Here is a 56,209-nt window from a genome sequence, read left to right as displayed (position 1 = left end):
ACGCCGACAGGCCCAGCTTCTTCGCGAACGCCTCACCCGCGTCGACCGCCGGGGTGGTGGTGCGCGGGCCGTCCTGCAGCGTCGGGTCGAGCCGGCCGCCGTCGAGCATCAGCGGCACGATCGGCGTGACGTTGCCGCCCGGGATGTCCGCCGGGTCCCAGCCGGGCGCGAGCACCGGCCCGGTCCACGCGCTGGTGTCGACCACGACCGAGGTGACCTTCTGCCCGGCCGTCGCCTTCTGCACGGCGGCGACGAGGTCGTCGAGCCGGGCGGGCTCGGGGTAGGTGCCTGTGCGGCCCTCGGGCAGCGCGGTGAGCGTCGGATCCCCGCCCCCGACGAGCACGACCTGCCCCGGCTCGGCGCCGGCGACGGCGCGGGTGACGAGCCGGTCGGTCGGGTCGAGGGTCAGCAGGGTGGCCGCGGCCGTCAGGAGCTTGCCGGTACTGCCCGGAACGAGAGGCTCCTCCGGTGATTGCTGCCACAGCGGTGCGGTCGGGGACCCGGCACCGGCCTGCGCCGCCGGGTCGACGACGACACCGGCGAAGTCGCCGAGCGCGCTCGACGAGGCGAGCGGGTCGAGCACCGAACCCAGTCCGGCGGAGCTCGGCAGGGGTGCGTCGGCGCGCAGCCCGGTGAGCTCCGGGACGGGGGCGGGGAGATCCTTCTCGGCCCGGGCCGCCCGGGTGAGCCCCAGGTCGGACAGCACATTCGGGGCCTGGACGGCCACCGCGCCACCCGCGCCGGCGGCGAGCGCCAGGACGACGAGGACCACGAGGACGATCCGTCCCGGCTTCGTCGGCAGCCTCAGGGTGTCGCCGATCCGGCGGCCCAGTCCCACCTGCCCACCGCTCCCTCCGACCGCTGACACCGGCGGCGCCGGGCGCGGTCCCCGGCCCCGGCCGGTCACGACCGGCGCGACGCGGTCCCCCACACTAGAGGTAGTCGCCGCGCCGTCACCGTCGCGGCCTGCACCAGTCACGACCTGAAGGCACGACCGACCACAAGGAGCATCCCGTGGACTTCGACGTTCTCATCGAGATCCCCAAGGGCGGCCGGAACAAGTACGAGGTGGACCACAAGAGCGGCCGGCTCCGCCTCGACCGGACGCTGTTCACCGCCACCCAGTACCCGGCGGACTACGGCTTCATCGAGGACACCCTCGGCGAGGACGGGGACCCGCTCGACGCGCTGGTGCTCGTCCAGGAGCCGACGTTCCCGGGCTGCCTCATCCGCTCCCGCGCGATCGGCATGTTCCGGATGAAGGACGAGAAGGGCGGCGACGACAAGGTCCTCTGCGTCCCGGCCGACGACCCGCGCCAGGAGCACCTGCGCGACATCCACCACCTGCCCGAGTTCGACCGGGCGGAGATCCAGCACTTCTTCGAGATCTACAAGACCCTCGAGCCGGGCAAGAGCGTCGAGGGCGCCTCGTGGGTCGGCCGCGCCGACGCCGAGCGCGAGATCAAGGCCTCGTGGGAGCGGGCGCGCCTGGCCGCCGAGGCCGAGGCGGCCGAGGGCGAGTCCGCCGAGCACTGAGCCGAGCACTGAGCACGGGGACGGGAGGGTCGCGGCCTCAGGGCCGCGACCACTGCTCCTCCATGCCGGTCGTGAAGCGGCCGAGCAGCCGGGTGAGCGTGGCCCGCTCCTCCGGCGTCCAGTCGGCCATGATCGCGGCGATCCGCTCGTTCCGGAGCCGCCGGTTCTCCGCGAACACCCGCTCGCCCTCCGCCGTCGCGGCGACGAGGAAGGCGCGCCCGTCCTCCGGGTCCGGGGTGCGCGCCACGTAGCCCAGCCGCACGAGCTGCGCGACCTGCCGGCTCACGGTCGAGGGGTCGGAGTGCACCATCTCGGCGAGCGCGCCGGTCCGTCGCGGCCCGCCCTTCACCAGGTGCACCAGCAGCAGGTACGCCGCGCGGTCGACCGCGTCGGGGTTCGCGACCTGGTGCTGCGCCTGGGCGCGGTCGACCAGCCGGATGAGGCGGACGAGCTGGGTGCCCAGCTCGTCCGCCTCGTCCACCCCGTGCGGGCCGGGGCTGTGGGGGTCGAGGCCCACGGACACCTCAGACGCGCTCGAAGAGTGCGGCGAGGCCCTGCCCGCCGCCGATGCACATCGTCTCCAGCCCGAAGCGGGCGTCCCGGCGGACCATCTCCCGGGCCAGGGTGGCCAGGATCCGGCCGCCGGTCGCGCCGACCGGGTGCCCCAGCGAGATACCGGAGCCGTTGACGTTCATCCGGTCGAAGTCCGACGGGGTGAAGCCCCACTCCCGGGTGCAGGCCAGCACCTGGGCGGCGAACGCCTCGTTCAGCTCGATCAGGTCGACGTCCTTGAGCGCCACCTCGGCCTGGTCGAGGGCCTTCGCGACGGCCGGGACCGGGCCGATGCCCATGGTCTTGGGCTGCACCCCGCCCACGCCCCAGGACACCAGCTTGACCAGCGGGCGCAGGCCCAGCTCGGCGGCCTTCTCCGGCGAGGTGACGATGCAGATCGCGGCGCCGTCGTTCTGCCCCGACGCGTTGCCCGCCGTGACCGTGGCCTCGGCGTCCTGCTTGCCCATGATCGGGCGCAGCTTCGCCAGCGTCTCCACGCTCGAGTCCGGACGGATGTGCTCGTCGGCCTCGACGACGGTGTCGCCCTTCCGGCCCTTCACCGTGACCGGGACGATCTCGTCGGCGAACCGGCCCTCGGCCTGCGCCGCCGCCGCCCGCTGGTGCGACCGCACCGCGAACTCGTCCTGCTCCTCGCGCGGGATCGAGTACTCCTTGCGCAGGTTCTCCGCGGTCTCGATCATCCCGCCCGGCACCGGGTAGTGGTCCCCACCCGCGGTGACCCGGCCACGGGCCAGCGAATCGTGCAGCATCACACCCGGCCCGCCCTTGGCACCCCACCGCATCGCGGTGGAGTAGAAGGACGCGTTGGACATCGACTCCGCGCCGCCGGCCAGCACCACCTCACTCGCCCCGGTCTGCACCTGCATCGCGGCGTAGAGCACCGCCTGCAGGCCCGACCCGCAGCGCCGGTCGATCTGCAGCCCCGACGCCGTGACCGGCAGCCCCGCGTCCAGCGCGGCCACGCGGCCGATCGCCGGCGAGTCCATCGTGGGGTAGCAGTTGCCCAGCAGCACGTCGTCGACCGACTCCGGCGGCAGGCCCGTGCGCTCCATCAGCGCCGCGATCACGGTCGACGCCAGCGTCTTCACCGGCACGTCCCGCAGCGACCCGCCGAAACCCCCCACCGGGGTCCGCAGCGGCTCGCAGATCACCGCGTCGCGCATGACGTCCCTCCTCTCCCGCTCAGACGTACTGGCGGGTCAGCCACTCGGCGACGACCGCGGGCCGCTCCGAGCCCTCGAGCTCCACCGTGACCTTGGTGGTCAGCTGGACGGCGCCGTCCTTGGTGTCCTCGACGTCGACGAGCTCGACGACCCCGCGGACCTTGCTGTCCACGGGCACGGGCGCGGTGAACCGCACCTTGTTCAGGCCGTAGTTGATGCCCATCCGGACGCCCTCGATCGAGTAGACGTCCTTCACCAGGACCGGCAGCAGCGACAGGCTGAGGAAGCCGTGCGCGATGGTCTTGCCGAAGGGGCCCTCGGCGGCCTTCGCCGCGTCGACGTGGATCCACTGGTGGTCGCCCGTGGCCTCGGCGAACTGGTCGATGTGCTTCTGCTCGACCGTGACCCACTCGGACTCGCCGAGCCGGGTGCCCTTGGCCTCGCGGACCTCGTCCACACCGTTGAAGACGCGCATCGAACCACCTCGTGAAGTGCGTGCAGTACCTGCCTGGTTTCCGCCCGCAACCCTGCCACATCGGAGAGGGTCCGGCGGGCGTCCGTGGCCGACCCCACGGCACCCCGTCCGCGGCCGCCCGGCCGGGTCACCGGGCGAAGGTGCCCCGCAGCTCGAGGCGCGCCGGGGCGCCCGCACCCGGCTCGACGCCGCCCGCCGGGGCGAGCGCCGCGGCCAGCCGGATCTCGATCTTCCGGCCCGGCATCGGCCGCATCCGGAACACACCCTGCACCCGGTGCGCCGCACCCTCGGGCGGCGGCGGCTCCTCGGCCGGGGCGGCCAGCGCGGGACCGGCCCGCAGCAGCCCGCGCACCGCGACGACGTCGTGCCGGACCCGGCGCAGGTCGGCACAGGCGAGCCAGCGCGGGCCCGCGGGGGCGTCCTCCTCGGACTCCCCGCCGTCGGGTCCCGCGTCCGGCCGGCCGGTGAACTCGACGCTCAGCTCGGGGTCGGCGCCGAACACCGGGAGCACCAGCACCCCCCAGCCGACGGCGGCGGGCAGGTCCTCCCGGGCCGGCCGGCGGATCAGCGCCTCGGCGGAGGCGACGTCGAGCAGGTGCACGGCGGACGCGCCGGGGTCCGGCGAGCGCGCGGGATCGGTGAGCTCGGCCGTCATCCGGCCCACCTCCTCGCCACCCGCGGATCGCCACTCCCCGCCGGGCGACGGGCCGATCACACTCCGGCCGCACAACGACGGAGCGCGTTCGAGGTTTTTCTCCGGAATCGACGGAAAAGGCTCGACGACCGCAATCCGTGACCGTTCGGCCACGGAATCGCACCCGATCGTGCAGCGCGACCCGGCGTGGCCGACACGCAGGTCACCTGCGGTTCCGTCGGCCACGTCACATCACCCACCCGTCCGAGCCATGATCGGGCCGCTTCCGGGTCACGTCGGCCGCGGGCCATTCCCGGTCCGCCCCGCGATCATCGGTTACCTGCAGGAAATACCGCGGGCGGACCTGCCCGGCTCCGCGGCGGTGTGGCTGGCCGCGGGCCTGCCGCTGCTCGTCGGCGGCGCGGCCGCGACGATGCTGTCGCGGGCCAGGTAGCAGCCGCTGCGGGGCCCGTACCCCCACGCTCCGCGACCGGTACTGCTCCGTTCGGCGTGCCCCGTGCCTGCGCACTACTCTGCGCTGGCGAACCGTCGACCGGGGGTGGGGCAGGGCATGGACCAGGGGACGGTCCAGGGGGCGGCCCGGGAGCGGCCCGACGGGATGGTCCACGAGGGCGTCCCCTACCGCGAGCCCGCGCTCCTGGCCCGTGAGCTGCACGCGCCGGTCGACGATGCCCTCCGCAAGGGGGGCCGGGTCGTCGCCGTCCTCGACGGTCCGAACCGCGCCGCGCTCGAGTCCCTGCTCGGGTCCGCCGCGTCCGGGATCGAGTGGCGGGAGCCCGCCGAGGTGCACCGCGTCCCGGCCTTCACCGTCGCCGGCCGCTGGGCGCGGGCGATCCGCCGCGACCCGCACCCCGACGCGCGCACCACCGTGATCGCCCAGCACCTGGACCTGCCCGGGGTCGAGCGCGGGCACTGGATCCGGCTCGACGCGGCCCTCAACGTGGCCCTCGACGGCCTGCCGGTCACCATGCTCTGCCCGTGCCCCGCCGACCGTGACCTCGACCTGGTCCGCGCCACGCACGCGGCGCTGCGCGTCGGTGGGGAGAGCCTGCCGACGGCCGGGGTGCGCGACCCGGTGGAGCTCCTGGCCGACTACCCCCCGCCGCCCCCGCCGGACCTGGGCCCGCCCGCGGCCGAGCTGCCCGTCACGATCGACGCCCTCCCGGCCGTCCGGCGGCTCGTGGCCCGGACCGCGCCGGCGGCCGGTCTGGACCCCGAGCGCACCGCCGACCTCGTCCTCGCGGTCAACGAGATCGCCACGAACAGCGTCGAGCACGGACCGGGGCGCGGCCGGCTGCGGCTGTGGACGCGCAACGGCCTGGTCGCCGAGGTGCACGACGTCGGCCGCATGGCCGTGCCGTTCCCCGGCATCGTGGCGCCGCCCGCGGCGGGCGCACGCGGGCGCGGGCTCTGGCTCGCCTCCGAGCTCAGCGACGTCCTGCAGGTCTGGAGCGACGCGACCGGCACCACCGTCCGGCTGCTCGTCGAGCCCCACGGCGGGGCGGGCTGAGCCGTGGAGCAGGACGGGCCGGTGGCCCGGTTCGTCGCACTCGTCGCCCGGGCCGAACCGGCGCTCGACGAGGCCGCACTCGCCCTGGCCGCCGGCGCCGACCCGGACCTCGACCCCGCTCCCTGGCTCGCCGAGCTGGACCGGCTGGCCGACGGCGTCGACTCCGTGCCCGGCCTGGTGCGGCGGCTCTTCGTCGAGGAGGGCTTCACCGGCAACAGCACCGACTACACCGACCCGCGCAACTCGCTGCTGCCGCAGGTGCTGGCCCGCCGCACCGGGATCCCGATCACGCTGTCCGTGGTCGCGATCGAGGTGGCGCGCCGGGCCGGGATCCGGCTGGAAGGGATCGGGATGCCGGGGCACTTCCTGGTGCGGGTGGCCGACACCGAGCAGTACCTCGACGTGTTCGACGGCGGCCGCCGGCTGGACCGCGCCGGCTGCGAGGAGCGGTTCCGGGCCGTCACGGGGTCGGCCGCGCCCTTCGGCCCGGACATGCTGCCCCGTACGTCGACCCGGGACATCCTCGTGCGGATGCTGGAGAACCTGCGGGCGGTGTACCGGACCCGCGGCGGCCCCGCGGACCGCGAGTGGGTGCTGCGGATGCGGCTGGCGGTGCGGCCGGACGAGGAGCGGCTCGTCGAGCTCGGCGAGGTCCTCGGCACCCAGGCCCGCTGGGACGAGGGCGCCCGGCTGATCACGGCCTACCTGGCCGGCGGCACGCACCCGCCGGAGCGGGAGGAACGCCTGCGCCGCACCGCGCGCTCCCTGCTGGCCCACCTCAACTAGGCGCAGCGAGCCCCGCTCGGAGGCAGGCGGCTGAATTAGGGTCGTGCCGTGCGCGCCCTGATCACGAACGACGACGGCATCGCCTCCCCCGGGCTCCACGCCCTCGCCCGCGGCGCACTCGCGGCGGGCTTCGACGTCACCGTCGCCGCGCCCCACGTCGACTCGACGGGCGTGGGGGCGTCCGTCTTCGCCGTGGCCGAGGGCCGGCGGGTGAAGGTGCACCCGCAGGTGCTGCCCGGGCTCGAGCAGGTCCCGGCCTTCTCGGTGGAGGCCCACCCGGCGTTCATCGTGCACGCCGCCGGCGACGGCTGGTTCGACCCGCGGCCGGACATCGTGCTGTCGGGGATCAACGTCGGCGCCAACGTCGGGCACGCGGTGATCCACTCCGGCACGGTCGGGGCGGTGCTCACCGGCGCCCTCAAGGGCTGGTCGGGCCTGGCGACGTCGCTGGACTGCGGCCTGCGCGGCCGCGACGGCGCGCACTGGGAGTCCGTGGTGGGGCTCCTGCCGGAGGTGCTCGAGGTCCTCCTCGCCCGCCCGCGCGGCACGGTGCTCTCGCTCAACGTCCCGGACCGGCCGGCCGCCGAGATCGGCCCGCTGCGCGAGGCGGAGCTGGCCCACTTCGGCTCCGTGCAGGTGCGGGTGGAACACGAGTCCGGTGTGGAGGGCGCGCCGGGCACGCTGCTCACCACGATCTCCGAGCCCGACGAGATCCCCGCCGAGGGCACGGACGTCGCCCTGCTCGCCCAGGGTCACCCCACGCTCAGCGAGCTGCGCTCGGTCTCCTCGGTCCCCGGCCTGCTCGACGACCGCTGACCACGCTCCGTCACCACGGCGCCGTCGGCACGCCCCCTCGGCGGCACCGCATGTTCATCTCGACGTCGCCGACGGGACCGCAGTGACTGCCGTGACACGAGTGACCCCCGGATCAGGGGTGATCAATGACACAGGTCACACTGTGCCGATGACGGACGGGCAGCAGCGGCACGAGTGGTCCACCCGCTTCGCGCGGGCCGTGGCGGAGGAGATCCGGGGCGGCGTCGCCACCGGTGCCCTCACCTGGGCCGAGGCCGATCAGCTGCTGGCCCGGCTGCGCACCGTCGTCGAGCAGGCGCTGGAACCGCTGCCCGTGGGCTGAGCTAGTGCTCGTCCCGCCCGGTGAGGAGCTCCTCGAGCTGGTCCGCGACCTTCACGACGAGCTGGAAGGGCCGGTCGAAGGCCGTGACCTCGCCCTCGTGCAGCGGGATGGAGTGGCGGAACACCACCACCCCGTCCTGCGAGGCGACGCCGCCGACCACCGACTCGCCCGCCTTCGCCAGCAGCGTCGACAGGTCGAGGTCGCCGAGCTTGCCGACGGGTGAGGCGATCTGCGCCCACGGGAGGTCGTCCTCGCCCGTCACGCTGCGGACGACCACCAGCTGGGTGCGGTCCTCCGTGGTCGGCAGGTTGAACCACAGCTCGGTGTCGGTCGAGCGCATCACCTCGTACCGCACCCGCACGTAGGACACCAGATCGGTCCAGCTGGCCACGTCGGCTCCTCCCCCGGTCCGCCGGGCCCTTGCTGCAAGCCCGGCGCGAGGGCAACCTACCGCGTCCCGGACGGGCGCCTACAGACCCAGGTGCCGGGCGATCAACATGCGCTGGACCTCGGAGGTCCCCTCGCCGATCTCCAGGATCTTGGCGTCCCGGTAGAAGCGGCCGACCGGGTACTCGTTCATGAAGCCGTAGCCGCCGAAGATCTGCGTGGCGTCCCGGGCGTTGTCCATCGCGGCGTTGGAGGACACCAGCTTCGCGATGGCCGCCTCCTTCTTGAAGGGCTGGCCCTTCAGCATCTTCGCCGCGGCGGCGTAGTAGGCCAGCCGCGCGGTGTGCGCCCGGACCTCCATGTCGGCGATCTTGAACTGGATCGCCTGGTAGTGGCCGATCGGGTGACCGAAGGCCTCGCGCTCGTGGGCGTAGCGCAGCGACTCGTCGACGCAGCCCTGGGCCAGCCCGACCGACAGCGCGGCGATCGCGATCCGCCCCTCGTCCAGGATGGACAGGAACTGGGCGTAGCCGCGGCCGCGCTCGCCGAGCAGGTTCTCCGCCGGCACCCGGACGTCGTCGAAGAACAGCTCGCGGGTGTCCGACGCCGACCAGCCGACCTTCGAGTACTTCTCGCTCACCGTGAACCCGGGCGTCCCGGACGGCACGACGATCGCGGAGATCTCCTTCTTGCCGTCCCGCTCACCGGTGACCGCGGTGACGGTGACGATCTCGGTGATGTCCGTGCCGGAGTTGGTGATGAAGCACTTCGACCCGTTGATCACCCACTCGTCGCCGTCGAGCTTGGCGGTGGTGCGGGTGGCGCCGGCGTCGGAGCCGCCGCCGGGCTCGGTCAGCCCGAACGCGCCGAGCTTCTCGCCCGCGGCGAGCTGGGGCAGCCACTTCGCCTTCTGCTCGTCGCTGCCGAACCGGCTGATCGGCATGGCGCCCAGCGAGACGCCCGCCTCCAGGGTGATCGCGACGGAGGAGTCGACCCGCGCCAGCTCCTCCAGGGCGAGGCAGAGGGCGAAGTAGTCGCCGCCCATACCGCCGTGCTCCTCGGCGATCGGCAGGCCGAACAGGCCCATCGCGCCCATCTTGCGCACCAGCTCGTACGGGAACTCGCCGCGCTCGTAGAACTCCCCGATGACCGGGGCGACCTCCTTCTGCGCGAAGTCCTCGACGGTCGCCCGCAGTGCCGCGTGCTCCTCGGACAGCTCAAGATCCATCGGTGTCTCCTTCTGTGTCCACCTCGACGACGAGGAGGACGGCGTCCTTCGCGACCGTTCCGCCGGGGCGCGCGCGCAGCTCGCGGACCGTGCCGTCGACGGGCGCGGTGAGCACGTGCTCCATCTTCATGGCCTCGACCACGACGAGCGTCTGACCCGCCGTGACCTGCTGACCCTCGGTGACCTCGACGACGGTCACGGTGCCGGGCATCGGGGAGAGCACGGGCCCGCCCGCCCCGGCGGCGGCCTCCTCGGCCGCGGCCTCGAGGGCCTCCTGCTCGCGCACGGCCCAGACCAGGCCGTCGCGTCCGATCCAGTGCACCCCGGACTCGTCCCGGGCAATGGCGTACTCCCTGGTCACGCCGGCCTGGGAGTGCGTGACGCCGGTGCCCGTGAGCCGGGTCGACGTGCGGAAGGGCTCGCCGCCGTCGACGGACAGTTCGGCGTCGGCGGCGCGGCCGCGGGAGCGGACCTCGACCGGCTCGTGACCGGCGACGACCAGCCGTCGGGTCGTCCAGGCCGCCTCGCCGATCCGCCAGCCACCGGGGATGTCGAACGGGTCGGTCACCGGCCCGCCCGGCTCCAGGTCGAGCAGGGCCAGGCCCGTCGCCACCCCGACGACGTCGGCCGGCAGGTCGTGGGTGGTCAACGCCTCGAGACGACGCCCGACCAGCCCGGTGTCCAGGTCCCCGGCGCGGACGTCCGGGTCGGCCAGCAGCGCGCGCAGGAACCCGATGTTGGTGCCCAGCCCGAGCAGCACGGTCTCGCCGAGCGCGGCGTCGAGCTTGCGCAGCGCCTCGGCCCGGTCGGTGCCGGACGCGATGATCTTCGACAGCATCGGGTCGTAGTCCGAGCCGACGACCCCGCCCTCGGCCACGCCGGAGTCCACCCGGACGCTCCGCGGCTCGCGCAGGGCCAGGATCCGCCCGCCGGTGGGCAGGAACCCCGACGCCGGGTCCTCGGCGTACAACCGGACCTCGATCGCGTGCCCGCGCGGGGTGAGCTCGGCCGGCCACGGCGCCGTCTCCCCGGCGGCCACCCGCAGCTGCGCCTCGACCAGGTCGACCCCGTAGACCTCCTCGGTCACCGGGTGCTCGACCTGCAGCCGGGTGTTCATCTCCATGAAGAACCACTGGTCCGGCCGGTCGCCGGCGACGATGAACTCCACGGTGCCCGCGCCGACGTACCCGCACGCGCGGGCGGCCTCGCAGGCCGCCTGGCCCATCGCCTCGCGCTGCGCGGGGGTGAGCAGCGGCGAGGGCGCCTCCTCGACGATCTTCTGGTGCCGGCGCTGCAGCGAGCACTCCCGCTCGCCCAGGTGCACCACGTTGCCGTGCGTGTCGGCCAGCACCTGGATCTCGATGTGCCGCGGGGTGGTGATCAGCCGCTCGACCAGCAGGGTGTCGTCGCCGAACGAGCCGCGCGCCTCGCGGCGCGCGGAGGCGATCGCGTCCGTCAGGTCCTCGGCGCGGTGGACCTCGCGCATGCCCTTCCCGCCGCCCCCGGCGGAGGGCTTGAGCAGCACCGGGAACCCGACCTGCTCCACGGCCAGGGCCAGGTCGGCGTCGGACAGGCCGACGCCGTCCGAGCCCGGGACCACCGGCACGCCCGCCTTGGCCACGGTCTGCTTGGCGCGGATCTTGTCGCCCATCGCCTCGATCGCCGACGACGGCGGGCCGACGAACACGATCCCGGCCGCCTCGCAGGCCGCGGCGAACGCGGTGTTCTCGCTCAGGAAGCCGTAGCCGGGGTGGATCGCCTCCGCCCCGGTGGCCTTCGCCGCCTCGATCACCGTGTCGATCGCCAGATAGGACTCCGACGCCGCCGCCGGACCGAGCCGCACCGCGACGTCGGCGGCGGCCACGTGCGGGGCGCCCGCGTCGGCGTCGGAGTACACCGCCACGGAGCGGATGCCGAGGGCGCGCAGGGTGCGGATGACACGGACCGCGATCTCCCCGCGGTTGGCCACCAGAACTGTCGAGAACATGCTGCTCACATCCGGAAGACGCCGAAGGCCGGGTCGCCCAGCGGGGCGTTCGCGGCGATCGACAGCGACAGGCCCAGGACCGTGCGGGTGTCGGCGGGGTCGATCACGCCGTCGTCCCAGATCCGGGCGGTGGAGTAGTAGGGGTGGCCCTGGGTCTCGTACTGGGCGCGGATCCGCTCCTTGAGCTCCTCCTGCGCCGCGGCGTCCCCGTTGCCCGCGCCCGACCCGACCGTGCCGAGCACGGTGGCGGCCTGCTCGCCGCCCATGACCGAGATCCGGGCGTTGGGCCACATGAACAGGAACCGCGGCGAGTAGGCCCGCCCGCACATCGCGTAGTTCCCCGCGCCGAACGACCCGCCGATCACCACGGTCAGCTTCGGCACCCGGGTCGAGGCGACGGCGGTGACGAGCTTGGCGCCGTTGCGGGCGATCCCGCCGGCCTCGTACTCCCGGCCGACCATGAACCCGGTGATGTTCTGCAGGAACACCAGCGGGATCCCGCGCTGGTCGCACAGCTCGATGAAGTGCGCGCCCTTCATGGCCGACTCGGAGAACAGGATCCCGTTGTTCGCGATGATCCCGACCGGGTGGCCGTGGATGTGCGCGAAGCCCGTGACCAGCGTCGTGCCGTACTCGGCCTTGAACTCGTGGAACCGCGACCCGTCCACGACCCGCGCGATCACCTCACGCACGTCGTACGGGATCCGCGAGTCCGTCGGCACCGCCCCGTACAGCTCGCCCGGGTCCACCACCGGCGCCTCGGTCGGCTCCCGCTCCCACGGCGGCGCCACCCGCGGCCCGAGCGTGCCGACGATCGACCGGACGATCCGCAGCGCGTGCGCGTCGTCGTTCGCCAGATGATCCGTGACGCCGGAGATCTTGGAGTGCAGGTCGCCGCCGCCCAGCTCCTCGGCCGTGACCACCTCACCGGTCGCGGCCTTCACCAGCGGCGGACCGCCCAGGAAGATCGTGCCCTGGTTGCGGACGATCACCGCCTCGTCGCTCATGGCCGGCACGTACGCCCCGCCCGCGGTGCACGAACCCAGCACCGCCGCGATCTGCGGGATCCCCTTCCCGGACATCTGCGCCTGGTTGTAGAAGATCCGCCCGAAGTGCTCTCGGTCCGGGAACACCTCGTCCTGCGCCGGCAGGTACGCCCCACCCGAGTCCACCAGGTACACGCACGGCAGCCGGTTGTGCAGCGCCACCTCCTGCGCCCGCAGGTGCTTCTTCACCGTCATCGGGTAGTAGGTGCCGCCCTTGACCGTGGCGTCGTTGGCCACGATCACGCACTCCCGGCCCGCGACCCGCCCCACCCCGGTGATCATCCCCGCGGCCGGCGCGTCCCCGCCGTAGAGCCCGTGCGCCGCCAACGGCGACAGCTCCAAAAACGGCGACCCCGGATCCACCAGCGAGTCCACCCGGTCCCGCGGCAACAACTTCCCGCGCTCCACGTGCCGCTGCCGCGACCGCTCCGGGCCGCCCAGCCGCGCCGCCGCCAGCTGCGCGTTCAGGTCCGCCACCAGCGAGCGGTGCGACTCCGCGTTGCGGGCGAACTGCTCCGCCCCGGGGTCGACCTTGCTGCCCAGCACCGGAGCTGCGGCCCCGGAGCGCCTCGCCACACCCTGCATCTGCCGTCCCTCGTCGGATCGGTTAGCGATCGTTAACTAGGTTAGCGGTCATTAACACGGAGCGCCAGTCCCCTCAGGAACGTCACAGCCGCGGGCCCTACGGTGCTCCTCGTGCGCCTGCTGCTGGTGGAGGACGAGCGCCCGCTGGCCGAGATGGTCCGCCGCGGGCTGGCCCGCGAGGGCCACGCGGTCGACGTCCGGCACGACGGCCCCTCGGGCCTGGACGCCGCGATCCAGGGGGGATACGACGTCGTCATCCTCGACATCATGCTCCCCGGCCTGTCCGGGTACCGGATCCTGCAGCAGCTGCGGGCCGCCGGCGTGTGGAGCCCGGTACTGATGCTGACCGCGAAGGACGGCGAGTACGACGAGGCCGACGCCTTCGACCTGGGGGCGGACGACTACCTCACCAAGCCCTTCTCGTTCGTCGTGCTGCTGGCCCGGCTACGCGCCCTGCAGCGCCGCGCCGGCGACGCCCGGCCCACCGTGCTGTCCGTCGGCGACCTGAAGCTCGACCCGGCCCGGCACCGCGTGCACCGCGGCGACACCGAGATCACCCTGACCCCGCGCGAGTTCGGCGTGCTCGAGCACCTCATGCGGCACGCGGGCGAGGTCGTGACCAAGACCGACATCCTCCGTGCGGTCTGGGACGCGCACTACGAGGGCGAGGTCAACGTCGTCGAGGTCTACGTGGGCTACGTCCGCAAGAAGATCGACGCGCCCTTCGGCACGCAGACCATCGAGACGCTGCGCGGCGTCGGGTACCGGATGGTCGAGCCGGCCTGACGGCTTCCGGCTCAGCGGGCGGGCGGCCGGACGACGGGGATCGGCGCCGTCGGATTGACGTCCGCGGGCGAGAGCGCGTCGCCGAGCCGGATCGGCACCGACGTCGCGGGCCGGACCCGCTCGTCCTCATGGCTCCCACGCTCATGGCTCCCACGCGGGACCGGCGACGGACGCGGCACGGGCGCGGTCTCCTGCTCGTGCGGCACCGGCGAGGGCCGACGGCCGGCGGGCACCGGCCGAGTGGCGGGCTCGCGCGGTACCGGCGCGGTCTCCGGCTCGCGGGTCGGCGGGGTCTCGCGGGTCGGGGTCTCGCGGGCCGGCGGGGTGAGGACGGGCAGCGGGCCGGTCGGTCGGTCGTCCCGCAGGTCGCCGGGGTCCGCCGCGTCGGACGTCCCGTCCCCGGGCGGCGGCCCCTCCGGCCCCGGCTCGGGCTCGGCCGACGTCTCGGTGCGGGGCAGCCGCAGCCGGAACAGCGCCCCGCCCAGCGCCGAGTCGAGCACCTCGACGCCGCCGTGGTGCACCGCCACGATCTCCCGGACGATCGCGAGGCCGAGCCCCGCGCCGCCGTCCGACCGGGCGCGGGCCTCGTCGAGACGCACGAACCGCTCGAAGACGCGGCCGCGGTCCTCGGGCGGGACGCCGGGGCCGTCGTCGTCGACGTCGACCACCGCGTCGGGACCCTCGGTCCGCAGCGTGACCAGCACCCGCGAATCGGCGTGCCGGCGCGCGTTGTCGACCAGGTTCCGCACCGCCCGGACCAGCTGCGCGCGGTCGCCGGAGACCCGGACGGGCTCGGCGCGGACCTCGGGGGCCACGCCGCCGACGTCGGACGGGCGGCCGCGCTCGGCCTCGACGATCTCGTCGAGGTCGACGTCCTCGCGGCGGGGCTGCAGCCCGCGCTCGTCGGAGCGGGCGAGCAGGAGCAGCCCGTCGACCAGCCGGTCGAGGCGGCCCGCCTCGCCGCGCAGGGTCCGGACGGTCGACGCGTCGGACTCGTCCACCGACCCGGCCAGCAGCTCCAGGCCCGACGCGATCGTGGCGAGCGGGCTGCGCAGCTCGTGGCTGGCGTCGGCGACGAACCGGCGCTGGGTGGTCTGCGCGCTCTCCAGCCGGCCGAGCATCTGGTTCATGGTCTCGGCGAGGCGGCCCACCTCGTCCCGCGCCGGCGGGACGGGCACGCGCGTGCCGAGGTCCCGGTCGGTCATGCTCGCCACCCGCGCGCGCATCGCCTCGACCGGGCGCAGGGCCCGTCCGGCGAAGAGATAGGTGAAGCCGCCGACCAGCACCACGAGCACCGGGATGCCGACCAGCACCATCGCCAGCACCGTGTCGACGGCGCGGTGCAGGAAGTCCAGCGGCTGGGCGGCCAGCACGGTGAAGGGCTGGCCGGTCGGCGGGAACTCGAAGCCCATCGCGACGACCAGCACCTCCTCGTGCTTGCCGTCGTCGAGGGTGATCCACGTGGAGTGGACGACCTCGACCTCGTCCGGCTCGGCCAGGACGTCGGACATCAGGGGGTACTGCGGCAGCGGGTCCGAGGAGCCGATGTTCTGGATGTCCGGCGGCCGATGGGGGTCCCGGTTGTAGTTCGTGACCACCTCGACCAGGTCGGACCGCTTGCCCGTGGCCTGGACGGCGTTGCGCTTGACGTCCTCGGTGTCGGCGAAGTTCGCCGCGACCCGCTCGCCGAGCTGGGTCGCCTGCTGGGTGGCGGCGTTGACCAGCTGCATCCGCAGCAGCGCGTTGAGCCCGAGCACCAGGATCGCCCCGGCCACGAGGAGCACGACCCCGACGGTGAGCGCGGCGGCCAGCGCGGTCGTCGTCCGGACCCCGAGCCGGGCGCGCAGCCGGTCCCGCAGCCCGCGGAACGGCCCCGACGGCCGGTCCGGGGCAGCACCGGACCCCGCGGTGGGGTCCGGATCCGGGTCGCGGGCCATGGGACCAGGGTAGGTGCCGCGTCCTGTGCCGGGCCTGAGACGTGGCGACCCGGGCGGGTGTTAGCGAACGTTAACCAGAGGCGCTACGCTGGCCCGATGGCGGCGCCGCGGGTCGACAACGCACCCTCCCGGCGTGAGCAGATCCTCCGCACGGCCGCCGTCCTCTTCGCCCGGCACGGCTTCCACGGGGTGAGCATCGCCGAGCTGGGGGCCGCCGTCGGGATCAGCGGGCCGGCGCTGTACCGGCACTTCCCGGGCAAGGAGGCGCTGCTCGCCGAGCTGCTCGTGGACATCAGCGAGCGCCTGCTCGCCGGCGGGCGGGAGCGGTCCACGGGCGAGCCGGACGAGGTGCTGGCCGCGCTCGTCGACTTCCAGCTGGAGTTCGCGCTGCGCGAGCCGGAGCTGATCGTGGTGCAGGACCGGGACCTCGACAACCTGCCCGAGGGGGACCGGCGGCGGGTGCGCCGGCTGCAGCGCACCTACGTCGAGATCTGGGTCGACACGCTGCGCCGGCTGCACCCCGGGCTCGACCCCGACGCCGCCCGCGTGGCCGCGCACGGCACGTTCGGGTTGCTCAACTCCACCCCGCACAGCGGCTCACGCGCGGCTCCCGACGAGGTCGCCGGCCTGCTCCGCCGCATGGCGCTCGCCGCGCTCACCGCGCTCTGACGCCGGCCAGCCGGGGCGCAGCAGCAGCCGCAGCCCGTTCAGGCAGACCAGCACCGTCGACAGCTCGTGCCCGGCCACGCCGAGGGCCAGCGGCAGCGTCCCGACCAGGTCCCAGGTCACCAGCCCGACGATGACGACGGCGGCGAACGCCAGGTTGGCGCGCGCGACCCGCCGGGCCCGGCGGGCCAGGGCGGCCAGCGGCGCGAGCGCGCCGAGCGGGTCCCGCAGCAGGACGCCGTCGGCCGCCTCGACCGAGAGCGTCCCGGCACCCTCCCCGACGGCCAGCCCGACGTGCGCGGTCGCCAGCAGCGGGGCGTCGTTGAGGCCGTCGCCGGCGGCGAGCACCCGCCGGCCGCCGCGCTCGAGCTCCTCGACGGCCGCGGCCTTGTCGGCGGGCAGCAGCCCGGCACGGACCTCGCCCACCCCGATCCGGTCGCCGACCAGCCGGGCCGGGCCCTCGGCGTCGCCGGTGAGCAGGACGGGCGGGGCGACGGCCCGGCCGACGGCCGCGATCGCCTCCGCGGCGCCGAGGCGGACCTCGTCGGCGAGGACGAGCAGACCGACGGGAACGTCGTCGACGCGCACGACGACCGCGGTGTGGCCCTCGCGCTCCGCCTCGGCCACCCGATCCCGCTCCTCGCCGCCGGTCGGGCGCCCGACCGTGATCACGGTCGTCCCCACGACCCCGCGCACGCCCTCGCCGGGCAGGGCGGCGAAGTCGCGGACTTCGGGGAGGGGCAGGGTCCGACGGCGGGCCTCGGTGACGACCGCGCGGCCCAGCACGTGCTCCGAGCCCTCCTCCACGGCGGCGGCGAGGGCGAGCAGCTCGTCGGCGGAGCGGCCGTCGAGCGGCTCGACGGCGCGGACCTCGGGGCGGCCGCGGGTGACGGTGCCGGTCTTGTCCAAGGCAACCGCGTCGACCTCGGCGAGCGCCTCGACCACGCCGGCGTCCTTGAGCAGCACGCCGCGCCGGCCCGCGACGGCGACCGCGGCGAGCAGCGGCGGCATCGTCGCGAGCACCACGGCGCAGGGCGAGGCGACGATCATGAACGTCATCGCGCGCAGCAGCGTGTCGCGGAAGTCGGCGCCGAAGAGCAGCGGCCCGACCAGCAGCGCGAGGGCGGCGACCACGACCACCACCGAGTAGCGCTGCTCCACCTTCTCGACGAAGAGCTGGCGCTTCGACTTGGTCTCGGCCGCCCGCTCCACCTGCGCCGCGATCCCGGCCAGCACCGTGTCCGCCGGGTCGCGGTCGACCCGGACCCGCACCGTCCCGGTGCCGTTGAGCGTGCCGGCGAACACCTGGTCGCCGGGGCCGCGGCGGATCGGCAGCGGCTCGCCGGTGAGGGTGGAGGCATCGACCTCGGTGGCCCCGTCGCGGACGGTGCCGTCCGCGGGGATCTTCTCCCCCGGCCGCACGGCGACCTCGTCCCCGACCGCGAGGTCCGCGGCCCGGACCGACTCCTCCCGGCCGTCGGCGATCCGGTGGGCCGTCTCGGGCGCGAGGTCCAGGAGACCGGTGATGCTCGCGCGGGTGCGGGCGGTCATCACCGCCTCGAGCGCGCCGGAGCTCGCGAAGATCACGATCAGCAGCGCGCCGTCGAGGTGCTGGCCGATCGCCGCGGCGCCGAGCGCGGCGACGATCATCAACAGGTCGACGTCGAGGGTCCGCTCGCGCAGCGCCTGCAGCCCGGACCAGGCCGGCTCCCATCCGCCCGTGACGTAGCAGGCGGCGTAGAGCAGGGCGACGAGCGGCCACGGCGCCCCGAGCAGGTCGGCGGGCACGGCGGCGGCGAAGAAGAGCAGGGCCAGCGCGGCGCTCCGCACCTCGGGCAGAGACAGCATGCGTGAGAACATACCTGCGCATGCACGAAGGTATGCACTCAGATGGAAAGTGATCCTGACACCTGCACGGTCGCTCAGGTGTTCGCTAGACTCGCGGCGTGCACGAGGGCATCCCGGACTTCGCGATGCCGTCCGAGCAGGAGGTCCGCCGGGCGGCCGACTCGCTGCGCCTGCTCGCCGACCCCACCCGCATCAAGATCCTCTGGGCGCTACTGCAGGGCGAGACCTCGGTGGCTTGCCTCGCGGAGCTGGTCGGCGCGGCACCCACGGCGGTGAGCCAGCACCTGGCCAAGTTGCGCCTGGCGGGGCTGGTCGAGGGCCGGCGCGAGGGCACGTTCATCTACTACACCGCGGAGAGCGCGCACGTCCGCGCGCTACTCACCGAGGCGCTGGGGCAGGCGGCGGTCACCACCTGACCGCCGACCCGCCCAGGGCACCTCGCACGTCGGCCACAGCTGCCGTGCCGCACTCCGACTGCGTGTGCCGTCGGTCGGCGAACGCGGCGCCAGCCACCGGACCATGATCGTTGGCGTGGTGCGCCCACGGCTCCTCGCGAAGCCTTCGATGCACGAGAACAGCGATCATGACGGCGCCGGGCGGTCAGCACCTGAAACCGTCAGCATCCGAGCAGTGGGCAGTGCCGACCGTGAACGCCGATCCGCTGCGTTGAGGACTCCTTGCCGAACCGTCGGTGCACGGAAACAGCGATCTTGCGGGCGCGACGGCGATCGCCTGTGCGATGCCCTCCGCAGAGCGTGCGCTCAGGGCCCGGCGCGCAGCCGTCGGGGCACCCGAACAACGATCATGTGGACGCGGCCCGTGCAGCCGAACCTCTCAGCATCCGAGCAACGAGCAGCGCCGATCGCGCACCGTGATCATCACTTCGCGGCGCTCAGGGCTCCTCACGGAACTGTCCGTGCACCCGGATAGCGATCATGCCGTCGCGGCGGCGGTTGCCTATGCGACGCCCTCCGCGGAAGCTGCACTCACGGCTCCCCGCGCAACCCTCAGTGCACGGAGGTGGCGATCATGCCGGGGACCGGCAGCACCTGAACCCGACCGCGCTCACCTGCGGCGTCGGCACCTCGCACGCCGGCCACGCTCCGATCCCGTGTGTCGCCGGTCGGCGGACCATGATCGCCACCCCGGTGCACTGGAGACGACCCGCGTAACCGTAGATGCACGGAAACAGCGATCATGTGGGAGCGGTGGCGGCGCCCGAACCGACGTCCTCGCGAGCACTGCGCTCGAGGCTCGCAGCGCCGCCGGTGCACCCGATCAGCGATCTTGCCGACGGTCGATCGAGCCACCGACCTCACCGACCCGACCGGATGGTCGGGGGTTCGCCCGTGGTGCCGCGGTTGACCCCCGTCAGGCCACGCTTCCGCGGGTCGCCGCCGTACGCCGCGTGGATGCGGGGGCCGGCCGCGGTGAGCCCGCCGTCGACCGTGATCTCCTCGCCCGTCACGAAGCGGGAGGCGTCGTCGCACAGGAAGGCGATCACCTCGGCGACGTCCTCGGGCCGCCCCACCTCCGGCCACGGCTGCACCCCGTCGAGGGCCCGCGCCGGGTCCCGCCCGACCAGCGGCGTCGCGATCACGCCCGGGCACACCGCGTTGACCCGGATCCGGTCCTCCGCCAGCTCGACGGCCGCGACCCGGGTCAGGTTCAGCACCGCGGCCTTCGCCGCCGAGTAGGCCTGCGGCCCGGCCCCGCCGCCGTACGCCGCGATGGAGGCGACGTTGACGATCGCGCCGCCGGCCCCGGCCGCCCGCATCGCCCGCGCCCCGTGCTTGACACCGAGGAACACCCCGCGGACCAGCACGGCGAACGTGTAGTCCCAGTCCTCGACCGCGAGGTCGGTGAGGGCGCCGAAGGCACCGCCCACGCCGGCGTTGTTGACCACGGCGTCGATCCGGCCGTACTCGGCGACGCACCGCGCGACCGCCGCCTCGACCTGCGCCTCCTCGGCCACGTCGACGCGCTCGAAGGCCGCGCCCAGATCGTCGGCCGCACGCGGGCCGGTCTCCGGGTTGAGGTCGGCGAGCAGCACCGACCACTCCGCGGCGCGCAGTCGGGCGACGGTGGCGCGGCCGATCCCGCTGCCTCCGCCGGTGACGAGGGCGACGGGAGGAGCGCCGTGATCGACCATGTCGGCGACGCTATCGCCCGCGCCGCGCTTCGACGACCTCACGCACCGCCGGCCGGGTGGTGATCAGCCCGAGCCGAACGGTCCGAAGGGATGCGGATCGCAAGCCCGGCCGACCCAGCCGCGATCCTCCGCCCGTGATCGCCGGCCGGAGCCGTTCGAGCAGTGCCCGTGATCACCGTTCGAGACCGTGGACGGCCACATCCGACCATGAAGGGTCCGGTACGGCGATCATGCCCAGCAGCGGCGCTCCCGGGCGCCCCTGCCCCGAGCGCCGTCGGGGACCTCAGCGCGATCCTGCCGCGCCCGTGATCGCTGTCCAGGGCCGATGGCGGCCACACCCGGCCGCGAACGGTCCCGTCCGGTGATCATGGACCGACCGTCGGCGCCGGCGACCGACGCCGCAGCCGCGATCGCCGGCCGGCCCTGGCGACAACTTTTCCGGCCAGGACCGTCACATTCGACCGCCGGACGGAGTCGGAGAGAGGTGGGCACGCTACACAACCGGGATCCGCAGTCCGAACCCCTAGGGGATCCGGCGAGCCGGATGGGGACTTTCTCCGGATCCGCGCACACGCAGCAGGCGGCAGGGTGGTTCCCGTGCTGCTGCGCCCCTCGTCACCGAGTGCGGTGGCCGGTGGGCCGTCCGGGAGGCGCCGTTCGACGGGTGCGCGCCCGGTCCCGCCGGTCGGGGGGAGGGCGACGGGCGCAGTGGCAACTCCGGCCGGGGGACCGGAGGACCGGCGATCGTGGGGGTGCACGGAAGTGAGGACGATCGCGGGTGTACCCGCGGGACCGGCTGCCGGGGGGACGGCAGCCGGCCCCGCGGATCTCCTCGCCACCGAGCTGCCCTGTCACGGGCCCGGCGGCGGGATGTGGTTCGCCGACGACCCGGCCGACCTCGACCGCGCGAAGGCCGCCTGCCGCGGCTGCCCCATGCGGGCCGAGTGCCTGGCCGGGGCGCTGCGGCGACGCGAGCCGTGGGGCGTGTGGGGCGGCGAGATCTTCCAGGAGGGCGTGGTCGTGCCCGTCAAGCGCCGCCCCGGCCGCCCACGCAAGCATCCGCGCTGAACCCGCGAGCGCAGCTCACAGCCGACCGGTTTCCGCAGCTCACCAGGGGTCGTGAGCGCGTACCGCCCCTCTAGGGGCAGTGCGCACTCACGGCCTGGCGGGCCGACATCGGGTCCGGGGCGGCGCAGGCGACCGCGGCCAGGGCCCGGCACTGCTCCAGGGTGAGGCCGGCGAGCGAGGCGCCGACCGCGGCCAACGCGCCGGAGCCCATCGAGAGCGTCGCGACGCCCAGGCCCACCAGCACGGGGGCGAGGGCGGGATCGGCAGCGGCCTCGCCGCACACGCCGACCGGGACGCCGGTCTCCGCGGAGGCCTCGCCCAGCATCCGGATCAGCCGGAGCAGCGCGGGCTGCCACGGGTCGTTCAGCGCCGCGACCGGGCCGGACTGGCGGTCCGCCGCGAACAGGTACTGGGCCAGGTCGTTGGTGCCCACGGACACGAAGTCCACCTCGGCCATGATCTCCCGCGCGACCAGCACGGCGGCCGGGATCTCGATCATCACGCCCGCGCTGGTGATCCCGTGCGCCCGGCAGCGCTGCACGAAGAAGCGCGCCTCCTCGGCGGTGGCGACCATGGGCGCCATCACCTTCAGCTCGGCGCCGGTCTCCTTCGCCGCCGCGGCCAGCCCGGCGAGCTGGCGCTCCAGGACGTCGGCACCGTTCCCGGGCACCCGCGCGATCCGCAGGCCCCGCACACCGAGCGCGGGGTTCGGCTCGCCGTCGAGGGTCAGGAAGGGCAACGGCTTGTCGGCACCGGCGTCGAGCGTCCGGGCGGTCACCGGCTTGCCCGCGAACGCGCCCAGCACGCCGTCGTACACCTCGCGCTGCCGCTTCTCCGAGGGCTCCTCGGCCGCGGAGAGGAAGGCGAGCTCGGTCCGGAAGAGGCCCACGCCCTGGGCCCGCCGCTCGGCCGCCGCGGCCGCCCCGTCGGCGTCGCCGACGTTGGCCAGCAGCGGGACGGGATGCCCGTCGGCGGTCCGGCCGACGCCGTCCCACTCGACGGCCTCGACCGCCTCCACGATCACGGCCGCCTCCTCGGCCGACCCGACCTCCTCGACGGAACCGGCGCCGCCGTCCACCACGACGAAGGCGCCCTCGACCAGCTGCCGCGCCCCCGCGCAGCCGACGACGGCCGGGATGCCCAGCGAGCGGGCGAGGATCGCGGTGTGGCTGGTCGGCCCGCCCTGCTCGGTCACGAGCGCGAGCGCGATGCCCGGGCGCAGGCCGGCGGTGTCCGCGGGGGCGAGGTCGGCGGCGACCAGGACGGCGGGCTCGGCCAGGTCGGCCACGCCCGGCGCGGGCAGGCCCTGCAGCTCGGCGACGATCCGGTCGCGGACGTCGCGCACGTCGGTCGCCCGCTCGCCCATGTAGCCGCCCATCGCGGCGAGCATGTCGGCGAACGTGTTGGCCGCCTCCCAGACCGCGCGGGGTGCGGGCCGCCCGCCCTCGCGCACCAGGTTCTCGGCGTTCTCGAGCAGGGCCGGGTCGCCGACCATCGTGATCGTCGCCTCGAGGACGTCCTTCGCGTCGCCCGACGCGGCGTCGGCGCGGGTCTGCAGGCGGGCGGAGACGAGCTCCATCGCGGGTCCGATCCTGCCCGCTTCGGTGTCCGGATCGGTGGGAACGGGCCCGACCGGGGGCTCGCCGGGGGCGTCGGCGACGCGCACGACGCGTCCTCCCGCACGCCCGGGACTGGCAGGGATGCCGTTCAGCTGCATTGCGAACTCCCTCGATCCGTTCGGATGACTTCGGCGTGACCCGTTGACGAACTCCAGTAAAACCCACATACTCGGAAACAAGCAAGCAGATTCGGGCACGGATCCGGGAGCGAACGAAGATGTACGCAGCGGAGCGTCAGCAGTGGTTGCTCACCCGTACCCGCGACGCGGGGCGGGTCGACGTCGGTGCCGTGGCCGAGGAGCTGCAGGTCACGCCGGAGACCATCCGGCGCGACCTCGGCACCCTGGAGCGCCAGGGCCTCGTCCGCCGGGTGCACGGCGGCGCCATCCCCGCCGACCGCCTCGACTTCGAGCCCGCCATCGGCCAGCGCGACACCGTGGCCGGCCCGGAGAAGGAGCGCATCGCCAAGGCCGCCCTCGCCGAGCTCGAGGGCTGCCTGACCGTCCTGCTCGACGCGGGCACGACCACGGCCCGGCTCGCCTCAGTCCTGCCGACCGACCGCGAGCTGACCGTCGTCACCAACTCGCTGCCGATCGCCTCGATGCTCGCCACCCGGCCGAACGTCGTGCTGCGGCTGCTCGGCGGGCGTGTCCGCGGCACCACGATGGCCGCGGTCGACGACTGGATGACCGACACCCTGGCCACCCTCACCGTCGACGTCGCGTTCCTCGGCACCAACGGCTTCTCCCCGGAGCGCGGGCTCACCACGCCCGACCCGGCCGAGGCCGCCGCCAAGCGAGCCATGATCGCCGCCGCCCGCCGCGCCGTCGTGGTGGCCGACGCCGCCAAGTACGGGACCGACCAGTTCGTCCGCTTCGCGCGGCTGGACCAGGTCGACGCCCTGGTGACCGACACCGGGCTCGACGACGCCGCCACCGCCGCCATCGAGGCGGCGGGCCCCCGCGTCGTCCGGGCCTGACCCGCACACGACCGACTCCACGACCGACTTCACGAGGAGGTGAAGCCTTGATCGTCACCGTCACCCCCAACCCCAGCCTCGACCGGACCGTCGAGCTGGCCGGGCTGGTCCGCGGCGAGGTGCACCGCGCCCTGTCCGTGCGGCTGGACCCGGGCGGCAAGGGGGTCAACGTCGCCCGCGCCCTCACCCGCGCCGGCGTCGACGCCCTCGCGGTGCTGCCCTCGGGCCGCGCCCCGGGCGGGCGGCTCAACGGCCTGCTCGACGCTCTCGGCGTCCCCGCCGTCACCGTGCCGATCCACGGCGCCACCCGCTCCAACATCACGCTCGTGGAGCCGGACGGCACCACGACGAAGATCAACGAGAGCGGCCCGGTGCTCACGCCCGAGGAGGTCGAGGAGGTCACCGAGCAGGCCGTGGCCCGCTCCCGCGGCGCCGACTGGCTGGTGACCTGCGGGTCGCTGCCCGAGGGCATGCCCGTCGACCTGCACGCCACCCTCGTCCGGCGGGCCGGCACCCGGACCGCCGTGGACACCAGCGGGGCCCCGCTCGCCGCCGCCGTCGCGGCGCGGCCGGACCTGGTCAAGCCCAACCACGAGGAGCTGGCCGAGCTGGTCGGCCGCCCCCTCGCCAGCCTCGGCGACGTGCTCGCCGCGGCCCGTGAGCTCCGCGCCGCCGGGGTCGGCGCGGTCCTCGTCAGCCTGGGCGCCGGCGGCGCCGTGCTGGTCGAGGAGTCCGGCGAGTACCACGCCGCGACCCCGCCCGTGACCGTGCGCAGCACGGTCGGCGCCGGCGACGCCACCCTGGCCGGGTTCCTGGCCGCCGGGGGCGCCGGGCCGGACGCCCTCGCCCGCGCCGTGGCGTACGGCGCCGCGGCCTGCCGCCTGCCGGGCAGCGAGATGCCCGGACCCCACGAGCTCCCGCTCGCCGACGTCCGCGTCGGACGCCCGCACGCCGATCTCGTCCTCACCGGAGATGCCGCATGACCGAGCAGTCCGCCCTGATCACCGCCGATCTCGTCGACCTCGACCTCCCGTCCACCGACCGCCGTGCCGCGGTCGGAGCGCTGGCCGAGCGGCTCCAGAAGGCGGGCCGGGTGACCGACCTCGCGCAGTTCCTCGCCGACATCGAGGCCCGCGAGCAGCAGATGCCGACCGGGCTCGAGGGCGGGATCGGCATCCCGCACTGCCGGTCCGCGGCCGTCACCGTGCCGAGCCTCGCGTTCGGCCGCAGCACCGAGGGCGTCGACTTCGGCGCCGAGGACGGGCCCGCCCGGCTCGTCTTCATGATCGCCGCTCCCGAGGGCGGCGACACCGACCACATGACGGTGCTGGCCGCGCTGGCCCGCCGGCTGGTCCGCAAGGCGTTCAAGGACGAGCTCCTCGGCGCGACCGACGCCGGGCACGTCGCCGACTACATCCGGAAGGAGGTCGGCGCGTGAAGCTGCTGGCCGTCACCGCGTGCCCGACGGGCATCGCGCACACCTACATGGCCGCCGAGGCCCTCGAGGTCGCGGCGGAGGAGGCCGGGCACGAGATCGTCGTCGAGACGCAGGGCTCGGCCGGCTCCACCCCGTTCACCCCGGAGCAGCTCGCCGGTGCCGACGCGATCATCCTCGCGGCGGACGTCGAGGTCCGGGACAAGGACCGCTTCGCCCACCTGCCCACGGTGACCGCCGGGGTGAAGAAGGCGATCGGCGGGGCGCCGGCCCTCATCGAGCAGGCCGTGGCCGCCGCCGAGGCGGCGCCGAAGGGCACCGCGGCACCCGCCGAGCCGCAGCTCGCGGTCAAGCAGACCGGCCCCGGTGTCGGGTCGAAGGTCCGCGGCTGGCTGATGACCGGCGTCTCCTACGTCATCCCGTTCGTCGCGGCCGGCGGCCTGCTGATCGCCCTGGGCTTCGCCCTCGGCGGCTACCAGATCACCGACGCCCCCTCGGTCACGGAGAGCTTCTCCTGGACCTCGCACACCAGCTGGGCCGCACTGCTGTTCCAGCTCGGCTCGCTGGCCTTCGGCCTGCTCGTGCCCGTGCTGTCCGGCTTCATCGCCTACGCGATCGCCGACCGGCCCGCACTGGTCCCCGGCTTCGTCGGCGGCCTGGTCGCCGTCGAGGTCGGTGCCGGCTTCATCGGCGGCCTCGCCTCCGGCCTGCTCGCGGGTGGCCTGATCTTCTGGATGAAGAAGTGGAAGGCCCCGAAGGCGATCGCCGGGATCATGCCGGTGCTGGTGCTGCCGCTGGTCGGCACGGCGATCATCGGCGGGATCATGTTCGTGGTGATCGGGCAGCCGCTCGCCGCGATCACGACCGGCCTCACCAACTGGCTCAACGGCCTGTCCGGCAGCAACGCGATCCTGCTCGGCGCCCTGCTCGGCCTGATGATGGCCTTCGACATGGGCGGTCCGGTGAACAAGGCCGCCTACGCCTTCGCCGTCGCCGGGCTGTCCACCAACTCCCAGACCGCGCTGCTGATCATGGCCTCGGTGATGGCCGCGGGGATGACCCCGCCGCTGGCCATGGCCCTGGCCACCACCGTCCGCAAGAAGCTGTTCACCGAGGCCGAGCGCGAGAACGGCCGGGCCGCGTGGCTGCTCGGGGCCTCCTTCATCACCGAGGGTGCGATCCCGTTCGCCGCCGCCGACCCGCTGCGCGTCATCCCGTCGCTCATGGCCGGGTCCGCGGTCACCGGTGCCCTGTCGATGGCCTTCGGCTCGACCCTGCGGGCCCCGCACGGCGGCATCTTCGTGGTCCCGCTGATCGGCAACCCGTTCGGCTACCTCGTCGCGATCGTCGCCGGGACGCTCGTCTCCGCCGCGATCGTGATCGTCCTCAAGTCGGTGGGCCAGAAGAAGAAGGCCGCCGCCACCACCGAGTCCACGTCGGCGCCCCGCGCCGCCGCCCACGCCTGATTCCGTAGGAGAGATCGTCATGGCCGAGCGCCGCGTCAAGGTCGGATCGTCCGTGGGGCTGCACGCCCGCCCCGCCAACCTGTTCTGCAAGGCCGCCGGGCAGCAGCCCGCGAAGGTCACCATCGCCGCGGGCGACCGCGGCCCGGTCGACGCCCGCAGCATCCTCTCGGTGCTGGGGCTCGGCGTGAACTCCGGTGAGGAGGTCGTCCTCACCAGCTCGGACGACGCGAACGGCGAGACCTCGCTCGACGCGCTGGCCGAACTGCTCGCCACGGACCTGGACGCGGTCCCCAGCTGACGTCCGCGCCCCGACCCGGGCGGGCGGTCCCCACAAGGGGGGCCGCCCGTTCGGCGTTCTCCGGGGTCCGGCGCGGGACCACATGTCAACGGCGGGTTACGGCCTCCCGCCAGCGATGGCCCCGCCCCGGCGCAGGCGCGACGATGGCCGGTAGTCCCGCCGTTCCCGACGCCGCGAGCGGCCCCTCCCGTGAACGGAGCCCCACCACGGTGACCGCGAGCGCCCACCGCACCGAACTCCTCGCCCCGGACTCCCTCGCCGCGCACTCCGGCGTCGTCTCCGAGACCGAGCACAGCGCCCTGCGCGCCGACATCCGCAGGCTCTCGACGATGCTCGGGCAGACCGTTGCGCTGCAGGCCGGCGACGAGGTGCTGGAGCTGGTGGAGGAGGTCCGCAAGCTCGCCCGGGAGGCGGCCGGCGAGAGCGGCGACCCGGACGCCGTCACCCGCCGGCTGTCCGGCCTCGACACCGGCACCGCCGTCGTCCTGGCCCGGGCCTTCTCCCAGTACTTCCAGCTGGCCAACGTCGCCGAGCAGCTGCACCGCTCGCGCGAGCTGCGCAGCCTGCGCCCCGCCGACCGCCGCCCGCTGCACACCGTGATGGAGCGGCTGGCCGCCGAGGCCGACCGCGGCGCGGTGCAGGAGGTACTGGCCCGCGCCCAGCTGCGGCCCGTGTTCACCGCGCACCCCACCGAGTCGTCCCGGCAGTCCGTCCTCGCGATCCTCCGGCGGGTGGCCGAAGGGCTCGACCACGGCGCGTCGGACGACGAGCTGGGCGCCCTCGTCGACCTCCTCTGGCAGACCGACGAGATCCGGCCCGGCAAACCCACGGTGACCGACGAGGCCCGCGGCGTCGCCTGGTTCATGGAGCAGCTCGGCACCCGCACCGTCCCCGACCTGGTCGGGGAGTTCGAGGCCGAGGTGCGCGCGCACGGCTTCGAGGTCCCGCCGGACTCCCGGCCGTTGAGCCTGGGCTGCTGGGTCGGCGGCGACCGGGACGGCAACCCGAACGTCACGCCCGAGGTCACCCGCGAGGTCCTGGAGCTGTACACGGACCGCGCGCTGAAGATCCACGGCGGCCTGGTGGAGCAGCTCATCCAGGAGCTGTCGATCTCCACCCGGGTGATGGGCGTGTCCGAGGAGCTGCGCGGCGCGCTGGCCCGCGACCGGCGCGCGCTGCCCGAGGTGCACGACCGGTTCATCCGGCTCAACGCCCACGAGCCCTACCGGCTCCACCTGAGCTACCTCCAGGCGCGGCTGGAGAACACCCGCAGCCGGATCGCGAACCGGGGCCCGCACGTCGCGGGGCGGGACTACCTGGGCGTCGCCGACTACGTGGCCGACCTGGGCGTGCTGGACCGCTCGCTGCGCGGGCACCTCGGCGCCCGGATCGCCGACGGCACGCTCGCCCGTGCGCTGCGCGCGGCCCGGGCGCTGGGCCTGCACCTGGCCGAGCTGGACATCCGCGAGCACAGCCAGAAGCACCACGACGCCCTCGGCGCGATCTACGACGAGCTCGGCGAGCTGGACAGGCCGTACGCCGAGCTGACCCGCGAGGAGCGCCGCGCGCTGCTGTCGACGGAGCTGCAGGGGCACCGCCCGCTGATCCGCCGGCACTACGGGGTGCCCGAGGCGGCGGCCCAGGTGATCGCGACCTTCGACATGCTGCACGAGGTCCAGCACGAGTTCGGGCCGGAGGTCGCCCGGACCTACATCGTGTCGATGGCCCAGGACGTCGACGACCTGCTCGCCGTCGCCGTCCTCGCCCGCGAGTCGTACATGGTGGAGCTGCGGACCGACCCGCGCTCGTCCGTCGACCTGGTGCCGCTGTTCGAGACCGTCGAGGAGCTGTCCCAGGCGGGCCCGCTGCTCGAGGGGCTGCTGTCCGACCCGGGCTACCGGCAGCAGGTGCGCAACCGCGGCGACCTGCAGGAGATCATGCTGGGGTACTCGGACTCCAACAAGGGCGCCGGGATCACCAGCTCGCAGTGGGAGATCCACCGGGCCCAGCGGCAGCTGCGGGACGTCGGGGCGAAGCACGGCGTGAACCTGCGGCTCTTCCACGGCCGCGGCGGTTCGGTGGGCCGCGGCGGCGGGCCGGCGGGCGAGGCGATCGCGTCGGCGCCCTACGGCTCGGTCGACGCGGCGATGAAGCTCACCGAGCAGGGCGAGGTCATCTCCGACAAGTACTCGCTGCCCACGCTGGCACACGACAACCTGGAGATCCTGCTCGCCTCGATGCTCGACGCGAGCGTGCTGCACAAGGCCTCCCGCTGGCCGGACGAGACCCTGGCCCGCTGGGACGAGGTCATGACCTGCGTGTCCGAGGCGGGCAAGAAGGCCTACCGCGAGCTGGTCGGCGACCCGGCGCTGCCGGAGTTCTTCACCGCGGCCACCCCGGTCGACGAGCTGGGCCGGCTCAACGTGGGCTCCCGGCCGTCGAAGCGCCCGGGCAAGGGCACCCCGTCGCTCGACGACCTGCGGGCGATCCCGTGGGTCTTCGGCTGGACGCAGACCCGGATGGTCGTCCCCGGCTGGTACGGGCTGGGCAGCGGGCTGAAGGCGGCACGCGACGCGGGCTACGGCGAGGTCCTCGACGAGATGCGCGAGTGGGCCTTCTTCGCCAACCTGCTCGGCAACGTCGAGATGACGCTGGCCAAGACGGACCTGCGGATCGCCTCCTACTACGTCTCGACGCTGGTCGAGCCCGGTCAGCAGGGGCTGTTCGAGCTGATCCGCGCCGAGCACGGGCGCACGCTGCGCGAGGTGCTGGCGCTGACCGGCGACCCGGTGCTCCTCGACCGGCACCCGGTGCTGCGCAACACCCTCGCGGTCCGCAACGGCTACCTCGAGCCCCTGCACCACCTGCAGGTCGAGCTGCTCGACCAGCGCCGCCGCCGGGGCGGTGCCGACGGTGGAGACGACGCCGACCTCGAGCGCGCCCTCCTGCTCACCATCAACGGCATCGCGGCGGGGATGAAGAACACCGGCTGACCCCGAGGCGCACGGCGTCCGGGCGCTCAAACACTTCGGACGATCCTTCGGTGCCGCCCGGCTCTCGCTGCGCTCCACCCGGCCGCACGATCGGCGCATGTACGCGCCGACGGCGGCCAGGGCCGCGCCGGTCCGCGTGCGGGCGAGAAAGGAGCCGAGGATGAACGATCGTTTCCGCCGAGGGCTGGGGCGCCTGGCCGCGGTCATGGTGCTGGGTGGTGCCGTCCTGCTGTTGCCGACCACCAGTGCTGTGGCGCAGACGAGCGCGTCGAGCACGGTGTCGGTCTGGATCGACGGGTGGGGCAGCGGGACGGTGACCAGCAGACCAGCAGGAATTAACTGTCACCTCGCCACGCCGGTGGGGTATCCGTACGAGCACGCCGCCGGCGAGGACCAGAGCATCAGCGGGACGTGCCACGCCGACTTCCCGGTCGGGACGGCCGTGACCCTCACCGCGACACCGGATGCAGGTTCGGAACTCAACTACCTCGACTGTGGTGGCGGGATGGCGAGCCCGTGCACGAGAACGGTCGCCAGCGGCTACAACGGTGTCTGGGCGATGTTCTGCCCCCGCGACGGCCTGTGCTCGGCGGGATGACCAGCCCGGCTCTCCCGCCATACCTGCGGGCCGGTGGGCCGCGCGAGTAGCTGCTCGGCCCGGGCCAGAGCGAAGTTGACCAGGTAGCCGAGCACACCGATCGCGAACAGGAGCCCCCAGGCGCCGGCGGTGTCGAAGCGCTGTTGCCGTTCGACCAGCAGCCGCCCGATGCCGTCGCCCGTGCCCAGGATGTCGACCAGCAGCGTGACGATCAGGGTCATGGACGCCGCGACCCGAACGCCGAGCAGCACCCCGGGTGCGACGGAGGGCAGCAGCACGGTGCGCCAGCGCCGCTCCCGGCTCAGACCGAGCGTCCGTGCGGCGTCGAGCCGCACGCGGGGAACGGCTCTCGCCGCGGCGGCGCTGGTGTGCAGAACCGGCCAGACCACGGCGAGCGCGACGACGGCCACAGCGGTCGCCCGGGTCGTGCCGAGCGCGAGGATGGCGAGCGGGACGATGGCGGCGCCGGGGATCGCGGCGAGGAGATTCAGGGCGGGCGACACGGCTCGGTCGACGCGGCGGGAGAATCCGACGGCTGCGCCGAGCACGGAGCCGATCACCGTGGCCGCCGCGAGCGCGAGCACGAAGGTGGTGAGGGTGCCCGCGACGGCGCCGGCCAGCCGCCCACCGAGGCTGAGCTCTGCGAGCGACTCCGCCCAACGGCTCGGCGGCGGGAACGTCCGCGACTCGGACGGGGCGACGAGCTGCCAGCACGCGAGCCCCGCGACCAGCGGCAGAAGCCCCCGTACCGCGCCCGGGCTCCGTATCGAGGCCCGGATCACGACGGGCCCGCCGCGCCGGCCGGCCGACCGGTGAGCCCGAGGGGGACCAGCCGGCGGAGCAGGCCCTGAAGGAGGATCCCCACCAGACCGCAGACCACCACGTAGGCCCACATCCGTGGAGGGTTGAGCCCCTGCAGGGACTCGACGAGGCCGCCGCCGAGTCCGGCAGGCGACATCACCATCTCGGCGACGACCGTGACGTGGAGGGCGACGATCGCAGCCACCCGCGCGCCGGCGAGCCACGACGCGGCAGCAGCCGGGACCACGATCCGCCCCACCGTCCGAGCGGCCGACAACCGCAGAGTGCGGGCGACGTCGCGCAGGCGATCGGGAACTCCCGCAACGCCGCCGGCTGTGGTCACGAGCACCGGCCAGGTGGCCGCGTATGCCGCGAGCAGCAGCTCGGTGGAGGGGCCCGGTCCGAGCAGGAGGAGCGCGATCGGCATCAACGCGATGGCGGGGATCGTCCGCAGGAAGTCGAACGACGCCGCGACGTGGATCCGCAGAGCCGGTACGAGTCCCAGAGCCACGCCGAGCCCGCCGCCGACCACTCCGGCGACTGCGGTGGCGATCAGCACGACCGCCACCGTGTGGGCGAGGTCCACCGGGAGCTCCCCGTCCATCACCTCGACCGCCAGGGCCCGGCCGATCTCGACCGGCGGCGGCAGGAACTCCAGGTCGAGCACCCCGGCCGACGTGAGCAGCTGCCAGGTGACGAGCACGGCGACCGGCACGACCAGGCTCATCCCGCCCGGTCCGGGCAGGCGGCGGAGGCCGCTCACGGTGTCCCCGACACGAGCAGCTCGCCGAGGCGGTGCCGCGACCGCAGGTAGGGCTCCGCCTCCCGGGTGCGCAGCTGGTGCCGCGGGCGGGGCAGCTCCGTGGGCAGGTCGAGGGCGACCGTGCCCGGCTCGCCGCCGAGCACGACGACCCTGTCGGCGAGGTAGAGCGCCTCGTCCAGGTCGTGCGTCACGAAGACGATCGTGGTGTGCGTCCGCTCCTGGATGCCCAGCAGCACGTCCTGCAGAGCTGCCCTCGTCAGCGCGTCGAGCGCCCCGAACGGCTCGTCCATCAACAGCACCCTCGGCTGGACGGCCAGAGCCCGGGCGATCTGCACCCGCTGCGCCATACCCCCGGACAGCTGCGCGGGATGGTCGCCGCCCCGGTCGGCCAGCCCGACCAGCTCCAGGGCCTCGGTCACCCGGCGTCGCCGTTCCCCGGCCCGTAAGCGTCCCCCCAGACCGAGCGCGACGTTGCGGGCCACCGTCCGCCAGGGCAGCAACGCGGCGGCGTAGTCCTGGAACACCATGACGGCCTCGGGCGGCGGGCCCGTCACCGGCCGCCCGAACAGGCGGACGGTCCCGACCGTGGCCGGCAGGAGACCACCGAGAACCCGCAGGAGGGTGGTCTTCCCGACCCCGGATCTGCCGACCACCCCGACGATCTCCCCGGCCGCGACGTCGGCGTCGACGTCCTTGAGCACGCATCGGAGGCCGGCGCGGCCAGGAAGACCCACGCCGACGCCCCGGAGGTGGTACGCCGTCCCGCCGGCCGGCGATCGCGCCCGGTCGTCGGGCGCCGTCATGGATGGTCCTGCCACACCAGGGTCGTCACGTCCGGTTCCCGGCCGATGCTCCCGACCGACTTCGAGATCGTCACGTAGGGCTCCAGGTCGCGCGGGGCGATGTCCAGCTCCCAGGTGGGCAACGGCGAGCCGGCCGCGACCTCCGGCGGCATCTTCAGCCACGCCCGGTACTGGTCCCGGATCGCGTTCTCGTCGCGGCTCAGCTGCGCGACCGCTTCTTCCAGCGAGGCACGCCAGGCCCGAACCGCGTCGGGATGCTCCCGGGTGAACCGTGCCGAGGAGGCGAACAACGAGGTCATCCCGTCGTTCACCGCGCCCCCGGTGGCGTCGAGCACGGCCGCCACGACCACGTCCTCGTGCAGTCGGAACCCACGGGCGGCCATCGCCGTGCTGAACGGCGCCCCCGCCACGGCCGCATCCAGCCGCCCCGCCTCGAGCTGGTCCGGCATGGTGGCGAACGGGGTCTGCACGAAGGTCACCTGGTCCCGGGGAACGCCGGCCCGCTGCAGCAGGTAGACCAGCGAGTCGGTGAGCTGACCGGTCAACGCGGGCACACCTATCCGTGCACCGCGCAACTGTCCCACCGACGCGATCCCCGGATCCCTGGTGATCCACACGGTGCCCGGGTGCGCCGACGTCGACCTGCTCAGGCGCGAGACCACCTGGACGTCGATGCCGTGGTCGGCGGCGACCAGCACGATCGTCGGCACGCTGAGCACGATGTCGTACCGCCCCTGGTCCAGCGCGGCGGTGAACCCCGGCAGGTCGTTCCCCTCGGTGATGGTCACCCGGAGTCCGTTGCGCTCGAAGATGCCCTCGGCCGCGGCGACGTGCGCGGGCAACGTGCTGGCCAGCGGCGCCAGCGCCACCCGTAGCTCCGTCACCTGCCCCGCGGCGGCCGGCGCGGACGGTGCACCGCAGCCGGCGAGCAGCACGAGTGCCGCAAGGAGGCCGACCGTGTTCAGGTGGTGACGTCGACGTCCACCACGACGAGTTACCGGTAGCCACCGCAGAGGCATTCCGGGATGATTGAGGGTGACCATGCAGAGCCGCAAGAGGCCGTTGTGAGTGAGCCTCGGTCGTCCACGCGCGCTTCGCAGAGCGCGCTGCTGGACCGCGAGGCGGACATCGCCGACCTCGACCGGTCGCTGGCGGCCACCGTGGACGACGACGGTGAGGTGCTGCTGATCGAGGGGCCACCCGGGATCGGCAAGTCCCGGCTCCTCGCGGAGCTGCGCCGGAGGGCGCGCGCCCGGGAGTTCACCGTGGTGACCGCGCGCGGCGGCGAGGTCGAGCAAGGGGTGCGGTTCGGGATCGTCCGCCAGTTGCTCGAGGTTCCGCTCGCCTCGGACCGGGGTGCCCGGCGCGAGGAGCTGCTGGCCGGCGCCGCGCGTCTGGCCGAACCGGTCTTCGCTCCGGTCACTCCGGACCAGGACGACGGCGCCACCGCCCACGCGATCCTGCACGGCCTCTACTGGCTGGTCGCGAACCTGGCCGAGCGCGCGCCGCTCGTGCTCTCGGTCGACGACGTGCACTGGGCCGACGAGCCGTCGGTCCGGTTCCTCGTCCACCTCGCGCACCGGTTGGCCGGGATGCCCGTGCTGGTCGCACTGGCCGCCCGGACCGGCACCGAGCGCCGACGACCCGAACTCCGCCCGCTGCTGCTTGAGGCGCGCAGCCCGGTGCTCAGGCCGCGCCCGTTGCAGGCCGCGGCCATCGAGCACCTCGTCGCCGCGGCCCTCGGTCACGAGGCCGCGGCCGTCCTGTCCGTCGCCTGCGAGGAGGCGACCGGCGGCAATCCCTTCCTGTTGACCGAGCTGCTCGGGGAGATCCGGCGCGAGGGCCGGGCGGCAGACGAGATCGAACCTGACGTGATCCGCCGCCTCGGCCCGGACCGGATAGCAGCGGCGCTGCTCCTCCGGGTCGGCCTGCTCGGCGAGTCCGCGCCCGCGCTCGCCCGCGCCGTGGCCGTCCTGGGTGAGCAGGCACACCTGCCCACATGCGCTCGGCTCGCCGGACTCACACCGCGCCTCACGCAGGAGCTCGCCGACGAGCTGGTCTCGCTGGCCGTCCTCGAGCGCGGCGATCCGCTCCGCTTCGTCCACCCGATCGTCCGAGCCGCGATCTACGACGACATACCGACGGCGCAGCGCTCCGAGCTGCACGCTCGCGCGGCCCGGCTCCTGGCCGACCAGCAGGCCGATCCCGAACAGGTGGCCGTGCACCTCCTCGACACCCGGCCGACCGGCGACCCCGGCGTCGTGTCGGCCCTGCGGGAGGCGGCGCGGCTCGCACTGGCCGGCGGCGCCCCCGACACGGCGGCCGTGCTGCTGCAGAGGGCGTTGGACGAGCCACCGGAGGAACGGGAAGGGCCGTCGATCCGGTTCGAGCTCGGCCACGCCGAGCACGAGCTCGGTCGGCTCACCGCGCGCGACCACCTGCTCCAGGCTGCGATCGCGACCGACGACCCGGTCGTCCGGGCCCGCGCCCTGATCGAGCTCGCGGTCGACACGCAGTCCGACCCCGCGCGGCAGCGGTCGCAGCTGGAGCTCTACGAGCGATCGGCACGCGAAGTCGCCGACCTCGACCGGGAGCTGGCACTGCAACTGCAGGCCGCCCGCCTCGGTGCACTGCTGTTCAACCCCGACCACCCGACACGGTTCGAGGACGAGGCCGACAAGTACGGGGACCTGCCCGGTCAGACCCCGGCGGAGTGCTTGCTGCTGTCCTTCGCCGCACGACGGCTGCTGGCTCGCGGCGAGCGCCTGCAACTCGTGGGCGAGGTGGCCGAGCGCGCGGCCGCCCACCCCGCGATCACCACTCACCGGGTCAACTTCTGGCGGTTGAACATCACCGTGTGCCTGATCGAGGCCGAGCGCTTCGACACGGCAGAGCAGATCCTCACCCGAGCGCTCGGGCGCGCTCAGACCATGGGCTCGCCCTTCGGCATCGCAGGGGTGTCGTGGCTGCGGGGCCTGGTGCGGCATGCCCGCGGCGACCTGCGCGGAGCCGAGGTCGACGGCCGTGCGGCGTTGGACGCGGCGACCCCGAACACCCGCGTGCGCGCCGCGTCATGGTCCATCCCCCTGGTTCGCGCTCTGACCGACTCGGGGCGGACGGCAGAGGCCGGAGCCGTGCTCGCCGAACACGACCTCGACGGGGAGTTGCCACGGATCCTGCCGATGGGGCTGATCCTGCTCGCTCGCGCCCGACTTCATGCGACCACCGGGGATCTCCAGGCGGCCCGCGCCGACCTCGAGGAACTCCAGCGTCGCAGTAGCGTGTTCCGCGGCCTCTCGCCGTTGATCACTTTCGAGGCTCCGCTCGCGCTGGTATCGGTGCGCAGGGCCCTGGGCGACGTCCGCGGCGCCGGCGCCCTGGCGGAGCAGACCCTCCGCGTCGCCTCGCAGGCAGGCTCGTCCCGAGCGGTCGGCGCCGCACTGCGCGAGTCAGGGCTCGTGACCGGCGGCCCGGAGGGACTCGACCTGCTGCAACGGTCGGTGGCCACGCTGCGCTCCTCCCCGGGGCTGCTCTGGCGGGCCGAGGCGCTCGTCGACCTCGGCGCCGCCCTGCGCCGCCGCGGCTCCCGGACGGATGCCTGCGACGTCCTCCGCGAGGGGCTCGACCTCGCCCACCGGTGCGGAGCCGTCCCCCTGGCAGACCGTGCGGTCGACGAGCTACGGGCCGCCGGCGCCCGACCCCGCCGACGAGTCGCGACCGGAGCGGACGCGCTCACGGCGAGCGAGCGCCGGGTCGCCGAGCAGGCCGCCGCGGGCATGACCAACAAGCAGATCGCCCAGGCGCTCTTCGTCACCCTGCGCACCGTCGAGATGCACCTGTCCAACGTGTACGCGAAGCTCGCGATCACCTCCCGCGAGGACCTGTCGGCGGCCTTCGGCTCCCGCAGCGCTAACACTTCGGCCGATCCTTCGGGCGGCGCGCCGTAGCCGCCGATCCCCGGCGGCCCGAACCTGGATGCGTGGATCAGGGAACGCAGCCGTCGCCGAGGCGATCGTCCTCGGCCCCGCGGACCCTCTGGCTCGAGGTCTCATCAGCAGCCGGCCCCATCACCGGTGTGCTCGGCGACGACCGAGGGCAGTGGGCGTTCCACGGCTGGCTCGAGCTGGCCGCCGCCCTGCAGACCGCGCTGGCGAGGCTCGACGAGAGGTCCTCGGCAGATGCGGGATCCACCGAGTCCGAGTGATCACGCGTCGTCGCGAGTCGACGCGCAACACCTCGAAGGAGGATCCGATGAGTGCACCCGAGGCGACCGCCAGGACTGCGCCACCGCGCACCGTGACTGTCCAGATCATCAATGCCGACACCAACGTTCGCACCGGCGTCAGCACGCGTGGACCGAACATCATCCAGACCATCCAGAAGGGCAAGGTCGAGGCGCTCTGCCAGTGCACCGGCCAGGACGTCAGCCAGAACAACAACAAGGTCTTCAACTACTGGTGGGTCTGCATCGTCCTTCCGAACGGCCGGACGGGCTGGGTCAGCGCAACGAACGTCAAGGGCGGCGTCAACAACGGGCCGATCCCCGAAGTACCCCAGCATCCGACCGTCAACGTCTGCAGCTGAACGGCCGATCCGATCGCAGTCCGGCCAGAATCCGAGCCCTTCGCCTCCGGTGGGGTGCGACGGACGGTGCCGGCCCTGAGCTCCGCCCGGTGATGCCGGTCGGCTCCCGTGTGGTGCGGGCCCTACTGTCGCCCGGGGCCCGCACCACACCCAGCCCCGTGAGTGCCGACTGCCCCTAGAGGGGCAGTCGGCACTCACGACCGCCTTCGAGCTGCGGGAACGCGGGACGGCGATGTCCGTGGGCACGCCGCGCCCGCGCAACACCACGGGCTCGCCGAGCTCCCAGCGGCGTGCCTCCTCGGGGTCGGCGAGGGCGACCGCCGCGCCCGACGCCGCGATCCCGCCGCGGGACTTGGCGAGATCGGTGAGCCGCGCGGCCTCGTTCACCGGGTCGCCGATCACCGTGTACTCGTAGCGCCGCGGGTCGCCGACGTTTCCCGCGACGGCGTCGCCCGCGGACACGCCGATCCCCGCCGCGAGCTCCGGCATCTCGTCCGCGAGCCGCTCGCGCAGCTTCCGCGCGGCCGCCAGGGCGCAGCCGGCCGGGTCGTCGATGGTCACCGGCGCGCCGAACACGGCCAGCGCGGCGTCGCCCTCGAACTTGTTGATCCAGCCGCCGTGCTCCTCCACCACGCCGACGACGACCGCGAAGAACCCGTTGAGCACCCCGACGACCTCGGCGGGCGGCCGCTCCGTGGCCATCGCGGTGGAGCCGACGAGGTCGACGAACAGCACCGCGACCCGACGGACCTCGCCGCCGAGCTCGGCGTCGTCGGACGCGGCGGCGGCGCGGGCGACGTCCTGCCCGACGTGCCGGCCGAACAGGTCCCGGATCCGCTCCCGCTCCCGCAGGCCCTCGACCATCGTGTTGAACCCGGCCTGCAGCCGGCCGAGCTCGGTGTGGTCGTAGACGGGGACGGAGACGTCGAGCTCGCCCTTCTCCACCCGCTGCATCGCGCGCCGCACCGCGATCACCGGGTCCGCGGTGGACCGGGCGGAGCCGATGGTGGTGAGCAGCCCGGCGAAGAGCGCGGCGCCGCCGATGCCGAGGATCATCACGGCCAGCCGGTCGACGGTGACGTCCTGGAACACCAGGGCCGTGGTCCCGGCCAGGAGCAGGCCGAACACCGGGACCGCCGTGCCGAGCGCCCAGAACAGGATGGGCCGCAGCAGCACGCCCGGGAGCGCCCGGCTGCGCGGCGGCACCCCGGCCAGCACCACGGACGCCGGCCCGCGCAGGATCCGCTCGCCCAGCAGGTAGGACAGCGAGCAGGTGGCGATCCCGCCGATGGTGATCGTGGCCGCGACCGAGAAGGCGAGCCGGGCGGAGAACTGCAGGTTGAGCAGCCCGAACAGCACCACGGCGCCGGCCCAGAGGAAGGCCAGCACCACCACGAGCCGCAGCGGGCCGTAGAGCACGAGGCGCCGCGCGCGCCGAGCCGGGTCGACGCGGGCGCCGCGGCCGCGGAGCCGGAACAGCGCCCGCCCGACGGCCAGCCCCACCGGCGTGACGACGACCAGGTACCCCGCGAACACCGCGATGTTGACGAGCCGGACCTGCCCGGGGTCGGCGACCCGCCCGTCCGGCACGACCCACGCGGCGAGCACGAACACCACGGCCGCCCCGCCGAAGTTCGCGAGGACCACCGCGACGCTGAGCAGCAGCCGGAGCGGCAGCCCCAGCACGAAGCCGCCGGGCCGCAGACGGTCCGCCATGGGCGGAGTCTAGGCCGAACGGGTGTCGGCCATGCTGGGGGACATGACGGAGCTGGAGGTCAGGCGCGGCGGCACCCGTGGGCCCGCCGTGCTGCTGCTGCACGGGCTCGGGGCGACCGGCCGGGTGTGGGACGGGATGGCCGGCGCCCTCGGCGACCGGGCGTGGGTCGCGCCGGACCTGCCCGGCCACGGCCGGTCCGCGCCGCTGCCCGAGTACACGTTCGCGGCCGTCGCGGAGGCGGTGGCCCCGCTGGTCGACCCCGCGGGGACGGTCGTGCTCGGCCACTCGTTCGGCGGCGTCGTCGCCCTGCACCTCGCGGGTCGGCCCGGCGTGCGCGCGGTGGTCGGGCTGGGGATCAAGGTGGTGTGGACGGCCGACGAGCTGGCCCGCGCCGCCGCGCTGGCCGCCCGCGCCCCGGCGGAGTTCGGCACCCGCGAGGAGGCCGTGGCCCGGCACCTGCGCGTCGCCGGGCTCGACGGCCTGGTCGACCCGGCCGACCCCGCGCTCGACGGCGCGGTCGTCCGGACCGGCGAGAACTGGCGGACCGCCCTCGACCCGAGGGCCTTCGGCGTCGGGGATCCGCAGATGGCGGCCCTGCTGGCCGCCGCCCCGGTGCCGGTGGTGCTGGCCCGGGGCGAGCACGATCCGATGGTCACGGCGGACCAGCTGGCCGCACTCGTCCCGGCGCCCGTCGACCTCCCGGGCCTCGGTCACAACGCGCACGTCGAGGTCCCGGAGGCGCTGCTCCCGCTCCTCGGTTAGCGGACCGTCCCGACCAGGTGCACCGCGCCCTTCCGGTTGCGGACGGCCAGGTCCCAGCCCTCCTTCGCCTGCTCGGTCACCAGCTCCACGGTCGACGGCAGGAGGAGCGGCTTGCGGAAGCCGACCTCGTAGGTCGCGGCGTCGGGGATCCGGCCCTGCAGTGCGGCGAGGGCCCGCGCCGCCGTCCACATCCCGTGGGCGATCGCCCGCGGGAACCCGAAGGCCTTGGCCGTGACCGGGTTCAGGTGGATCGGGTTCACGTCCCCGCTGACCGCGGCGTAGCGCCGGCCGGTGTCCGCCGGCACCCGCCAGACCGCCGCGGCGGGACCGTCGACCTCGGGCAGGTCGGGCAGCTCGCCCGCGAGCCCGGTCGGGGCCTGCGCGCCGCGGGCCAGGTAGGTGCTGCGCCCGTCCCAGACCCGGTCGCCGCCGACCGACACCTCGGCCACCAGGTCCACCTGCGCCCCACGCGGGTGCGCGGCGAACCGCTCGGCCCGCACCCGGAGGTCGAGCTGCTCGCCGAGCGCGACCGCCCGGTGCACCGTGATCCGGTTCGCGACGTGCACGAGCCCCGGCAGCGGCAACGGGAAGGACCGCGCGGCCATCAGCTCGATCTGCAGCGGGAACGCCAGGACGTGCGGGAACGTGGGCGGCAGCCGGTCGCCGAGCGGGAACCCGCACACCCGCGCGTAGTCCGCGAGGTGCCCGACCTCCGGCGTGACCGACCGCTCGAGGACGGTCCCCGGCAACGACCGCGCGCGCCCGGGCAGGACCGCGCCGACGGCCGCCTTCGCGTACAGGCCGATCATCACGCCCCCAGCATCGACTGGCCGCACACCCGCACGACGTGCCCGTTGACCCCGCCGGACTCGGCCTGGCCCAGCCAGCCGATCGTCTCGGCGACGTCGACCGGCAGACCACCCTGGCGCAGCGAGTTGACCCGCCGCCCGGCCTCCCGGGTGCCGACGGGCATCCTCGCGGTCATCTCGGTCTCGATGAAGCCGGGCGCGACCGCGTTGATCGTCACCCCCCGCTCCGCGACGACCGGGGCGAGCGCGCGCACCATGCCGATGATCCCGGCCTTGGACGCCACGTAGTTCGCCTGCCCGCGGTTGCCCCCGATGCCGCTCTGCGAGGACACGCAGACGATCCGGGAGCCGTCCTGCAGCAGCGTGCCGTCGGCCAGCAGCGCCTCGGTGATCCGCAGCTGGGCGCGCAGGTTCACGTTCAGCACCGCGTTCCAGCGGTCCGGGTCCATGTTGGCCAGCAACTTGTCCCGGGTGATGCCGGCGTTGTGCACCAGCAGGTCCACCCGGCCGTGGCGCTGCGTCAGGTGGGCGACCAGCCGCTCCGGGGCGTCGACGGCGGTGATGTCGAGCTGCAGCGCCGTGCCGCCGGTCCGGTTGGCCACCTTCGCCAGGTTCTCCCCGGCCGCCGGGACGTCGACGACGACGAGCGTGGCCCCGTCGCGGGCGAGGGTGTCGGCGATCGCCGCGCCGATGCCGCGGGCCGCGCCCGTGACCACGGCGACGCGCCCGGCCAACGGCTTCTCCGGCGCCGTCGGGCTGTCCATCGCGGCCGGGTCCCGCGGCGAGCCGACCGGCACCCCGACCCGGACGACCTGCCCGTCGACGTAGGCCGAGCGGGCGGACAGGAAGAACCGCACCGAGCTGTCGACGGCTGCGGGCGGCGCGTCGGCCGCCACGACCAGCAGGTTCGCGGTCGCGCCCGCCCGCAGCTCCTTGGCGATGGTGCGGACCAGGCCGTCGAGCGCCTGGGCGGTGGCGGCGGCCTCGACGCCGGACCTCGCCGACGCCTCCGCCGGCTCCGGGCCGAGCAGCAGCAGCCGCCCGGACGGGGCCAGCTTCCGCACGGCCGGGGTGAGGATCGCCCGGGCCGCGGCGAGGTCGTCGAGCGCGACGGCCGCCGTCAGGTCGACGACGACCGCGGCGAGCTTCTGGTCCCCCACCTCGTCGACCACGTGCTGGCCGGACTCCTCGACCAGCGCGGCGATCGGCTTCGCGAAGCGACCGGCACCGACCGAGGTGACGAGCGCGGGTCCGGGCAGGAGCGCCTGACCGGGCTCGTAACGGCGCAGCAGCGGTACCCGCGGGACCCCGAGCCGCCCGGCGAGCGCGGTGTTGGACAGGTCGCGAAATCGGTCCGTGCTCATGTCTCCTCCGCGGGAGTGAGTGCGTCGTCGGTGCTCGTCACGCCGCCTCCAGGATCGCGACCACGCCCTGGCCGCCGGCGGCGCAGATCGAGATCAGGCCCCGGGCCTTCCGCCCGCCCTCGCCGGTGCCCTTCTCGTGCACCAGCTTCGCCAGCGTGGCGACGATCCGGCCGCCGGTCGCGGCGAACGGGTGCCCGGCCGCGAGCGACGAGCCCGTGACGTTGAGCCGCGATCGGTCGATCGGCCCGAGCGGGGCGTCGAGGCCGAGCCGGTCCTTGGCGAACTCGACGTCCTCCCAGGCCTTGAGGGTGGCGAGCACCGTGGAGGCGAAGGCCTCGTGGATCTCGTAGAAGTCGAAGTCCTGCAGGGTGAGGCCGTTGCGCTCGAGCAGCCGCGGCACGGCGTAGACGGGGGCGGTGAGCAGCCCGTCGCGCCCGTGCACGTAGTCCACGGCGGCGGTCTCGGCGTCGACGAAGTGGGCCAGCACCGGCAGCTTGTGCTCGGCCGCCCACTCGTCCGAACCGAGCAGGGCCAGCGCGGCGCCGTCCGTCAGCGGGGTCGAGTTGCCCGCGGTCATGGTGGCCTCGTCGCCGAGCTGCTTCCCGAACACCGGCCCGAGCTTCGCCAGCTTCTCGACCGACGAGTCCGGGCGGAGGTTGTCGTCGCGGGTCAGGCCCAGGTACGGGGTGACGAGGTCGTCGAGGAAGCCGCGCTCGTAGGCGGCGGCGAGGTTGCGGTGGCTGGCGGCCGCCAGCTCGTCCTGCGCCTCGCGCGAGACGCCCCACTCCTTCGCGGTGATCGCCGCGTGCTCGCCCATGGACAGGCCGGTGCGCGGCTCGGAGTTGCGCGGGATGTCCGGCACGATCTGTCCCGGCCGGAGCTTGGCCAGCAGCTTCAGCCGCTGCTGCACCGTCTTCGCGCCGTTGATCGCGACGAGCACCTTGCGCAGGTCCTCGTTCACGGCGATCGGCGCGTCGCTCGCCGTGTCGACCCCGCCTGCGACCCCGCTCTCGATCTGACCCAGCGCGATCTTGTTCGCCACCAGGATCGCGGCCTCCAGGCCCGTCCCGCAGGCCTGCTGGACGTCGTAGGCCGGGGTGGACGGCGCGAGCCGCGAGCCGAGCACCGCCTCGCGGGTGAGGTTGAAGTCGCGCGAGTGCTTGAGCACGGCACCGGCGACCACCTCGCCCAGCCGCTCGCCGGCCAGCCCGAACCGGGCCACCAGGCCGTCGAGCGTGGTCGTGAGCATGTCGAGGTTGGACGCACGGGCGTAGCGCCCGTTGGCGCGCGCGAACGGGATCCGGTTGCCCCCGATGACGGCGGCGCGCCGCGGTGTGGACTGCATGGCGTTCCCTCCTGTGCGGATGAGCCCTGCGGTGGTCGCGGTGGTATCGGTATTACCCGCGAGTAGCCAGAACTCACAGTACCGGGTACCGTCGGTTCCATGAAGCCGGAGGCGAAGCTCGCGGAGCCGACCCTCGATCCGACCCGTGACCGGCGCGACTCCCGGTGGGACGCCCACCGCGAGCAGCGTCGTGCCGAGCTCGTCGGTACCACCGTCGCGGCGATCCGGCAGCACGGGGCCGGCGTGGGGATGGACGAGATCGCCGCCGCCGCGGGCACCTCGAAGACCGCGGTCTACCGGCACTTCCGGGACCGCACGGGGCTGTACGCCGCGGTGTGCGAGGCGGTCGCGCGCGTGCTCACGGGGCAGATCCGGCGCGCCACCGACCGGGCACTGGCCGAGGGCGCGGGCCCGCACGCCGCCGTCGCCGCGGGGATCGACGCCTACCTCCGGCTCATCGAGTCCGACCGCGAGGTGTACCGGTTCGTGGTACACCGCCCGCTCCTCGGCGCCGCCGTCGCCGGTGCCGACCCCGTCACCGACCTGGTCACCGTGATCGGCGACCAGGTGGCCGCGGTGATCGAGACCCACCTGCCCGGCGCCCCCGCCGCGCGCACCTGGGGGCACGCGCTCGTCGGCATGGTCCGCGGGGCCGCGGACGACTGGCTCGCCCGCCCCACCGGCACCACCCGCGACGAGCTCACCGCCCGTCTCACCGACCTCGCCTGGTCCGGGCTCGCCGGCCTGGCGACCACACCGACTGCAGCTCGCGACGCGAGCACCAGCACAGCAGGAGGCACCGCATGACCCCGTCCGTGGACGCGCTCCGCACGACGCTCGACGGCCGCTGGGCCGACGTCCGGAGCTCGGTCCGGGAGCAGATGTCCCGGTTCCGCCCGGCCGACCCGGACCTGTCGACCGAGGAGTACCGTGCCAAGATCCTGGAGCTGGTGCGCGAGCTCGCCGAGACCGGCCAGCCGCACACCGGGTTCTCACCCGAGTACGGCGGCAAGGGGGACGTCGGCGGCGTCGTCACCGCCTTCCAGGCCCTCGGCTACGGCGACCTGTCGCTGCTGGTCAAGGCCGGTGTCCAATGGGGCCTGTTCGGCGGCGCCGTGCAGGTGCTCGGCACCGAGCGGCACCACGAGCGGTACCTGCGGCAGATCATGGACGGCGAGCTGCTCGGCTGTTTCGCGATGACCGAGACCGGGCACGGGTCGGACGTCCAGCACCTGCGCACCACGGCCACCTACGACCCGGTCGCCGAGGAGTTCGTGATCGACACCCCGGAGCCGGGGGCGCGCAAGGACTACATCGGCAACGCGGCGCGCGACGGCCGCATGGCCGTCGTGTTCGCCCAGCTCGTCACCCGCGGGGAGACCCACGGCGTGCACGCCTTCCTCGTCCCGATCCGGGACGACGCCGGCGCCGCGACACCCGGCGTCGAGATCGGCGACTGCGGGCACAAGGCCGGGCTCAACGGCGTCGACAACGGCCGGCTGACCTTCCGCTCCGTGCGGGTGCCGCGCGAGGCCCTGCTCAACCGGTTCGCCGACGTCTCGCCGGACGGCACCTACTCCAGCTCGATCGAGAACGAGGGCCGCCGCTTCTTCACCATGCTCGGCACGCTCGTCCGCGGGCGGATCAGCGTGGCGGGCGGCGCCGGCAGCGCGTCCCAGAAGGCGCTGACCCTGGCGATCCGCTACGGCGAGCGCCGGCGGCAGTTCGCCGACCCGGGCACCGGGCAGGAGACCGCGATCCTCGACTACCGCGCCCACCAGCGGAAGCTGCTGCCGGCGCTGGCCACCACCTACGCGCTGCAGTTCGCGCAGGACGACCTGGTCGCCGAGATGCACCGGCTGCAGGCGCCCCAGACCGATCGGCAGGGTGCGGAGCCGGACGAGAAGGCGCAGCGGGATCTGGAGAGCCGGGCCGCGGGCGTCAAGGCGATCGGTACCTGGCACGCCACCCGCACCATCCAGACCTGCCGCGAGGCGTGCGGCGGCGCCGGCTACCTCTCCGAGAACCTGCTGCCGCAGCTCAAGGCGGACACGGACGTCTTCACCACCTTCGAGGGCGACAACACCGTCCTGCTCCAGCTGCTCGCCAAGAACCTGCTGGCGGACTACGGCAGGAGCGTCCAGAAGCTCTCGCCGCTCGGGCTGGCCCGGTTCGTCGGCGGCCAGGCGCTCGACGCGGCCGCCGAGAAGACCGGCGTCAACAAGCTGCCCCACCGGCTCCCGGGCCGGGGCTTCCACCCGCGGGACCGCGCCGAGCAGCGCCGGCTCCTGGCGGACCGGGCCGAGCACCTGCTCGCCGGGGTCGCGCGGCGGCTGCGCCCGGCGCTGAAGAAGGGCGCCGACCAGTTCACGATCTTCAACGCCGCACAGGACCACCTGCTCGACGCCGCCCGCGCGCACGTCGACGTCCTCGTGTTCGACGCGTTCGTCGCAGGGATCGAGCGGGCCGCCGACCCGGCGGTGAAGGCGCTGCTGGAGACGGTGTGCGACCTGCACGCGCTCGCGACGATCGAGCGGGACCGCGCCTGGTACCTCGAGCACGGCCGGCTCACGGCGGCCGAGACCCGCGGCGTCGTCGCCGCCGTGAACGAGCTGTGCGGCTCGCTGCGCCCGCACGCCCGGCTGCTGGTCGACGCCTTCGGCATTCCCGAGGGCTGGATCGCCTGCCCGCTGCTGGAGGACCCGGCCGCGGAGAGCGGCGCGACGGCGTCGGTGCCGGAGATGGTGGGCTGACCCCTGCCGGGGGTTGAGTCACTGGGCTGAGAGTCACACGTCGTTCGACCCCGTAACGGTCCTCGTCACTCTTTCGATGGACGGTTAGCGCGGCGGTTGCGCCCGCGCGGCACCCCGACGCCGCGCGGAGTAGCCGTCGCTCGCTCCCTGTTGGTCCATCCGGTGGAGGACGCGCCGATGCGGCGATCCCGCGTGCGGTGGCGGCCGGTCGCGCTGCTCGCGCTGCCGCTCGCCCTCGGCGCCGTGCTGCTCGCGTGCGCCGCGCCCACCGCGGACCCGGCTACCGCACCGCAGAAGGCGGCGCCCGAGGTGCTGCCGTACGTCGACGTCTCGCTGCGGCCCTCGCCGTTGCCGGACATGGTCGCGCAGACCGGCATCCGCTCGGCGGTCCTCGCGTTCGTGCTGTCCGCCGACGGCCGCTGCACGCCCTCGTGGGGCGGCCAGACCCCGATCACCGATCCCGTGGTGGTCGAGGCGGCCCGGTCGCTCGAGCAGGTCACGGTGGCGACCGGCGGCGCGACCGGCACCTACCTGGAGAACGCCTGCCCGACCCCCGAGACGCTGGCCGGGGCGTACCGCACCGCGCTCGCGTCCGTCGGCGCCACGCGGCTCGACGTCGACGTGGAGACGGGGGTCGACGCCGAGAAGGTCGCGAGCGCGCTCGCGCTGCTCACGGGCGTCGACGTCACGCTGACCCTGCCGGTGCACGACGCCGCACAGGGCCTCACCGCCGCCGCGCTCGACCTGGTCCGCACCGTCGACGCGCACGGCGTCGACGCCCGGGTCAACGCGATGGTCATGAACTTCCCCGACGAGGGCGACTGGTCGGGAGCGATGCTCCGGGCCACGGACACGATCGTCGGGCAGCTGGACCGCGCCCCGTCGCGGGTCGGCGTCACCCTCATGCTCGGCCGGACCGACACGGGTCCGGTCACCACCCTCGCCGACGCCGCGGGCGTCGCCGGGGTCGCCCGGGACCGCGGCATCGGCGCCGTCGGCCTGTGGTCCGTGGGACGCGACAACGGCGATTGCCCCGGCAACGCCACCGCGTCCTACGCGTGCAGCGGGATCGCACAGACCCGCTTCGCCTTCATCCGGACAATCCGCGACGTGAGCGCGGGCCTCGCTCCCCCGGAGGACGTGACCCCATGATCGACGACGAGACGCGCGCCCTGCGCTCCGTCCCGGCTCCCCGCCGTCCCCTCGACGACGTCGACGACGCGCCGCTGGGCTCCCCGGCCCCGCCCCTCGGCTCGCCCGGGTGGCCGGGCTCCGGGCGGACCGCGCCGTGGGCCGAGGACGCGACGCAGGTCGGCGGCGGTCCGGGGTGGGACCAGGACGCCACGCGGGTCGGGCAGTGGGACGACGACGCGACCCGGGTCGGCGGCTGGGACGACGACGCGACCCGGGTCGGCGGGATGTCGGCGGCCCGGGACGCCCCGGGGACGGAGGCCGGCGCCGGCCTGCCCGCGATCGACGCGACCACAGCGATCTCGGCACGGCGCCGGGCGGAGCTGGCGGCCGAGTCGCCGATCGACGCCACCGCCGCCATCGCGTCGGTGCGCCCGGTGTTCGTCGACGAGCGCGGCCGCCGCACCCGCGGCATCAAGTTCGGTGTCTACAGCGTGGTCGCGGTGTGCATCGTGTTCCTCGCGGTCGTCGGGATCAGCCTCGCCGCGGGCAACCGGGGCCCGCTCATGGAGATCCCGCTGCTCGGGGGCGCCAGCTCCGCCGAGGCCAGCGACACGGTCAACACGGACGAGATCGCCCCGCCGCCGGAGCCGGTGGTGGAGGAGGCGGCCGCGCCCACCACCGCCGCCAAGCCCGCCGCCACGACCACCCGCGCCCCCGCCGCCCCGGTCGTCGCCCCCGCCGCGCCGGCCACCACGACGGTCGCCCCCACCACGACGGTCGCCCCCGCGCCGACCACCACGGTGCCCCCGACCACGACCCGGACGCGACCGACTCGCTCGACGACGCCTGAGACCCCTGCTCAGGACACCGACGTGGCTCAGGCCCCGATCGCCGCCCCGATCACCAACTGAGGAGCGAACGGCGCTCTCGTTCACCAAGAGTGAGCGGGAGCGCCGTTCGTTCGGTGCGGGACGATCAGCTCGCCACGCGCGCGGCACAGGCGTCGCGGTCCCCGGCGTAGGCGGGGTCCTGGGCGGCGGCCAGCCGCAGGTGCGGCAGGGCGTCGGCGTGCCGGCTCTGCCGCTGCAGCGTGCGGCCGAGCAGGTACCGGGCGTACGGGTCGCTCGGCGCGAGCTCGACGGCCCGGGCCAAGGTCTCCTCGGCCCGGCGCAGCTGCGCGGACCGGTAGTACGCCCGCCCGAGCAGCAGGGCACCGGCCGCGGTGTCGCGCAGCTCGTCGACCAGCGGCGCCAGCAGCTCGAGGGCCTCCAGCGGCCGACCGGCCTCGAGGCTCCCCTCGGCCAGGCGGTAGATCAGTGCGTTCTCCATCGCAGCCTCCCTTCACGCTGACCCAACCCGATACCCCCTCCCCCTATTTCGAGGGCCTGGAGCCGTGATCATCAGGAGCTCACGGCTCGCGCGGCGGCCGGATCCGACCCTCAGCTCCTTCTCGACGTCCGCCCGCCTGGGCATCCACCCCGGATACCGTGCGGGCATGGACCTGGACGATCTGCGTGCGGTGCTGTTCGACATGGACGGCACGCTCGTCGACTCCGACGGCGCGGTGGAGCGGGCGTGGCGGACCTGGTCGGCGGAGTACGGCGCGGATCCGGAGGCCGTGCTGGCGGTGGCGCACGGACGCCCGTCGGCCCCCACCGTCCGCGAGGCCCGGCCCGACCTGGACGAGGCGGGCGTCGCCGCGGCGGCCGCCCGCCAGCTGGAACTGCAGTACACCGACCTCGACGACGTCCGCGAGATCCCCGGCGCCCGCCGCCTGCTCGGCCTGCTCGACGTCCTCGGCCTGCCCTGGGCCGTCGTCACCAGCGCCGACCGCAGACTGACGGACGTCCGGCTGCGCGCCGCGGGCATCACGCCGCCGGAGGTGCTCGTGACCAGCGGGGACATCTCCGCGGGCAAGCCGGACCCGGAGGGCTACCTCCGCGCGGCCAAGGCCCTCGGCGTCGACCCCGCCGAGTGTCTGGTCGTCGAGGACACCGAGCCCGGCCTCGCCGCCGGCTGGGCCGCCGGCGCCCGCACCGCCGCGCTGCGCGGCCTGCGCGGCGACCTCTCCCTGACCGGCCTCGACGACCTGGCCGACCTGCTCAGCGAGTGGGTCCCACCCCTGCCGCCGTCGTGAGTGGCGATAGTCGCCAGAGCGACTATCGCCACTCACAGCAGGTCAGCGGTACCGCTCCACGATCCGCCGCTTGACGAGCTTGCCGGTGGGCGTGCGGGGCAGGGAGTCGGTGAAGTCCACCGAGCGCGGGCACTTGTAGTGCGCGATCCGGCCCCGGACGAACTCGAGGATCTCCTTCTCGAGCTCCGGGCCGGGCACCGCACCCTCGGCGGTCTCGACGACGGCCTTGACCTGCTCGCCCATCTCCTCGTCCGGGATCCCGATCACGCCGACGTCCCGCACCGCGGGGTGCAGGGCCAGCGCGTCCTCGATCTCCTGCGGGTAGATGTTCACCCCGCCCGAAATGATCATGAACGCCTTGCGGTCGGTGAGGTAGAGCCAGCCGTCCTCGTCGACGTACCCGAGGTCACCGGTGGTGGCCCAGTTCGGGTGGTCCGGGTGCCGCGAGTCCGCGGTCTTGTCCTCGTCGTGGTGGTAGACGAACAGCGGCCGGTCGGTCTCGAAGTAGACGGTGCCGACCTCGCCCGGGCCGACCTCCTTGCCGTCCTCCCCGCAGATGTGCAGGATCCCGACGGTCGCGCGACCGACCGAGCCGGGGTGCTCCAGCCACTCCTCGGACGTGATCCGGGTCTGCCCGGGGGACTCGGTGGAGCTGTAGTACTCCTGGAGCACCGGGCCCCACCACTCGATCATCCTGCGCTTGACCTCGACCGGGCACGGCGCCGCCGCGTGCACCGCGACCTTCAGCGAGGACAGGTCGTAGCGTGCGCGGACCTCGTCGTCCAGCTTCAGCAGCCGGACGAACATCGTCGGCACCCACTGGCTGTGCGTGACCCGGTACTTCTCGATGTCCGCGAGCGCCTGCTCCGGCCGGAACCGCTCCGCGATCACCAGCGTGCCGCCGACCGCGTGGGTCATCGACCCGAACCGCAGCGGCGCGGAATGGTACTGCGGCGCGGGCGAGTAGTAGACGGTGTCCCGGTCGAAGCCGTAGACGGGGGCGAAGATCTCCAGCATCCCGTCGCCCGGCTCGTCCACCCGGCGTTCCGGCAGCTCCCGGGTGATCCCCTTCGGACGCCCGGTGGTGCCGGAGGAGTAGAGCATGTCCATGCCGGCCGGCTCGTCGTCGAGCGGATCGGCGGACACGGCGGCCAGCGCCGCCTCGTAGTCCTCGTGGCCGGGGATCGCACCACCGACGGCGAGCCGCCTGCGTACCCGGGGCGTGTCCGCGACGACGCCCTCGGCGATCCCCGGCAGGTTCGCGGAGACCACGAGCACCTGCGCCTCGCAGTCGTCCACGATGTACGCGACCTCGGCGGGCGTGAGGTGGCTGTTCACGGCGGTGACGATCAGGCCGGAGCGCACCGCCGCCCAGTAGGCCTCGAAGACCTCCGGCCGGTTCTCCAGCACGACGGCGACGTGGTCGCCCCGGGTCAGCCCGGCCTCGGCGAAGACCCGGGCCAGCCGGATCGAGCGCTCGTCCAGCTCGCCGTAGGTCTGCACCCGGCCGTCCAGCGGACCGCCGGTCATGATCGTGGCCGGATGCTCCGGCCGCTCCTTCGCCCACGTTCCCGGGTACACGTCAGATCACCGCCGCCGCGCTGCGCATGCCTCCGTTCTAGCTGGCTGAACGATCGTTCGCTAGACCTCGTTTGCCAGCTCGGCGTGCTGTACCCTCAGGTCCTTCTTGAGGATCTTGCCGCTGGGGTTCTTCGGCAGGGACTCGGCGAACACGACGTACTTGGGCCGCTTGTACCCGGCGAGGACCTCGCGGGCGTGCGTGTCGACCTGCTCGCGGGTCAGCTCCACGCCCTGCTTCGGTACGACGACCGCGGTCACCGCCTCGATCCAGTGCGGGTGGCTGATGCCGAACACCGCCACCTCGGCCACCCCGTCGAGCAGGTAGAGGGCCTCCTCGACCTCGCGGGAGGCGACGTTCTCCCCGCCGGTCTTGATCATGTCCTTCTTCCGGTCGACGACGGCGAGGTAGCCGTTGGCGTCGACCACGCCCAGGTCCCCGGAGTGGAACCAGCCGTTCCGGAACGCGGCCGCGGTCTTCTCCTCGTCGTTGTAGTAGCCCAAGGCGGCGTGCGGGGAGCGGTGCACGATCTCGCCGACCTCGCCGGGCGGGACTTCGTTGTCGTTGTCGTCGACCACGCGGGTCTCCACGTTCAACGACGCCCGCCCGGCCGAGCCGGCGTGCGGCAGCTGCTCGTGCGGGCGCAGGATCGTGGCCAGCGGGGACATCTCGGTCTGTCCGTAGAAGTTCCAGAACTGCACGTCGGGCAGCCGCCGGGCCAGCTCGCGCAGCACCTCCACCGGCATCGCCGAGGCGCCGTAGTAGCCCTTGCGCAGGCTGGACAGGTTGCGGGTGTCGAAGTCCGGGTGGCGCAGCAGCGAGATCCACACCGTGGGCGGGCAGAACAGCTTGCTGACCTTCTCCCGCTCGATCGTCTCGAGCAGCCGGGCCGGCTCCGGGCTCGGCAGGATGATCGAGGTGGCGCCCAGGTAGACGTCGACGGAGAAGAAGCAGTCCAGCTGCGCGCAGTGGTACATCGGCAGGGTGTGGACCTCGACGTCGTCGACGCTCATCCCGCCGTCCACGATGCACGACACGTACTGGGAGACCAGCGACTTCGACGACAGCATCACGCCCTTGGGCCGCGACTCGGTGCCCGAGGTGTACATCAGCCGCAGCGGGTCGTCGTCGGCGACCAGCACGTCGGGAGCCTCGGAGGAGCCGGAGTCGATCCAGCCGTCGACGTCCTCCCAGTCCCCGGTCGGAGCCGCGCCCGACAGCGGGATCCAGCCCCGCACCCCGCCGGAGAGCCCGGCGCTCGCGAGCGCCTTCTCCGCCGTGGGAGCGAGCGCGTCCTCGGTGACCATGCCCTTCGCGCCGGAGTGCCCGAGGATGAACGCGATCTCCTCGGCGTTGAGCATGAAGTTCACCGGCACCAGCACCACACCGAGCCGGGCGGTGGCGAACGCGAGCACGGCGAACTGCCACGAGTTGTGCGAGAGCAGGGCCAGCCGGTCGCCCTTCTCCAGGCCCTTCGCGGCCAGGTTGTTCGCGCACCGGTTCACGGCGGCGTCGAACTCGGCGAAGCTCGCCCGGCGCTCGCCCGCGACCACCGCGAGCTTGTCCGGATAGCGCAACGCGGTGCGGCGCAACAGGTCGCCGAGCGAGTGCTGGCGGGCCCGGGCGATCGCCTCGGTGGTCTGCGGGGTGAACTGCGCAACGTCGGACACGCCACGCATCCTGCACGAACGGCCACCCGCCGGACCAGAGCGGGACCGACCGCGCGGTCAGGTCGCCGGGCCGAACCGTCCGCCACCCGTCACTCCACGCAGCCCAGCCGCGCCGCACCGGCACGCATCGACCGCGCCAGGGCCTCCCGGGAGGGTCCGGGCGGCGCCGGGGCCGAGGCGGCGGGGGCGCGCAGCCCGTCGAGCAGGAAGGCGGCGAGCCGTTCCCACGCGTGCGGTGCGGCCTCGGCGGTGCGGTGCACCAGGCCGGCGTTGGCCATGAGCAGCAGCGGCAGGTCCTCGGGCGTCACGTCGGCCCGCAGGTCGCCCGAGCGCTGCGCCCGGTCGACCAGCTCGGCCAGCCCGGCTTCCACCCGCCCGCGCAACGCCTCCAGCTCCGGCTCGGCCGGCACACTCAGCGTGAGCAGGTCGGCGAGGCCCCGGTCCGCGGCCTGCATGCGCAGCACCGTGAGCACGTAGGCCCGGAAGCCGGTCCACGGGTCGGGCTCGGCGAGCGCCTCCTCCGCGGCCCGGGCGAAGTCCGCCAGCCGTTCCGCGAACACCGCCGCGACCAGCGCCCGACGGCTGGGGAAGCGCCGGTACAAGGTGGCGTTGCCGACCCCGGCGCGACGGGCGATCTCGTCGATCGGCGCCTGCAGCCCCTGTTCCCCGAACACCGCGCGGGCCGCCGCGACGAGGGCGCGACGGTTGCGCTCGGCGTCGGCGCGCAGTGTCACGCCGCACACCATAACCGACGAAATGGGGAGCGGTCCCCACTTGTGTTAGCGTCCGGGCATGGCGTTGGCGAAGCTCCGGGAGCTCCCCGGACGGATCAGCAGCGGCGGTTTCGTGCTCCACTCCGGCCTGGAGAAGTGGAAGGCCGGCCCGGAGCAGGCCGCGGGCGTGTACGGCATGGCGACCACCGCCTACCCCTTCCTCAAGCGGGTCCCGCAGGAGCAGTTCGTGAAGGCCCTCGCCGCGGGCGAGATCGCCACCGGCGTCGCCCTGCTCACGCCGTTCATCCCGGCGGCGGTCGGCGGCGCGCTGCTCACGGCGTTCGCGGGCAGCCTGCTCGGCCTCTACGTCCGGATCCCGGGCCTGCGCCGGCCGGGCAGCATCTGGCCGAGCCAGCAGGGCCTGGGCATCGCGAAGGACGTCTGGCTCGCCGGGATCGGCGTCGGCCTGCTCGCCGACGGCGTCACCCGCGACTGACCCACCCCGGGTCGCCGCACTCCGCCCCGACCCGCGCGTCAGGGCAGGGTGAGGATCCGCGGGCCGTTCTCGGTGATCGCGATGGTGTGCTCGGCGTGTGCGGCGCGGCTGCCGTCCGCGGTGCGGATCGTCCAGCCGTCCCGGTCGTGCCGGTAGGAGTCCTTCCCGCCGGCGTGCAGCATCGGCTCGATCGCGATCACCAGCCCGGGGCGCAACCTCAGCCCGCGGCGCGGCTTGGCCTCGTTGGGCACGTGCGGCTCCTCGTGCATCGACCGCCCGACGCCGTGGCCGCCGTGGTCGGCCAGCATCCCGTAACCCGCCCCGCGCGCGACCTGCCCGATCGCGTGCCCGACGTCGCCCATCTGCGCGCCCGGCTGGGCGGCGGCGATGCCGGCCTCGAGGGCCGCCTCGGTGGTCGCGATGAGCTTCTCGTCGCTGGAGGCGGAGCTCGCGGAGCCGACCGCCGACGCCGGGTCCCCGTTCCCGACGACGACGCTGAACGCGGCGTCGGCGCACCAGCCGTCGAGGTGGACGGCGAAGTCGACGCTGAGCAGGTCGCCCTCGCGGAGCTTCGTGCGCGACGGGATCCCGTGGACCACCGCATCGTTCACGCTCACGCAGAGCACGCCCGGGTACGGCCCCGGCGCCCAGCGCGGGTGGTAGCCGCGGAAGCTCGACACCGCCCCGGCCTCGGCGATCATGTCGGAGGCCAGCGCGTCCAGCTCGCTCGGCCGGACACCGGGCGCCGCCCGCTCGCGGACCGCGGCGAGGATGCGGGCGACCACGGACCCGGCGGCGTCGATCGCATCGATCTCCCCGGGCGTCTTCAGCTCGATCACATCGATAACTATACCGGTATTACTATGACGTCATGGTCCGCGTCCCCCTGACCCCCGAGGACCGCGAGCGCGGCGAGCGGCTGGGCGCCCTGCTGCGCGCCGCGCGGGGTGAGCGCAGCATCGGCGACGTCGCCGCGGCCGCGGACATCTCGCCGGAGACGCTGCGCAAGATCGAGACCGGCCGGATCCCCACGCCCGCGTTCTTCACCGTCGCCGCGCTGGCCGCGGAGCTCGGCCTCGGGCTCGACGTGCTGGCCGAGTGCGGCCGCGCGGGCGCCTCCCCGGCGGCCTGAGCCCGGCATGGCGCACGACCCGGCGGTCCTGCTCGCCCGCGTCCGCAAGGCCGCGAAGGGCACTCCGTACACGGTCACCGGCACCGCCGACGGGTTCGAGCTGGTCGCCGAGGTGCTCAGCCCGCCCGGGGCGCGCGGCCGCCGTCGTCCGGAGACCCTCACCCACCGGGTCGCGCTCGACGCGGCCGGCGGCACCTACCGGGTCACCGACACCCGGGTCCCGGTGCCCGGTGCACCCGAGGAGGCCGGCGACCGCCGCTCACTGCTCACCGGCTTCGGCCGGCGACCCGACGCCCCCGAGCAGCCCGGCACGGAGGGCCACCGGATCGTCGACGAGGCCGCCGCGGGTCTGGGCTGGACGCGGGTGCGGTCGCCGTTGGAGCGCCCGGGCGTGGTGCTCGCCGCGCTCCTCGGCTTCTGCGTGCTGCTGCTGGTGGTCGCGCTCGTCCTGCTGCTCTGAGCGTCGATCTAGACTCGGGGAGGCCGGATCCCCACCGGCTCGCACGCTCGCCGGAGGTTCCCCGTGTCCACCACCCCCGAATCCCCCCGTGTCGACGCTCGTGTCGATGCTCGTGTCGATGCGGAGGAGTCCCGCCTGCGGGTGCGGCGGCCGGCCACGCATGCCGCCGGGTGGACGGCGGTGCGGGTGTCGATGGCCCGGGCGCTGCGGCAGATGGGGCCGCTGAAGTCGGCGCGCAACCTGTTGACGCTCAACCAGGTCGACGGGTTCGAC

At 74.2% G+C, this 56,209-nt stretch carries 54 protein-coding genes (1 of these 54 cut by a window edge); 28 read left to right on the top strand and 26 right to left on the bottom strand.

Annotated elements, in window-relative coordinates:
* A protein-coding gene (dacB, locus tag PKE99_RS15140; RefSeq protein ID WP_051737347.1) for a D-alanyl-D-alanine carboxypeptidase/D-alanyl-D-alanine endopeptidase crosses the window boundary here: on the bottom strand, positions 1-838 show its 5' portion. The gene continues 614 nt to the left of window position 1, outside the view; 838 of the gene's 1,452 nt are visible here — the first part of the coding sequence; its start codon is at positions 836-838; its stop codon lies off the left edge, out of view.
* A 176-nt stretch (positions 839-1,014) separates the two neighbouring features.
* Here dacB and PKE99_RS15135 point away from each other — a divergent pair, with 176 nt between their 5' ends.
* On the top strand, positions 1,015-1,536 hold the full coding sequence (locus PKE99_RS15135; protein WP_037045228.1) for an inorganic diphosphatase: 522 nt from the start codon (positions 1,015-1,017) through the stop codon (positions 1,534-1,536).
* A gap of 37 nt (positions 1,537-1,573) precedes the next feature.
* Here PKE99_RS15135 and PKE99_RS15130 read toward each other — a convergent pair whose 3' ends face one another.
* The 4 genes from PKE99_RS15130 to PKE99_RS15115 form a co-directional block, all read right to left on the bottom strand.
* On the bottom strand, positions 1,574-2,053 hold the full coding sequence (locus PKE99_RS15130) for a MarR family winged helix-turn-helix transcriptional regulator (protein ID WP_231498190.1): 480 nt from the start codon (positions 2,051-2,053) through the stop codon (positions 1,574-1,576).
* Between the two features lie 7 nt (positions 2,054-2,060).
* Positions 2,061-3,272 (bottom strand): acetyl-CoA C-acetyltransferase, encoded by a 1,212-nt coding sequence (locus PKE99_RS15125; protein ID WP_037045225.1) that lies wholly within the window; start codon positions 3,270-3,272, stop codon positions 2,061-2,063.
* Positions 3,273-3,291: 19 nt separating this feature from the next.
* Positions 3,292-3,747, bottom strand: coding sequence for a MaoC family dehydratase (locus PKE99_RS15120; RefSeq protein ID WP_037045224.1), 456 nt, complete (start codon positions 3,745-3,747; stop codon positions 3,292-3,294).
* Positions 3,748-3,874: 127 nt separating this feature from the next.
* The gene (locus PKE99_RS15115; protein WP_037045223.1) at positions 3,875-4,402 is read right to left on the bottom strand and encodes a hypothetical protein; all 528 of its coding nucleotides are present in this window, start codon (positions 4,400-4,402) and stop codon (positions 3,875-3,877) included.
* 250 nt (positions 4,403-4,652) lie between these two features.
* Between PKE99_RS15115 and PKE99_RS15110 the strand changes: the two genes are divergently transcribed.
* From PKE99_RS15110 to PKE99_RS15090, 5 genes are all read left to right on the top strand, one after another.
* Positions 4,653-4,835, top strand: a complete 183-nt coding sequence (locus PKE99_RS15110; RefSeq protein WP_037045222.1) for a hypothetical protein — start codon at positions 4,653-4,655, stop codon at positions 4,833-4,835.
* Positions 4,836-4,952: 117 nt separating this feature from the next.
* Positions 4,953-5,912, top strand: coding sequence for an ATP-binding protein (locus PKE99_RS15105; protein ID WP_156067546.1), 960 nt, complete (start codon positions 4,953-4,955; stop codon positions 5,910-5,912).
* 21 nt (positions 5,913-5,933) lie between these two features.
* Entirely contained in the window at positions 5,934-6,698 is a 765-nt protein-coding gene (locus tag PKE99_RS15100; protein WP_197040602.1) for a SirB1 family protein, read from the top strand.
* 48 nt (positions 6,699-6,746) lie between these two features.
* Positions 6,747-7,514 (top strand): 5'/3'-nucleotidase SurE, encoded by a 768-nt coding sequence (gene surE / locus PKE99_RS15095; RefSeq protein ID WP_037045221.1) that lies wholly within the window; start codon positions 6,747-6,749, stop codon positions 7,512-7,514.
* A 148-nt stretch (positions 7,515-7,662) separates the two neighbouring features.
* Positions 7,663-7,836: a hypothetical protein gene (locus PKE99_RS15090; protein WP_156067544.1), complete on the top strand. Its 174-nt coding sequence runs from the start codon at positions 7,663-7,665 to the stop codon at positions 7,834-7,836.
* 1 nt (position 7,837) lies between these two features.
* Here the strand turns inward: PKE99_RS15090 and PKE99_RS15085 are convergent, their stop codons facing one another.
* The 4 genes from PKE99_RS15085 to PKE99_RS15070 form a co-directional block, all read right to left on the bottom strand.
* Positions 7,838-8,227 (bottom strand): hypothetical protein, encoded by a 390-nt coding sequence (locus PKE99_RS15085; RefSeq protein WP_037045218.1) that lies wholly within the window; start codon positions 8,225-8,227, stop codon positions 7,838-7,840.
* 78 nt (positions 8,228-8,305) lie between these two features.
* Positions 8,306-9,451: an acyl-CoA dehydrogenase family protein gene (locus PKE99_RS15080; protein ID WP_037045215.1), complete on the bottom strand. Its 1,146-nt coding sequence runs from the start codon at positions 9,449-9,451 to the stop codon at positions 8,306-8,308.
* A complete protein-coding gene (locus PKE99_RS15075; protein ID WP_037045214.1) occupies positions 9,441-11,438 on the bottom strand; it encodes an acetyl/propionyl/methylcrotonyl-CoA carboxylase subunit alpha in 1,998 nt (665 codons plus the stop codon). Before PKE99_RS15075 ends, PKE99_RS15080 begins: the two co-directional genes overlap by 11 nt.
* Positions 11,439-11,443: 5 nt before the next feature.
* On the bottom strand, positions 11,444-13,069 hold the full coding sequence (locus tag PKE99_RS15070; RefSeq protein ID WP_051737344.1) for a carboxyl transferase domain-containing protein: 1,626 nt from the start codon (positions 13,067-13,069) through the stop codon (positions 11,444-11,446).
* A gap of 111 nt (positions 13,070-13,180) precedes the next feature.
* Between PKE99_RS15070 and PKE99_RS15065 the strand changes: the two genes are divergently transcribed.
* Positions 13,181-13,855, top strand: coding sequence for a response regulator transcription factor (locus PKE99_RS15065; protein ID WP_037045391.1), 675 nt, complete (start codon positions 13,181-13,183; stop codon positions 13,853-13,855).
* A gap of 11 nt (positions 13,856-13,866) precedes the next feature.
* Here the strand turns inward: PKE99_RS15065 and PKE99_RS15060 are convergent, their stop codons facing one another.
* On the bottom strand, positions 13,867-15,792 hold the full coding sequence (locus PKE99_RS15060; RefSeq protein ID WP_051737343.1) for a sensor histidine kinase: 1,926 nt from the start codon (positions 15,790-15,792) through the stop codon (positions 13,867-13,869).
* 96 nt (positions 15,793-15,888) lie between these two features.
* Here PKE99_RS15060 and PKE99_RS15055 point away from each other — a divergent pair, with 96 nt between their 5' ends.
* Positions 15,889-16,461, top strand: a complete 573-nt coding sequence (locus PKE99_RS15055; protein ID WP_037045211.1) for an SACE_7040 family transcriptional regulator — start codon at positions 15,889-15,891, stop codon at positions 16,459-16,461.
* Here the strand turns inward: PKE99_RS15055 and PKE99_RS15050 are convergent.
* Entirely contained in the window at positions 16,390-18,306 is a 1,917-nt protein-coding gene (locus PKE99_RS15050; protein ID WP_063739743.1) for a heavy metal translocating P-type ATPase, read from the bottom strand. The genes PKE99_RS15055 and PKE99_RS15050 overlap by 72 nt on opposite strands.
* A gap of 98 nt (positions 18,307-18,404) precedes the next feature.
* On the opposite strand from PKE99_RS15050, the gene PKE99_RS15045 reads away from it, so the two are divergent.
* Complete coding sequence (locus PKE99_RS15045) at positions 18,405-18,722, top strand: ArsR/SmtB family transcription factor (RefSeq protein WP_037045210.1); 318 nt, start codon at positions 18,405-18,407, stop codon at positions 18,720-18,722.
* 899 nt (positions 18,723-19,621) lie between these two features.
* On the opposite strand, the gene PKE99_RS15040 is transcribed toward PKE99_RS15045, so the two are convergent.
* Positions 19,622-20,458 (bottom strand): SDR family NAD(P)-dependent oxidoreductase, encoded by an 837-nt coding sequence (locus PKE99_RS15040; RefSeq protein WP_037045208.1) that lies wholly within the window; start codon positions 20,456-20,458, stop codon positions 19,622-19,624.
* Between the two features lie 762 nt (positions 20,459-21,220).
* Here PKE99_RS15040 and PKE99_RS15035 point away from each other — a divergent pair.
* Positions 21,221-21,526 carry a WhiB family transcriptional regulator gene (locus PKE99_RS15035; protein WP_063739742.1) on the top strand — a complete coding sequence of 102 codons (306 nt, stop codon included), beginning with the start codon at positions 21,221-21,223 and terminating at the stop codon, positions 21,524-21,526.
* A 70-nt stretch (positions 21,527-21,596) separates the two neighbouring features.
* On the opposite strand, the gene PKE99_RS15030 is transcribed toward PKE99_RS15035, so the two are convergent.
* On the bottom strand, positions 21,597-23,243 hold the full coding sequence (locus PKE99_RS15030; protein ID WP_037045206.1) for a phosphoenolpyruvate--protein phosphotransferase: 1,647 nt from the start codon (positions 23,241-23,243) through the stop codon (positions 21,597-21,599).
* A gap of 119 nt (positions 23,244-23,362) precedes the next feature.
* Here PKE99_RS15030 and PKE99_RS15025 point away from each other — a divergent pair, with 119 nt between their 5' ends.
* The 7 genes from PKE99_RS15025 (at position 23,363) to PKE99_RS14995 (ending at position 30,914) form a co-directional block, all read left to right on the top strand.
* Positions 23,363-24,124 carry a DeoR/GlpR family DNA-binding transcription regulator gene (locus PKE99_RS15025; RefSeq protein ID WP_037045203.1) on the top strand — a complete coding sequence of 254 codons (762 nt, stop codon included), beginning with the start codon at positions 23,363-23,365 and terminating at the stop codon, positions 24,122-24,124.
* 47 nt (positions 24,125-24,171) lie between these two features.
* Entirely contained in the window at positions 24,172-25,107 is a 936-nt protein-coding gene (gene pfkB / locus PKE99_RS15020; RefSeq protein WP_037045201.1) for a 1-phosphofructokinase, read from the top strand.
* Complete coding sequence (locus PKE99_RS15015) at positions 25,104-25,562, top strand: PTS sugar transporter subunit IIA (protein WP_037045200.1); 459 nt, start codon at positions 25,104-25,106, stop codon at positions 25,560-25,562. The genes pfkB and PKE99_RS15015 overlap by 4 nt, the downstream gene beginning before the upstream one ends.
* Complete coding sequence (locus PKE99_RS15010; protein WP_037045199.1) at positions 25,559-27,025, top strand: PTS fructose transporter subunit IIC; 1,467 nt, start codon at positions 25,559-25,561, stop codon at positions 27,023-27,025. The genes PKE99_RS15015 and PKE99_RS15010 overlap by 4 nt, the downstream gene beginning before the upstream one ends.
* A 19-nt stretch (positions 27,026-27,044) precedes the next feature.
* A complete protein-coding gene (locus tag PKE99_RS15005) occupies positions 27,045-27,323 on the top strand; it encodes an HPr family phosphocarrier protein (protein ID WP_037045198.1) in 279 nt (92 codons plus the stop codon).
* Positions 27,324-27,532: 209 nt separating this feature from the next.
* Positions 27,533-30,316 carry a phosphoenolpyruvate carboxylase gene (gene ppc, locus PKE99_RS15000; RefSeq protein WP_231498189.1) on the top strand — a complete coding sequence of 928 codons (2,784 nt, stop codon included), beginning with the start codon at positions 27,533-27,535 and terminating at the stop codon, positions 30,314-30,316.
* 160 nt (positions 30,317-30,476) lie between these two features.
* On the top strand, positions 30,477-30,914 hold the full coding sequence (locus tag PKE99_RS14995) for a hypothetical protein (RefSeq protein WP_156067540.1): 438 nt from the start codon (positions 30,477-30,479) through the stop codon (positions 30,912-30,914).
* Here the strand turns inward: PKE99_RS14995 and PKE99_RS14990 are convergent.
* From PKE99_RS14990 to PKE99_RS14975, 4 genes are read right to left on the bottom strand one after another with little or no spacing between them, the layout of a single operon-like run.
* Positions 30,857-31,696: an ABC transporter permease gene (locus PKE99_RS14990; protein ID WP_037045194.1), complete on the bottom strand. Its 840-nt coding sequence runs from the start codon at positions 31,694-31,696 to the stop codon at positions 30,857-30,859. The genes PKE99_RS14995 and PKE99_RS14990 overlap by 58 nt on opposite strands.
* The gene (locus tag PKE99_RS14985) at positions 31,693-32,478 is read right to left on the bottom strand and encodes an ABC transporter permease (protein ID WP_156067538.1); all 786 of its coding nucleotides are present in this window, start codon (positions 32,476-32,478) and stop codon (positions 31,693-31,695) included. Before PKE99_RS14985 ends, PKE99_RS14990 begins: the two co-directional genes overlap by 4 nt.
* Complete coding sequence (locus tag PKE99_RS14980; RefSeq protein WP_081924089.1) at positions 32,475-33,281, bottom strand: ABC transporter ATP-binding protein; 807 nt, start codon at positions 33,279-33,281, stop codon at positions 32,475-32,477. Before PKE99_RS14980 ends, PKE99_RS14985 begins: the two co-directional genes overlap by 4 nt.
* Positions 33,278-34,300, bottom strand: a complete 1,023-nt coding sequence (locus PKE99_RS14975) for an ABC transporter substrate-binding protein (protein WP_269322981.1) — start codon at positions 34,298-34,300, stop codon at positions 33,278-33,280. The genes PKE99_RS14980 and PKE99_RS14975 overlap by 4 nt, the downstream gene beginning before the upstream one ends.
* A gap of 45 nt (positions 34,301-34,345) precedes the next feature.
* On the opposite strand from PKE99_RS14975, the gene PKE99_RS14970 reads away from it, so the two are divergent.
* The gene (locus PKE99_RS14970; protein WP_037045189.1) at positions 34,346-37,228 is read left to right on the top strand and encodes a helix-turn-helix transcriptional regulator; all 2,883 of its coding nucleotides are present in this window, start codon (positions 34,346-34,348) and stop codon (positions 37,226-37,228) included.
* Between the two features lie 37 nt (positions 37,229-37,265).
* On the opposite strand, the gene PKE99_RS14965 is transcribed toward PKE99_RS14970, so the two are convergent.
* Positions 37,266-39,581 carry an adenylate/guanylate cyclase domain-containing protein gene (locus tag PKE99_RS14965; RefSeq protein ID WP_271214882.1) on the bottom strand — a complete coding sequence of 772 codons (2,316 nt, stop codon included), beginning with the start codon at positions 39,579-39,581 and terminating at the stop codon, positions 37,266-37,268.
* A gap of 43 nt (positions 39,582-39,624) precedes the next feature.
* Between PKE99_RS14965 and PKE99_RS14960 the strand changes: the two genes are divergently transcribed.
* Entirely contained in the window at positions 39,625-40,344 is a 720-nt protein-coding gene (locus PKE99_RS14960; RefSeq protein WP_037045382.1) for an alpha/beta fold hydrolase, read from the top strand.
* On the opposite strand, the gene PKE99_RS14955 is transcribed toward PKE99_RS14960, so the two are convergent.
* Genes PKE99_RS14955 through PKE99_RS14945 form a run of 3 tightly spaced genes read right to left on the bottom strand, consistent with a single transcriptional unit; the run spans position 40,341 to position 43,862 of the window.
* Positions 40,341-41,153: a MaoC/PaaZ C-terminal domain-containing protein gene (locus tag PKE99_RS14955; protein WP_037045381.1), complete on the bottom strand. Its 813-nt coding sequence runs from the start codon at positions 41,151-41,153 to the stop codon at positions 40,341-40,343. The two genes, PKE99_RS14960 and PKE99_RS14955, sit on opposite strands and share 4 nt — an antisense overlap.
* The gene (locus PKE99_RS14950; protein WP_051737340.1) at positions 41,153-42,517 is read right to left on the bottom strand and encodes a 3-oxoacyl-ACP reductase; all 1,365 of its coding nucleotides are present in this window, start codon (positions 42,515-42,517) and stop codon (positions 41,153-41,155) included. The genes PKE99_RS14955 and PKE99_RS14950 overlap by 1 nt, the downstream gene beginning before the upstream one ends.
* A gap of 37 nt (positions 42,518-42,554) precedes the next feature.
* Positions 42,555-43,862: an acetyl-CoA C-acetyltransferase gene (locus PKE99_RS14945; RefSeq protein ID WP_037045185.1), complete on the bottom strand. Its 1,308-nt coding sequence runs from the start codon at positions 43,860-43,862 to the stop codon at positions 42,555-42,557.
* A 99-nt stretch (positions 43,863-43,961) separates the two neighbouring features.
* Between PKE99_RS14945 and PKE99_RS14940 the strand changes: the two genes are divergently transcribed.
* The 4 genes from PKE99_RS14940 to PKE99_RS14925 all read left to right on the top strand — a co-directional run bounded on the left by PKE99_RS14940 (position 43,962) and on the right by PKE99_RS14925 (position 48,660).
* Positions 43,962-44,669: a TetR family transcriptional regulator gene (locus PKE99_RS14940; RefSeq protein ID WP_051737339.1), complete on the top strand. Its 708-nt coding sequence runs from the start codon at positions 43,962-43,964 to the stop codon at positions 44,667-44,669.
* A complete protein-coding gene (locus tag PKE99_RS14935; protein ID WP_051737338.1) occupies positions 44,666-46,615 on the top strand; it encodes an acyl-CoA dehydrogenase family protein in 1,950 nt (649 codons plus the stop codon). Before PKE99_RS14940 ends, PKE99_RS14935 begins: the two co-directional genes overlap by 4 nt.
* Positions 46,616-46,792: 177 nt before the next feature.
* Positions 46,793-47,767 carry a glycoside hydrolase family 18 protein gene (locus tag PKE99_RS14930; RefSeq protein ID WP_063739748.1) on the top strand — a complete coding sequence of 325 codons (975 nt, stop codon included), beginning with the start codon at positions 46,793-46,795 and terminating at the stop codon, positions 47,765-47,767.
* Positions 47,764-48,660, top strand: coding sequence for a hypothetical protein (locus PKE99_RS14925; RefSeq protein WP_037045183.1), 897 nt, complete (start codon positions 47,764-47,766; stop codon positions 48,658-48,660). The genes PKE99_RS14930 and PKE99_RS14925 overlap by 4 nt, the downstream gene beginning before the upstream one ends.
* Before the next feature lie 64 nt (positions 48,661-48,724).
* Here the strand turns inward: PKE99_RS14925 and PKE99_RS14920 are convergent, their stop codons facing one another.
* Positions 48,725-49,078: a tetratricopeptide repeat protein gene (locus tag PKE99_RS14920; protein WP_051737336.1), complete on the bottom strand. Its 354-nt coding sequence runs from the start codon at positions 49,076-49,078 to the stop codon at positions 48,725-48,727.
* A gap of 166 nt (positions 49,079-49,244) precedes the next feature.
* On the opposite strand from PKE99_RS14920, the gene PKE99_RS14915 reads away from it, so the two are divergent.
* The gene (locus PKE99_RS14915) at positions 49,245-49,886 is read left to right on the top strand and encodes an HAD-IA family hydrolase (protein WP_037045181.1); all 642 of its coding nucleotides are present in this window, start codon (positions 49,245-49,247) and stop codon (positions 49,884-49,886) included.
* Between the two features lie 42 nt (positions 49,887-49,928).
* Here PKE99_RS14915 and PKE99_RS14910 read toward each other — a convergent pair whose 3' ends face one another.
* The 3 genes from PKE99_RS14910 to PKE99_RS14900 form a co-directional block, all read right to left on the bottom strand.
* Positions 49,929-51,467 (bottom strand): acyl-CoA synthetase, encoded by a 1,539-nt coding sequence (locus PKE99_RS14910; RefSeq protein WP_037045180.1) that lies wholly within the window; start codon positions 51,465-51,467, stop codon positions 49,929-49,931.
* A gap of 60 nt (positions 51,468-51,527) precedes the next feature.
* Positions 51,528-53,135: an acyl-CoA synthetase gene (locus PKE99_RS14905; protein WP_231498188.1), complete on the bottom strand. Its 1,608-nt coding sequence runs from the start codon at positions 53,133-53,135 to the stop codon at positions 51,528-51,530.
* Between the two features lie 89 nt (positions 53,136-53,224).
* Positions 53,225-53,869, bottom strand: coding sequence for a TetR/AcrR family transcriptional regulator (locus tag PKE99_RS14900; RefSeq protein WP_197040600.1), 645 nt, complete (start codon positions 53,867-53,869; stop codon positions 53,225-53,227).
* 58 nt (positions 53,870-53,927) lie between these two features.
* Between PKE99_RS14900 and PKE99_RS14895 the strand changes: the two genes are divergently transcribed.
* On the top strand, positions 53,928-54,344 hold the full coding sequence (locus PKE99_RS14895) for a DoxX family membrane protein (RefSeq protein ID WP_037045177.1): 417 nt from the start codon (positions 53,928-53,930) through the stop codon (positions 54,342-54,344).
* A 38-nt stretch (positions 54,345-54,382) separates the two neighbouring features.
* Here the strand turns inward: PKE99_RS14895 and map are convergent, their stop codons facing one another.
* Positions 54,383-55,183, bottom strand: a complete 801-nt coding sequence (gene map, locus PKE99_RS14890) for a type I methionyl aminopeptidase (protein ID WP_037045176.1) — start codon at positions 55,181-55,183, stop codon at positions 54,383-54,385.
* A gap of 32 nt (positions 55,184-55,215) precedes the next feature.
* Here map and PKE99_RS14885 point away from each other — a divergent pair, with 32 nt between their 5' ends.
* The 3 genes from PKE99_RS14885 to PKE99_RS14875 all read left to right on the top strand — a co-directional run.
* Positions 55,216-55,476, top strand: coding sequence for a helix-turn-helix domain-containing protein (locus PKE99_RS14885; protein ID WP_037045175.1), 261 nt, complete (start codon positions 55,216-55,218; stop codon positions 55,474-55,476).
* A 7-nt stretch (positions 55,477-55,483) separates the two neighbouring features.
* Entirely contained in the window at positions 55,484-55,936 is a 453-nt protein-coding gene (locus PKE99_RS14880) for a hypothetical protein (protein WP_037045174.1), read from the top strand.
* Positions 55,937-55,999: 63 nt separating this feature from the next.
* Positions 56,000-56,209: hypothetical protein (locus PKE99_RS14875; RefSeq protein ID WP_156067532.1), on the top strand; the 210-nt coding region annotated here is incomplete at its 3' end.

This window comes from Pseudonocardia halophobica (assembly GCF_027922425.1).
GTDB lineage: Bacteria > Actinomycetota > Actinomycetes > Mycobacteriales > Pseudonocardiaceae > Pseudonocardia > Pseudonocardia halophobica.
Note: the sequence above shows the minus strand (reverse complement) of the source record. Positions and strands in the feature narration are given on the sequence as shown.

Bases quoted from the DNA above. Each gene is read 5' to 3' on its own strand.
- PKE99_RS15125 (WP_037045225.1), bottom strand. From the start codon at position 3,272: ATGCGCGACGCGGTGATCTGCGAGCCGCTGCGGACCCCGGTGGGGGGT.
- PKE99_RS15120 (WP_037045224.1), bottom strand. From the start codon at position 3,747: ATGCGCGTCTTCAACGGTGTGGACGAGGTCCGCGAGGCCAAGGGCACC.
- PKE99_RS15115 (WP_037045223.1), bottom strand. From the start codon at position 4,402: ATGACGGCCGAGCTCACCGATCCCGCGCGCTCGCCGGACCCCGGCGCG.
- PKE99_RS15110 (WP_037045222.1), top strand. From the start codon at position 4,653: ATGATCGGGCCGCTTCCGGGTCACGTCGGCCGCGGGCCATTCCCGGTC.
- PKE99_RS15105 (WP_156067546.1), top strand. From the start codon at position 4,953: ATGGACCAGGGGACGGTCCAGGGGGCGGCCCGGGAGCGGCCCGACGGG.
- PKE99_RS15090 (WP_156067544.1), top strand. From the start codon at position 7,663: ATGACGGACGGGCAGCAGCGGCACGAGTGGTCCACCCGCTTCGCGCGG.
- PKE99_RS15080 (WP_037045215.1), bottom strand. From the start codon at position 9,451: ATGGATCTTGAGCTGTCCGAGGAGCACGCGGCACTGCGGGCGACCGTC.
- PKE99_RS15075 (WP_037045214.1), bottom strand. From the start codon at position 11,438: ATGTTCTCGACAGTTCTGGTGGCCAACCGCGGGGAGATCGCGGTCCGT.
- PKE99_RS15070 (WP_051737344.1), bottom strand. From the start codon at position 13,069: ATGCAGGGTGTGGCGAGGCGCTCCGGGGCCGCAGCTCCGGTGCTGGGC.
- PKE99_RS15060 (WP_051737343.1), bottom strand. From the start codon at position 15,792: ATGGCCCGCGACCCGGATCCGGACCCCACCGCGGGGTCCGGTGCTGCC.
- PKE99_RS15055 (WP_037045211.1), top strand. From the start codon at position 15,889: ATGGCGGCGCCGCGGGTCGACAACGCACCCTCCCGGCGTGAGCAGATC.
- PKE99_RS15050 (WP_063739743.1), bottom strand. From the start codon at position 18,306: ATGCTGTCTCTGCCCGAGGTGCGGAGCGCCGCGCTGGCCCTGCTCTTC.
- PKE99_RS15040 (WP_037045208.1), bottom strand. From the start codon at position 20,458: ATGGTCGATCACGGCGCTCCTCCCGTCGCCCTCGTCACCGGCGGAGGC.
- PKE99_RS15030 (WP_037045206.1), bottom strand. From the start codon at position 23,243: ATGCAGCTGAACGGCATCCCTGCCAGTCCCGGGCGTGCGGGAGGACGC.
- PKE99_RS15025 (WP_037045203.1), top strand. From the start codon at position 23,363: ATGTACGCAGCGGAGCGTCAGCAGTGGTTGCTCACCCGTACCCGCGAC.
- PKE99_RS15015 (WP_037045200.1), top strand. From the start codon at position 25,104: ATGACCGAGCAGTCCGCCCTGATCACCGCCGATCTCGTCGACCTCGAC.
- PKE99_RS15005 (WP_037045198.1), top strand. From the start codon at position 27,045: ATGGCCGAGCGCCGCGTCAAGGTCGGATCGTCCGTGGGGCTGCACGCC.
- PKE99_RS14995 (WP_156067540.1), top strand. From the start codon at position 30,477: ATGAACGATCGTTTCCGCCGAGGGCTGGGGCGCCTGGCCGCGGTCATG.
- PKE99_RS14980 (WP_081924089.1), bottom strand. From the start codon at position 33,281: ATGACGGCGCCCGACGACCGGGCGCGATCGCCGGCCGGCGGGACGGCG.
- PKE99_RS14975 (WP_269322981.1), bottom strand. From the start codon at position 34,300: ATGCCTCTGCGGTGGCTACCGGTAACTCGTCGTGGTGGACGTCGACGT.
- PKE99_RS14965 (WP_271214882.1), bottom strand. From the start codon at position 39,581: ATGGCGGACCGTCTGCGGCCCGGCGGCTTCGTGCTGGGGCTGCCGCTC.
- PKE99_RS14960 (WP_037045382.1), top strand. From the start codon at position 39,625: ATGACGGAGCTGGAGGTCAGGCGCGGCGGCACCCGTGGGCCCGCCGTG.
- PKE99_RS14955 (WP_037045381.1), bottom strand. From the start codon at position 41,153: ATGATCGGCCTGTACGCGAAGGCGGCCGTCGGCGCGGTCCTGCCCGGG.
- PKE99_RS14950 (WP_051737340.1), bottom strand. From the start codon at position 42,517: ATGAGCACGGACCGATTTCGCGACCTGTCCAACACCGCGCTCGCCGGG.
- PKE99_RS14945 (WP_037045185.1), bottom strand. From the start codon at position 43,862: ATGCAGTCCACACCGCGGCGCGCCGCCGTCATCGGGGGCAACCGGATC.
- PKE99_RS14940 (WP_051737339.1), top strand. From the start codon at position 43,962: ATGAAGCCGGAGGCGAAGCTCGCGGAGCCGACCCTCGATCCGACCCGT.
- PKE99_RS14935 (WP_051737338.1), top strand. From the start codon at position 44,666: ATGACCCCGTCCGTGGACGCGCTCCGCACGACGCTCGACGGCCGCTGG.
- PKE99_RS14930 (WP_063739748.1), top strand. From the start codon at position 46,793: ATGCGGCGATCCCGCGTGCGGTGGCGGCCGGTCGCGCTGCTCGCGCTG.
- PKE99_RS14925 (WP_037045183.1), top strand. From the start codon at position 47,764: ATGATCGACGACGAGACGCGCGCCCTGCGCTCCGTCCCGGCTCCCCGC.
- PKE99_RS14920 (WP_051737336.1), bottom strand. From the start codon at position 49,078: ATGGAGAACGCACTGATCTACCGCCTGGCCGAGGGGAGCCTCGAGGCC.
- PKE99_RS14915 (WP_037045181.1), top strand. From the start codon at position 49,245: ATGGACCTGGACGATCTGCGTGCGGTGCTGTTCGACATGGACGGCACG.
- PKE99_RS14895 (WP_037045177.1), top strand. From the start codon at position 53,928: ATGGCGTTGGCGAAGCTCCGGGAGCTCCCCGGACGGATCAGCAGCGGC.
- PKE99_RS14885 (WP_037045175.1), top strand. From the start codon at position 55,216: ATGGTCCGCGTCCCCCTGACCCCCGAGGACCGCGAGCGCGGCGAGCGG.
- PKE99_RS14880 (WP_037045174.1), top strand. From the start codon at position 55,484: ATGGCGCACGACCCGGCGGTCCTGCTCGCCCGCGTCCGCAAGGCCGCG.